This window comes from Luteolibacter sp. Y139 (assembly GCF_038066715.1).
In the GTDB taxonomy this organism is placed as follows: Bacteria; Verrucomicrobiota; Verrucomicrobiia; order Verrucomicrobiales; family Akkermansiaceae; genus Haloferula; species Haloferula soli.
Genome location: NZ_JBBUKT010000002.1, coordinates 1 through 57,671 on the forward strand (window position 1 = coordinate 1; position 57,671 = coordinate 57,671).

Consider the following 57,671-nt stretch of genomic DNA (forward strand, 5'->3'; position numbering starts at 1 on the left):
GGTGAAGCCAAGCAAGGTGAAGCCAAGCAAGGTGAAGCCAAGCAAGGTGAAGCCAAGCAAGGTGAAGCCAAGCAAGGTGAAGCCAAGCAAGGTGAGGCCAAGCAAGGTGAGGAAGGCGAGAACACCGCGCAGCAAGCCGAGATGAAAGCGGAGGTGAATGCCTTGGCCGAGCGGCAGGAGAAGGTGGCGAAGGCGCTGGATGCTTTGGCTGAGGGAAAGAATGCAGAGGCGATGCAGGGGCTTGAGCAGCTTCAGGCGGACGAGGCGAAGCAGCTCGCGGAAGCGGTCGCTGAGATGCCGATGGCGGAGGGATCGGGCCACATGAACGAGGCCCGTGAGACCTCGCGCCAAGGGGGAGAGCAGGCGCAGTCGGCGGCGCAGAAGAGTGGCGAAGGCAAGCCTCAGGAGGCTGCGGGCCAGCACCAGCAATCGGCTGGGAATCTTCAGCGGAGCTCCGAGGCGCTTGGCCGGGCGGCGGAGGAATTCAACCGGAACGCCGAGCAGGCGAAGGGGCAGCAAGCGGAGCAGCATCGTGCGCCGCTCGCGCCCCAGGATCTCGCCGAGGCATTCCAAGCGGCGTCACGGGCATCCGATCAGAATCAGGCGACCCAGTCCGCGAATGAAGCGACGCAAGCCGCCGAGGCGATGGCCAAGGCGGCTCAGGCGGCCCGACAGGAGATGCAAGGCCACGGGAAACCCGGCCAGCCGATGCCGGGCATGCCGGGTCAACAACCGGGCGACAAGCCTGACGAGAAGCTCCGCACTCCGGAGGCGGACCCTGGAGTGCCGCCGGAATTGGCGAAGCTCGGGATCAGCGCCTCGGATTGGGAGAAGATCCAGGCGACCCTGAAGTCCGATGTGGGAGGCAGTGGTGCTGCCGGCGTGCCTGAGGAATACCGCGGGCTGGTGAAGAAATACTTCGAAGCGATGACCGACAAATGAAGGCCCGTTTTATTGCATTGATGCTTTGTCTGGTCGCGCCTGTTGCCATCGCGGCAGAGGCGGCTGATCCGGTTTTCACCGAGTGGAAGGATCGCGTTGATCCGGCGGTGGAGTCCGCCCTCGAATATCTAGCCCGGGTTCAGAAGAGTGATGGCTCCTTCCCGGAAAGCTATGGGGATTCCACGGGGATCCCGGCGCTTGCAGGAATGGCGTTTCTTTCGAAGGGGCATCTGCCTACGGAAGGGCCGTATACGCAGGCACTGAACCGCAGCATCGACTTCGTGCTCGCGAACCAGCGGAACGACGGGCTTTTCGAAAAGGGGAACGCGGGCAGTGGGCCGATGTATGCGCACAATATCGCCACGCTGTTCCTTTCCGAAGTGAGCGGCATGGTCGATCCGGAGCGGCAGAAGAAGATCGCCGCAGCGTTGCCACCCGCCTTGAAGCTGATCCTGCAAGCCCAGGCGGTGAAGAAGGAGGCGCGCCATCAGGGCGGCTGGCGTTATCATCCGGGTTCTTCGGACAGTGATACCTCCTGCAGTGGCTGGGCGCTGATGGCTCTGCGCTCGGCGAAGCTGAATGGGGCGGCGGTGCCCGACCAATCGATCGCTGATGCGGTGGGCTATCTCGGCCGGCACCAGGACGAGAAGGAAGGGGCATTCGGCTACATGAACTATGGCGACCACGCGCGCTCGCTGACCGGGATGGGGCTGCTCTGCCTGGAACTCTGCGGCAAGCACGGCTCGCCGGAGACGACCAAGGCGGCGGACTACGTCATGAAGACTTTCCGCGACCTGCCCGGGGACCAATTCGAGTTCTACGGGAACTACTACAATGCGCAGGGGACCTTCCAGATCGGCGGCCGCTACTGGAGCGAGTATGCGAACTGGATGTACGAGACCTATTTGAAAAAGCAGTCCGACGACGGCTCATGGAACAGCCGCGAGGCCGGGCGCATCTACGGCACCTGCATGATGGTGCTGGCCTTCACGGTGCCCTACCGCCAGCTCCCGATCTACCAGCGGGACGAGACGGTGGACGAGACCGAATGAGTCCTCACTCGGCCTTCTTTTCCTCAGCCGACGGTGCCGGTGTAGCGGAAGGGTCGGCCGGGGCCGTAGCGGCGGCCTTGGCCTTTCCGGTCTTCATGTCCTCCAACAGGCTGCGTCCGGTTTCCTTCTGGTGACGGACGGTCAGACCGACGAAAAACGCTCCCGCTGCGAGCAGCAGGAAGAGGAGGGTCATGAAGAAGCTCGCGGCCGCGCTGGGCTGGGAGGACTTGATGATTACGCGCTGAGGGCCGGCTCCGGGGCCATTGGCGGCCCGGCGGGGACCGCCCCCACCACCTGCGGCGGCTCCTGAGAGCGCTTCTTCCCTGATGATGGGGGACTCCACCGGCGGCTTTTCGCGGGCCAGAGCCTCGCGCTCTTCTTCGGTCAGGGTGAAATCGAAAGAGACGTCACCGATTTTCACGGAAAGGCCGTGGCGCAGGGGGATGGTCTCTTTCTGGACGCCGTCCAGCTTGATGCCATTGGTCGAGCCGAGGTCGCGGAGCTGGTAGCCACCATCGAGGCGCTCCATCACGGCGTGGCGGACGGAAACCGAGCCGTCATCGATCACGATGTCGTTCTCGCTGCCCCGGCCCATATTGACCTTCATGCGGTCGAGTTGGAAGCGGTAGGGCTGCGGCGTGCGGTCGAGGACGGTGATGGTGACGCGAGGCATGGGGTGAAAAACGTGAACTCCGGCGGTTTTCTAGCGGGAAAGCGGCTGATCCTGCACGGAAAAATTCGAACGGGCGGCAATCGTGGATTAATATGCGTAAACCCTTGGCCCGGCGATAAAATTTCAACTTGCACGAGTAGGAGAGAAGCGCTAATCGACCGCGCCCGATTTTCCAGCAGCGGGCGGTATTCCAGTTTTACCAACGATTTCAAGAGACCCCACCGACATGGCCGAAAAGAAGCAACCCGCGAAAAAGGCGGAACCCGCCAAGCCTGCGAAGAAGCCTGCTGAAAAGCCCGCTCCAAAGGCCGAGTCCAAGAAGCCCGCCGCCAAAACCGAGCCGGAGCCCGAGGAAGTCGTTGAAATCAAGGCTCCCGCCGGCCCGGTGAAGGTCAGCGGCTTTGTCCTCAAGCAGAAACAGCGCCTGCTGGACCTGCGGGACGAGCTGGTGGACGCGATGTCCGGCATGACCGGGGAAATCCGCAATGCGCCCGAAGGCAGCGAGGCCTCCGGCAGCGGCATGCACCAGGGTGACGCTGGCAGCGATGCCTACGACCGCGACTTCGCGCTCAGCGTGCTGGCCAAGGAACAAGACGCCCTTTACGAGATCGAGCAGGCCCTGCGCCGGATCGACCGCGGTGCCTACGGGATCTGCGAAATGTCCGGAAAGAGCATCCCGCAGGCCCGTCTGGAGGCGATTCCATTCGCCCGCCTGACCGTGGAATGCCAGGCCCAGTGGGAGAAGGAATACGGCAACCGCCGCTTCCGTCCGTCCAATGAAGTCGGCTTCGCCGGAGGAAATTATTCGGATGATGAAGATTCCGAAACGGTTTCTCTTGACGAGGACGACGACTAAATTAGCGTTCGCGCCCCAACTTCCCGCCGCACAATGCCACGCGAAATTATCATCCTCGAATGCACGGAAGCCCGTGCCGAAGGCAAGCCGCCTTCGCGCTACGTCACCACGCGCAACAAGAAAAGCCTGCGGACTCCGGGTCGCTTGGAGAAGGTTAAGTTCAATCCAAGCCTTCAGCGCCGCACCGTCCATCGCGAACTCCGCTAATTGCCTTTTCCCATGACCGAACCGAAGACTGTCGAACGCCGGATCCGCTTCCGGAAGTCGAACCGAAAAATGACCACCCGCCGGCACGATATTCCGGCGGCCGAGGTCCACTTCCTGAATCCCGATCTCCTCTCGAAGTTTACTTCGGAGACCGGCAAGATCCTGCCTCGTCGCGTGACCGGTGTTTCGGCCAAGCTGCACCGCAAGATCACCCGTCAGATCAAGCGCTCGCGCGCTGTGAACCTGATGCACTGATCGGCGTTTCCGAAAGCAACGCTTTACCGGAAGCCTGCCCCTGAACCGGGCGGGCTTCTTTTGTTTCCGGCTATTGCCCACATGAAGGAACTCAAGGATACCCAGAACGAGCGGGACGACCGCAATTTGGCCATCGACCGCGTCGGTGTGAAAGGCCTGCGCTTCCCGGTGGAAGTGCGCGACAAGGGCGGCTCGGCCCAACGCACTGTCGCTACGGTGGCGCTCGCCGTCGATTTGCCGCACCACTACAAGGGCACTCACATGAGCCGCTTCGTGGAGGTGCTGAACTCTCACGGCGGCTTCCTGGATGTCCGCTCGATGGCGGGCCTGCCGCGCGAGCTGCTGAAGCGGCTGGATGCGCGGAAGGCGCATGTGGAGTTCCAGTTTCCCTTTTTCCGCAGCAAGGCCGCGCCGGTGACGGGGCAAGCCGGCTTGATGGACTACGAGGTGCGCTTCGAGGTGGAGGCGATCAAGGGTGGGCCGCTGGATTTCATCGTCACGGTGATGGTGCCGGTGGCAACGCTTTGCCCGTGCTCGAAGGAGATCAGCGACCGCGGCGCGCATAACCAGCGTGGAGTGGTGACCTACTCGGTCCGCTGCAAGGAGCCGGTGTGGATTGAGGATCTGATCGAGCTGGTGGAGCGCTCGGCGAGCTGCGAGCTGTATAGCTTGCTCAAGCGGCCGGATGAGAAGGCCGTGACGGAGCGGGCTTACGACAATCCGGTGTTCGTGGAGGACTTGGTGCGGAATGTGGCGTCACGTTCCAATGCGCATGCGGACATTGAGTGGTACAAGGTGGAGGCGGAGAATTTCGAGTCGATCCACAATCACAATGCGTATGCGGTGATTGAGAAGGTGATGTGATTTCATTCTCCTTTTAGAGGCATCCCCGAGGCTTCCTTGGACCGTCGGAAGACCGGCACGCATGAGATGAAGCTGCCATCGACATCAGGAAGGGGCGTGATGCTGGCGATCATCGCCATGCTGGTGTCGAGCTGTGGTGAAAGCGACCCGGCTCGTGCCGACGATCATTCGAAGAAGGCGGATGACAGCGCTTCTGCTTCGGGAGGCGAACACGCTAGCAGACCGTCGAAGGTGGCTGAGCGGGAGATGAGCGCTGACGAGAAGGGATGGCGTGAGGCGAATCTCGAGAAGAGCTATGTCGGAAAGGTGAGATCCATGGGTGTCATGGAGGTTATTGCCGAATTTGAAGCTGGGAGGATTTCCACGCTTCAGCAGTTCAAAGCCCTGTTTCCCAAGGGATCGAGCGGGAATAAAATCGAAGGGGTATTCACGCATAGCGTGCACATCGAGGGTAAGACGTTCATCATTGTATGGGCGGATAAGTCCGGTTCTCTCACTGGTTGGCAGGCGCGCGACTCGTATTGAGTCCGGGAGCGTGGACAGAACTGCTACATACGTGGGGATAGCCGCGAGTGGGAAGCGGCGCCGATGTCTCTCGCTTGTCGCATCGACCGAAGGTCGACACCCCTTATCGACTTCGGCGTTCTCATTCCTTCCTCCGCCTTCCAAAACAATCAGTAGATCTTAAGGGCGGGCAAAAATCTGGCGGCGATGGCGGTTGTATATCGTATTGTCAGTGATCGTACGCGCTCTGACCCAGGGTGCGCGAAAAACCCAAGCCACCCCTCCGCTTTACTGCTCCTCCCGAAATCAAAAGGGAGGAGGAGAAGACTGGTTGACGCGTGGTGACCCGACCTAAGACCCAAGAACATGGGAAAGACGACCCGACTTCTCCGCATCGCAGCCTTCCTGATTCCGCTGATTGCTTCGGCGGTCCTTGCGGCGGACAAGACGTATACCTGGTTCCGGTTCACGCCGACGCGCTTGCGAGATACCGCGCAGCCGAACTCGGTCCAGCTTTCCGAGTTCAAGTTCTACCGCCACGGTCAGGCGCTGAATCTTTCCCAGGTCATCGTCGCGAATCCGGGCGGCAGCAATCCTGCGGCGGAGACACCGGCGAAGCTCATCGACGGGGATACGGCCACAAAGTGGCTCGATCTGAATCGCCGGGCTGTGACCTTTCGTTTTCCCAGCGCTGTCACGATCGACTCGTACTCGTTCACGACGGCGAACGACTCTGCCGAGCGCGATCCGGGAAATTGGCGGCTTGAGGGGAGTGACGATGGCGCGACTTGGTATCTCCTTGATGAGATCATCAATGGCTCGGTCCCTACCGCTCGCCTCACTTCCACGGCGGTCTTTCCGCTGAATATCACGGTGCCGCCTTACACCTCGTTCTGGCACCCGGATTACCTGCTGCGCTGGACTCCGGCGGACGATAGCAGTGCGGACTTCAATCGCTCTTACGTGCCCCGTGCCACGCGCGCGGTGAATCCGGCGCTGAATGTGAACGCGAATGCGAGGCCGAACGAAGGGCGGGTTGCGGTGCTTACTACCTTCGGCTCGACCAGTTTCCAGCCATCGCAGGGATCGGCCGTGGAGCACTTCAATGCCTACACTGGCTGGCCCTACACGGATAAGCTGGTCTTCTGGGGTGGTTCGGCGGGCGAGGGGCTCATCCTCGCGCCCTCCGCGCCGGTCATCGATGCGGGGCACCGCAATGGTGTGCCGGTGCTGGGGAATGTCTTCCTTCCGCCCACTGCTTACGGCGGCCAGGTTCACTGGGTGCGGACCTTCATTCAGAAGAACGGCAGCGAGTTTCCGGTGGCTGACAAGCTCATCGAGGTGGCCCGCTATTACGGGTTCGACGGCTGGTTCCTCAATCAGGAAACGGCTGGCACCAACTCGACCGATGCGGCGAACATGCGTGACTTCATCAGCTACTTCCGCAGCCGCGCGCCGGAGCTGGAGATCATGTGGTACGACGCGATGACTTCCAGCGGCAGCGTCTCATGGCAAAACGCGCTCACGGCCAGCAACGAGATGTTCATGAAGTACAACTCGCAGCCGGTGTCGCACACGATGTTCCTGAACTTCTGGTGGAACTCGACGATGCTGGCCGACTCGCGGACGCGTGCGGTGAATCTGGGAGTCGATCCGTATTCGATCTATGCGGGGGTCGATGTGGAAAGCGGAGGCTCCAGCACCACTGTCGATTGGGATGCAGTATTTCCCGCAGGGCAGGCGCACCGGCTGTCGCTTGCGTTCTACGGCCAGCAGCGCGTCTTCCAGAACTCGGGGAATCCGGCTGGGTTTCAGAATGCGGAACTCCGTTTCTGGACAGGAGCGAATGCCGACCCGTCCAATACCACCACGTCCGATGCGTGGAAGGGGCTGGCGAATTACATCCCAGCGACCTCTCCGCTGCGGCAGTTGCCTTTCGTGACGAATTTCAACCGCGGCCAAGGGAATCGCTTCGCCGTCGATGGCACGGTGCTGGCGACCCGCGGGTGGAACAATCTGAGCCTGCAGGACGTACTGCCCACCTGGCGGTGGATCGTTGGTAGCACTGGTGCCAACAAGCTCCAGCCGAGTCTGGAACTGGATGATGCCTACTATGGGGGCACCTCGCTGAAGATCTCCGGGGTGCTGAATGGCACGAATGACGTGAAGCTCTACGCGGCCAGCCTGCCGGTCGGCGCGGACACCCGCTTCCGGATCGTCTACAAGTGCAACCAAGGCGTGGCCGCCACCCGGCTGCAGGTCGCGCTGGCCTTCGAGGATGCGCCGACGACTTTCACCTATCTCAACGTGGGCACTGCGCCCACCGCAGGATGGAATACGGCGACCTTCAATCTTGGCGCGAATGCCGGGAAAAAGATCGCGGTCATAGGCCTGCGCTTCCTGGGCTCTCCGGCGATCAGCGACTACCAGATGAGGATCGGGCGCATCGCCGTTTACGACGGTCCCACCACACCGGCGGCACCGGCACCCGCTACGAACCTGCGGGTGGTGAAGAAGGATGCGCTCGATGCCGACACGCTCGCGATCCGGTTGAAGTGGGATGCTTCCACTACCGCTGGCATTCATCATTACCGGGTCGTGCAGTTGCTTCCGAATGGCACGCGACGCTGGCTGGGTGGTACGCCAGGTCCGGCCTTCTTTATCCCGTCCGTGCGGCGGCTCTCGTCCGAGGCAAACATGACGCTCGAGGTTACCGCGGTCGGTGGTGACTATGGTGTGTCACCGGTGGCGACCTTGACGGTTCCGATTCCTGCTGGGCCGGATGTGACCAATCGCCTCACCGGCACGTGGGTGGGCACGGCGGGGTCCTGGAACAATGGCGGGGATACCGGCGACAAGGTTTTCGACGGGAATCTGAATACCTTCTTCGACGCGCAGGAAGACTCGGCGTGGACCGGTCTGAATTTCGGTGCCCAGCGTAGGATTACTGCCATCCGTTATGCGCCGCGCGGTGGATGGGCTTGGCGGATGCTTTTGGGCGGGGTTTTTGAAGGCGCGAATCAGGCTGACTTCAGCGATGCCGTGACTCTCTTCAAGCTCGAGTCCGAGCCGCCGGATGGGGTCTACACCACGGTGCCGGTCAGCCATCCCGGCCTGTTCCGCTACTTCCGCTTCCGCTCGGATGGGCATGGGAATGTCAGCGAGGTCCAGGTCTACGGCTACGCTGCTCCGGTGAGTCCAGCGGCACCGACCGCTAGTCTCTCGATCGGGAGTGCAGTGGTTTCGTGGGGGACGACTGCTTGGGCTGCCAGCTATCGCATCGAGCGATCCGCCACTGCAGGTGGTGCGTTCACCGTGCTCGCGGAGAATATTGCCAGCACCAGCTTTTCCGATGCGACTGTCCCGGCCGGACAGCGTCCTTGGTACCGGATCACGGCCATCAATCCGATTGGTACGAGCACGCCGTCTGCCGCGGCCCAGGCCCAGCCAGCCTCGCCGTATGTCGCGTGGTATCTCGATACCTTCGGCTCCGAGACCTCGCCGGCCATCACCGACCTGCAAGCCGACCCGGATCGCGATGGCCTGCCGAACCTCCTCGAGTATGCGATGGGTCTGCCAGCGCTCACCCGGAATGCTCCGAATTTCGCTCCGGCCTACGCGGGGAATCGCGTGTCCATCACCTATTCCCGGAATCTCGCCGCCACCGATGTTCCGCTCACGGTCCAGTGGACGGACGATCTCCAGACTTGGCGCACCGACGGCGTAACCCACGAGACGCTCGCCGAGAGCAATGGCGTCCGGACGATCCGTTCGTCTGCTCCGGTGGGTGCGGTGGGCAAGCGTTTCATGCGCTTGCAGGCGGGGGCTCCTTGATCGACTCGTCCGCCGAAAGCCAATTTGGCCGCTTTACGCGCCCTGCCAACCGGGTCTAACGTGCTTCATTCAGGAAAGCGCGCCGAGTTGGCCCGTGGCCTGCTAAAACGATGTCCACCCCAAGAACGCGCATGTTTGACGCCTACGAGGCCAATGGATTTTTCGATGAAATGTTCGACGAAAGCGGAGCAGTCCGTCCCCACTACAGGACGCTGCTGAACCGCTTCTCCAGCTATCCCGCAGAGGATTTCGAGGCGCGACGAGCGTCCTGCGACCAGCATTTCCTGAGGCAGGGGGTCACCTTCAACGTCTATCACGACGACCGGGGCACGGAGCGGATTTTCCCCTTCGACCCGGTGCCGCGGGTGATTCCGTCGGACGAGTGGGAGCACTTGGAGGCGGGACTGACCCAGCGGATCATCGCGCTGAACCTGTTCCTGCACGATATTTATCACGAGCAGCACATCCTGCGGGACGGGATCATTCCGCGGTTCTACATCGAGGAGGCGAAGCACTACCGGCCCGAGTTCCGCGGCATGAACGTGCCGAAGGACATCTACATTCACATCTGCGGGAGCGACCTGATCCGCGGGGCGGATGGGACCTATTTCGTGCTGGAAGACAATGGGCGCTGTCCGTCCGGGGCTTCCTACCTGTTGGAGAACCGGAATGCTTTGAAGCGTGCTTTCCCGGGACTGTTCGAGTCGCTCGGGGTGAGGCCAGTGGATTCCTATCCGCGGGAGCTGCTGAACATGCTGCACTATGTTTCCCCGCATCGCGAAGGGGAGCCGGTGTGCGTGCTGCTGACGCCGGGTTGCTACAATAGCGCCTACTTCGAGCACTGCTATCTGGCCCGTGAGATGGGCATCGAGATCGTAGAAGGCCGCGACCTGGTGGTGATGGATGATTTCGTCTACATGCGCACGACCAAGGGTCTGGTGCGGGTGGACGTGATCTACCGCCGCATCGATGATGATTTCCTAGACCCGACGGTTTTCCGGAAGGACTCGGTGCTCGGCGTGCCGGGTATCATGCGCGCCTATCAGGCGGGCAATGTCGCGCTGGCGAATGCGGTCGGCACCGGCGTGGCGGACGACAAGGTGATCTACTACTTCGTCCCGAAGATCATCGAATACTACCTCGGCCAGGATCCGATCCTGCCGAACGTGCCGACTTACCTCGCGTCGGAGGACAGCGATCGGAAATACATCCTGGAGCACTTGCCGGAGTTGGTCGTGAAAGCGGCGAATGAATCCGGCGGCTATGGGATGTTGATGGGGCCGTCTGCGACGCAGGAAGAGATCGCGAAGTTCAAGGACAAGATCATCGAGGACCCGCGGAACTTCATCGCCCAGCCGGTGGTGGCTCTTTCCCGCTCGCCCACTTACTGCGACGGGCTCATGGAAGGCCGCCACATCGACCTGCGCCCGTACATCATCTACGGGGATGACGTGAAGATCGTCCCTGGCGGATTGACCCGCGTGGCATTGAGAAAAGGTTCGCTGGTTGTGAACTCGTCGCAAGGCGGCGGCAGCAAGGACACCTGGGTTTTGAAATAGTTTTCCGTCATGCTTTCCCGCGTTGCCAATAGTCTCTACTGGATGGTCCGCTACATCGAGCGGGCCGACAATCTCTCCCGTCTGATCGAGGTCAATGGCCAGCTCCTGCTCGATCATGAGCGGCTCGATAGCGAACGCCTGCGCGCCTTTTGGAAACCGATCATCCTCGCCACCGGTGATGATGAGCTGTTCTCCGAACTCTACAGCGACGCTAGCAGTGGTGAGGTGATCCGTTTCCTTACCGATGACCGGAAGAATCCGAACAGCATTGTTTCTTCCATCGCTCATGCCCGTGAGAACGCGCGGATGGTGCGGGACCAGCTCTCGGAGGAGCTGTGGGAAGAGCTGAATTCGCTCTACCTTTTCATCAATTCGCGTGACGGCGAGATCCTGCTTTCGGCCGATCCGACGCGTTATTACGAGACGATCCGTCGCGCGACGTTTACGTTTCACGGGATCGCAGCGGCATCGATCGCGCGCAGCGAGGCATGGGAGTTCATGGATCTGGGCCGCCACTTGGAGCGGGCGGACAAAACGACCCGCTTCCTCGATATCACGAGCTTCCTGCCCGAGGTGGAAGACGGCAATGGTGCCGCGACCTTCCACTGGACGGCGATCCTGCGGTCCTGCGGTGCGCTCGGCGCTTTCCGCGCGGAGCATCGCGGGCAGCCGGCCGCGAAGGGCGTGGTGGAGCTTCTGATGTTCTCGAACCGCTTTCCCCGCTCGGTGCGCTACTGCGTGGACCGGATCGACCGCAACCTGCACTCGATCTCCGGCACAGCCCGCGGAACCTACGCGAACGAGGCGGAGCGTGTTTCCGGCCGGATGCTGGCGGAGCTTTCCTACGGGTCCGCGAGCGATGTTCTGGACAGCGGCCTGCACGAGTATCTCGACGAGGCACAGTCCCGTTTCAATCAGATCGGCGAGGGCCTTTTCAGCGCCTACGTGTTCCCCGACATCACGGACAAGCGGCCGCCCATTCCCGCGGCGAGCGTTTCGGCAGCTGTGGCTTGGCAAATGTCGCAGCAGCAGCAATAGAGCGCTGCGCCACCCGCCCGCCGCCCTTGAACACTCTCTTCGAAACTGGCTCGAAACCTGCGCCCACTGCAGGACCTCCCATGGGACAACCGTTGCAGCCCGGTCCGATTTACAAGGTCCTTCACCGAACCGTCTTTGACTATGACGCGCCGGTGCGGGACAGCTTGAATACGCTTCATCTGGAGCCGCGGACGTTTCCCTTCCAGCGCACGCTCTCCGCAGTGGTGAAGGTGCTGCCGGCGACGCGGGTGCGGCGATTTCACGACCTCTTCGAGAACGTCACCCATCACTTCGAGGTGCTGGGAGATCACCGGCGGCTCGAGATTGAAAGCCGGATCCGGATTCAGAATCTTCCGCTGATCGTTCCGCAAGCTTCGCAGCAGGCGCTGCTGCACGAGTATCGCGGTGGGGATATTCCGGAGCAGACCTGGGCTTATTTGCAGGATAGCCGATTTGTCTTCCGGCATCCTCAGATTTGGAGGCAGGCGCTGGATATTACTTCGGGCATCGGGCCGGTGTTTGAGCAGGCGGTGGCGATCATGCACTGGGTGCATCGGGAGTTTCGCTATGAGGCGGGCTCCACGCATGTGAACACGCACATCGAGGAGGCTTTCGCGTTGCGGCGTGGGGTTTGCCAGGACTTCACCCATGTGATGCTTGGTTTGTGCCGGGCCATTGGCATTCCGGCGCGCTATGCTTCGGGTTACCTCTACAATGGTCCGCGCGATCATTTGCTCGGTGCGCAGGCCTCGCATGCGTGGCCAGAGGTGTTCTTCCCTGATGTGGGGTGGATCGGATTTGATCCGACGAATGAGACGCTGGCCGATGAGCGGTACATCAAGGTCGCGGTTGGCCGCGACTATGACGATGTCGCTCCGGTGCGCGGCACCTACCATGGAACCGGTCACTGCAAGATGAGCGTGGCGGTGGAGGTGGAGAAGGCGGAGTGAGGGGCAGACTGTGATTGCTTGAAGAGTCGGGATTTCTCCAAATGTAGGAGATGAAACGACGTCTCGCTGTCCTCTTCGCCGTGGTGCTGGCGGTGGCGATCGGTCTTCTAGGGTGGTCGGGCCCTTGGAAGAGTAGTCTGCCGCCTTTCCATAAAGCTTCGGTGAGCATTTATGGAAGAGAGGCGGAGACTGTCGTGCAGCTATCGCTCGCGCAACAGGAGGAGTTCCATGATCTTTTCAGCGGGATTCCCAGAGATCGGAATCCGATGAAATGGAAGGTTCTCGGAACGGTCCGGCTTTTTGATGAAGCCGGCCGCGAAGTGTCGACCGTGGATGTATTCTCAAGGCATTCCGCGAGATGCTAGAACTCCCGGATGTGGGTGACTCATCCCATTGAATGGAATGGGGTGGGCGAGCGAGTCGCCTGATTTCTCAAACCTTGTCGAACACTCCCGTCGAGTCGCCGATGCGCTGGGCTTTGGCACCCATGCGATCGAGGAGCGAGAGGTAGAGATTGGTCATCGGCGTGCCTTTCGGGGCTTCGATGAGGCGGCCGGGAGTGAGAGCTCCGTTGCCCTTGCCGGCGAGCAGTACGGGGAGGTCGTCGTGATTGTGGCGGTTGCCATCGGCGATACCGCCGCCGTAGACGATCATGGAGTGATCGAGGAGCGATCCTTCGCCATCGGGGGTGTCGCGCATCTTCTTCAGGAAGTAGGCGAGTTGTTCGACGTAGAAGTGATCGATCTTGCCGATGCTTTCGAGAGTCTGCGGGTTGCCGCGGTGATGGGATAGCTCGTGATGCGCGGAATTGACATCCACCTCAGCGAACGTGCGGTTTGAACCATCGTGCGCGAGCAGGAAGGTGGAGACGCGGGTGGTATCGGTCTGGAAGGCGAGGTGCATGAGGTCGAACATCATGCGCATGTGCTCGCCGTAGGTTTCCGGCACGCCGTTCGGGCGCTTGTCCTCGGGGACTTCGGTTCGGAATTTCTCCGCGCGTGCGATGCGTTGCTCCACATCGCGCACGGCGGTGAGATACTCGTCCATCTTGCCGCGGTCGGTGGAGCCGAGTCGTGATTGCATTCGCTTCGCATCCGCCATGACGAAGTCGAGGATGCTCTTGCGATAGGCTCGGCGGCGTGCGTCTTCCTTCTCATTGCCGGAGCCGAACATCTTTTCAAAGACCAGCCGTGGATCGCGCTCTGCCGGGGCAGGGGTGGTGTCGTTGATCCAGGAGAGATTGAACTGATAGGCGCAGGAGTAGCCGGAGTCGCAGTTGCCGGAACTGCGCGCGGGATCGGTGGAGAGCTCGAGTGATGGCAGTCGTGTGAGATGGCCGATCTGGCGGGCTGCGATTTGATCGACGGACTCGCCGAGCTGGATGTCTGCGCCGGCGGTTTTTCGGGCCTGGCAACCGGTCAGGAAGGTTGCATTGGCGCGGGCGTGGTCGCCGGCGCCGTCGCCATTGGCGAAGGCCTTGTCATGATCGAGGCCGCGGAGAACGGAGAAGTGCTCGCGGAGTTCGGCGAGAGGTTCGAGGGTTTTCGAGATCGCGTAGTCCTTGCCGCTGCCGGTGGGTCGCCACAGGTCGAGGTTCACGCCATTCGGGATGTAGATGAACGCCATCCGCGTGGGTGGGCCGGCCTTGGCGACGGTCTGGGCCAATGATGGCAATGACGGAAGTGCCAGCGTGGCGGCGATGCCTTTCAGGAATGTGCGTCGCGGGGTCATCGGCTGAGGTGTTAGATGGTGGATGGCAGCTGGAAGTTCTAAGAATCGCCGCGGCGATTCTGGAAGGGGACGGAGTCGATCACGGCGCGGAGCATCGCGCGCGAGCTGCCATTGGCGGCTTCGGTATCGGCGACGATCTTGTCGAGGGCGGGCTTGTCGTACCAGTCGAGGCCGCGGCCGAGGGCATACGTGAGGAGCTTGGTTGCGACCGAGCGATGGAATTCGGAGCGATGGTCTTCGACGAGGGCCTTGCGGAGTTCATCGACGCCATGGATTTTCCGTCCGTCGGCGAGTTCGCCCGAGGTATCGATGTCCTTGCCGTTCTCGCGGTCGCGCCAGGCACCGGTGGCATCGAAGTTCTCCAAGCCGAAGCCGATGGGGTCCATCAGGGCGTGGCAGGAGGCGCAGGCGGGATCTTCACGGTGCTTCACCAACTGCTCACGCAGGCTGCGCTGGTCGCCATGACGGGAAGGCGGTTCAAGCTGCGGTATGTTTGGCGGAGGGGGAGGCGGGGCGGTATCGAGGAGGTTCTCCAAGACATACTTGCCCCGCAATACGGGGGAAGTACGGAGGGGATAGGAGGTGAGTAGATGGAATGATCCCTGGCCTAGGATGCCGCGGCGGTGGCTGTCCTTCAGCTCGACCTTGCGGAACTCGTCACCTTTGACGTCTGGAATTCCATAGTGGCGGGCAAGGTCTTCATTGAGGAAGGTGAAGTTCGCATCGAGCAGCGTGGTCATCGGCAGGTCTTCCCGGACCACGCAGGAGAAGAGCATTTCGGTTTCACGACGCATCGACTCGCGCAAGCGCGGATTGAAGTTCGGGAAGGCGCGCTTGGCAGGGAGGGACGAGGACAGGTCGCGGAGGCGAAGCCATTGGCCGGTGAAGTTCGAGACGAATTGCCGCGAGCGCTTGTCGGCGATCATCCGGTCGATCTCGGCAGGCAGGTTCTTCCGCAGCTCGCCACGACTCGCCAGCTCCATCAGCCGCTCGTCCGGCATGGTGCTCCAGAAGAAATACGAGAGACGCGTGGCCAGCGCATGCTCATCGATGGTGTGGATCTTCTTCGCGTTGTCGGGTTCGGGCTGGGGCTCCTCGCGGAAGAGGAAGGAGGGCGAAACTAACATCGCTTCCAAGGCCAGCCGTATGCCCTGTTCGACGCCTTCATCCTTTGCCAGGGAAACGAGTTCGAGGTAGCGGGTCACCTCGCCGTCGCGAGGTGGGCGGCGGAAGGCCTTGCGAGCGAACTGAGTCAGCACGTCCAGTGCGTAAGTGCGGTCATTCTCGCCGGGCTGGCGCTCGGTGAAGATGCGGCGATGACTCTCCGGCTTGGGCGGCGGGGGGCCATCGAGAGGGCCCGTGATCGTGATGGCATTCACCATCAGATTGCGGTCGCGGCGCGAGCGATCGGGATGGTGCTCGTCGTAAAAATCGTTCGTGAAGGAAACCCCGATCGACACCGGCTCCTTGGTTTCGATCTGGATCTCGTGCGAGTAATCCTTCGGCCGGTCCATCGGCGCATCGACCTTCCATTCGTGAAGCGTCTTGTCCCCGACCTTCAGTTCCATGGCCGGTGGCCCGTCGCCGCCGAGCGTGCCGCAGGCCTTTACCGTCACGAGATATTTTCCGGGGCGCAGGGGACGATAAAGCGTCTCTGCGGTGCCGGCCTTGAAGAGGTAGTGGCCTTCTTCCGAACGCTGGCCATTTCCTTCCAGGTCACGCCCGTTGATCTTCGTTTCCGGCGGTGGCATCACGCCGGGTTTCACCGCCTTGTCGAGGGCCACGCGAGCGGCCTCCAGATAGCGCTCGAGGTGGGCGGGAGAGAGGGTGAGAACATCGCCGATGTTATCGAAGCCATAGCCCGAGTCATCCGGCGGGATCAGGTCCATCACATTCACCTCGACTCCCAATAGATCGCGGAGGGTGTTCTGATACTCGACGCGATTCAGGCGCCGCAGGGTCACCCGGCCGGGATCGGGGTGCTTCGGATCCACCGGAAAGACGGCATCATCAATCCAAGCGAGCAACTTCTCCCGCTCTGCCATGGTCGGCTGATCCTCATCGAGCGGCGGCATCAGGCGATGCTTGAGGTGATCGCGGATGCGCTTCCATGCCTCGCGATTCTGCTGCATTTTTGCGATCGAGTCGAAGCGGTCGAGGGCAAGCTCGCCCTTCTTGATCCCGTCGCCGTGGCAGTCGTAGCAGTAGGTTTCGAGCAGGGGGAGGGCCTCGCTTTTCCAACGGGCATCGACGGTCGTCTGGGCATGGCCGATGCCGCCGGTGACGACACTGCCCATCACGGCGACTTGCATCAAAATGGAACGGGCGTGTCCAAGCATGCGACGCAGGTTCCTACGGCCGTTTTCGCGCCAAAATCGCAGGAAATTACGGATTCGCGCATAATTGATGAGATGCGAAATGCAGGGACCGGTGAGGTCCTGCGTGCCGGATCCGCGGGCGCTTCGGAGGGGAGACCGAGAATCGGCTCAAATTCCGGTCCCGCGGATCGGGGTGAGGTCGGTGCCTGTAAGTAATTTCCTGCACCACCCGTCAGGGAAAGACCTTGTCGGAAGCCGATCACTGGGCAGAATCGCAGAAGCTGGAACCTCCCTACCTCCGATGCCTTCCGACGACGCACCCTCGCGGATTCCCGAACCCAAGCGCCGGGTAAGATTTGCCGCGCATGGAACCATGCCCGATGCGACACGGGACCTTCGCTCGGGGCACTCCTCGTCCTCCGGCTCGCGGCGACGGCGTGGCGGCGGTGGGCAGGGCTTGGCCCACGCCAAGAAGGAGTGGGTGATTGGCGGCTTGATCGTGGTGCTGTTGCTGGTGACGGTTGCGGGGCTTTGGGTGATGGGGCGCATGCACTCCAAGGGAGGACAAGGCGAACCCGTGGCGGGCGATCGTGCGGAAGCATCGACGCCGCTTGAGAAATGGCATGGGCCGGTTCCCTCCGTGATCGCCGATCGTTTCATGAAGGCGAAGAGCCAAGAGGAACGTCTGGAGCTGATCCGGAATCCCGAGCAGGTCGGGCCGGAGATGGAGACATTCTTCAAAAGCGGGCCCGGTGCCACCGAGCAGGTCAAAGGATTCAACTGGCTGACGTCCGGTTCGTCTGGAAACTTGGTTTTTGAAACCTACTCCGTGGAGATTGCCGATGGTCCGGCGCGGTTGCTGAGCGTTACGGTCGATCCCCAAGGGGCGAAGGTTGATTTCGAGTGCTACGCGCGGTGGAGCTCGGTGGCGTGGCCGGACTTGATTGCCGGAAAGGTCGCCGAAGCGGCCGAGGTCCGCGTGATCCTCCAGCCGGGCGGCTTCTACCTTCATGAATTCAGCGACGAGCAGAAGTGGGTTCATTTCAAAGCCACCTCGCCCGACCTGCAGGAGACACTGGACCTCTATCTCGACCGCCAGAACCCGTCGATCCGGGACATTCAGGAGTCCGAGAACAAGATCTTTCCCGCGACGCTCTCGATCCGCGGGGTGAACGGGAGCGAGAAGCGCCGCCAGTTTGAGATCACGGCGGTGAAAGCGATGGAATGGGTGAAGCCGGGCTGAGAAGAGATCTCAGCAGGCGAACTCTTCCAGTCGGCCGGCGATGGCGGCGGGCACCACGGCGGTCACCAGGATGTCGTTATCCTCGTACTCGGTGGAAAGCACTTTCGCATCGCGGTGGAGCATGCCCATCAGGTCGGCACGCCGCTGGGGAATACGATAGTGGCGACGGCGCACCCGGTCGGCGAGGACCTCGGAGCACTTCTGCAAAAGCTCCGGCATGCCCAGTCCGGTGGCGGCGGAAATCCTCAGTGCGTCTGGAAAGAGTTGTCTCAACTCTGCCGAGCGATCGGGGTCCGTCACCAGATCGATCTTGTTCAGCACCGTGACGGTGGTCTTGTCCACGGCTCCAAGCTCGCCCAACACATGCAGCGTGGTTTCATGGAAGCGCTCGATTTCGGGCGATGTGGCGTCCAGCACGTGGATCAGGAAGTCCGCGAGCACGGCTTCTTCCAAGGTGGCTTTGAACGCTTCCACAAGCCGGTGGGGGAGATTGCGGACGAAGCCGACGGTATCCGTGATCAGCAGCGGCTGGCCGTCCGGCAGCTCGATCTTCCGGGTGGTGGTGTCGAGCGTGGCGAACAACATGTCTTTCGCCATGACGTCGGAACCGCTGAGCTGGTTGAGGAGGGTGGACTTGCCGGCGTTGGTGTAGCCAACGATCGCGGCATGGGGCGTTTCCATGCGCTCCCGTTCCTTCCGCTGGGTGGCCCGCTGCTTGCGAACTTCGTCCAACTCACGGCGGGCGCGGTCGATGCGGACATGGGCCATCCGCCGGTCCACCTCGATCTGCTTCTCACCCATGCCACGGGCGGCACCGCCACCCTGTCCGCCACCCGATCCGCCTTCACGGTCAAGGTGTCCCCACATCCGCGCCATCCGGGGGAGCGCGTACTGCATGCGCGCGAGTTCTACTTGGAGTCGTGCTTCCTTGGTCTGGGCGCGCCGGGCGAAGATATCGAGAATGACTTCCTCGCGGTCGATCACACACAGATCCGCGGCCCTTTCCCACTCGCGCTGCTGGGACGGGGCGAGCTGGTTATCGATAACAATGACGTCGCATTGGTGAGCCTTTGCCAGCTCGATGATTTCCGCCGCCTTGCCGGTGCCGCAGAGGAACTTCCTGTGCATTTCACGGCTGCGGGCCAGCACCTTTTCCACCACGCCGATCCCGAGCGTGGATACCAGTTCGCCGAGTTCTTCTAACAGGGCCTCCGATTCCTCTTCTTCGCGTGGATCGAAATAAAGGCGCACCAGCAGTGCGCGTTCGACCATCTGGGGTTTCTCGCGGACTTCAAACATTCCGGCGGGACCTTGGCATCGCAGATCCCGACCTGCGAGGGCGAAAACGCGCCGCGGGAAAACACAATGCCCGCCAATTCCGGGGAATGGCGGGCATTGAGAGAACTTGAACTGTGATCGAGCTTATAGCGCTGCCTTCAGGGCATTGAACTGGGACTTCAGCTTGCCGAGTTCCTTTTCAGCCTTGGCGATCTGGTCATGTAGGGCTTGGAGTTTCGAGAGCTTCTTGCCGATCGGGCCAGCCACGGATCCGGAACCGGAGGAGGCACTGATAGATCCGCCACCGATGCCGGAGCGAATCCAGCTCGAGATGGTGAGGGGCGAGATCTTGTATTTCTTCGAGGCAGCGCTCTGGCCACCGCGACCTTTCTCCGAGTTCACCTTGTCCACGAAAGCGATGATCTCGGCTTTTTCCTTTGTGGTATAACGACGGCCTTTAGCGGCGTTGACGTTGGAGTTGCTCATGACTCCCGAGGGTTAATCTCGATGCTGACTGGTCGCAAGATCAATCTGGAACTCGGACTCAAAAAGTTTATATATTCGTATTTTTACTACGGAGAAACCGATGACGACATTCGCAAAATCAGACATGGGGCGCTCAGTCCTCGTTAGATGCTTGGAATGAAGCTGTAATGGGGGCTCGGGTGCTTCCTTTTTTCAGTGTAAAAGCTTATTCTCATGTAGGGGTTTACCTGACGGCTTATCCCACGAAGGTGGGAGTTGATGTTCCGAGGTGTCACCACTGATCTAACAGGGTTGTGAATCGACCTAACAAGTTTCTGGGGCGGCCGGGGGATGGCCAAGTGGGGGCCTTGCTTTCCCAAGCTCAGGCAGGGGAGGAGGCGGTCCCCGGGAGCTTAATAGTCGAAAAAGCGGACATGCTCGTGATCCAGGCTCCAGCCCCTTCCTGCACGGCCTTGCGCGCGGCGACGCCGCCGAAACCGATGAATAGATCGACTTCCGGTTTTGCCTCTAGATCGGACACTCCATCGCCCACCATCACCACTGCTTCAGGATGAATGGCGCGCTTCCATTCGCGAATCACCTCCGGCTTGCCACCATTGCGAGTGGTGGGATAGCTCTCGCCATATCCGGCATAGCTGCCGTCCGCATGGAAGTGAAGGGGAACTGCCTCCACATATTCGATGCCGAGGGCGTCGGCCAGCGGCTGGATGAGGGGTGCAAAGCCGCCGGACAAGATGACCGGTGTCCAGCCTTCGGATTTCAGCCGACTTATGACTTCCGGTACTCCTGGTACCATGGTGTCGAGATAAAGTTGTGCGACAACTTCAGCGGTGGCGCGGTCAGGTTGAATGATCTCCATGCGACGCCCGAACACCTCGCCGATCGGCACTTCGCCGTTCATCGCCTGATGAGTCAGGTGCTCGACCATCTGAAAGACTTCGGGTCCCCGGGCGCGGCCGAGTTCGTCGATGCCCTCGATGGAAGACAGCGTGGAGTCGCAGTCGAAGAAGATCAGTTTTCCGCGCTTGCGGGTGGGTGGCAGGATTTCGACGACCGCACCTGGCTCCACGCGGTCGTGGAGGTCGATGATGTCGGCGTTGGAAAGCCGGATGCAGCCACAGCTCGCCGGGGTGCCGAGTTTTTCCTCCTGATTGGTGCCGTGGAAATAGATGAAGCGGTCGAAGGTATTGGCGCTCTCGGGCTGGAGTCCGCTGAGGCGGAGGATGCGGGTCAGGACAAGATCCTGACCGGGGGCTTCTCCGGGCTGCCAGTGGCCGACAACCTTGCGAGCTTTGAAGATGGTGCCGACGGGCTCGCCTTCGCCGACCTTTTGCGCGATGACGAAGCGGCCGGTGGGCGTGCGATAGCTCCCTTCGGTGAAGCCGACTCCCTTGGCTGAGGTGGAGACGGGGTATTCGCGTTCCAGTTCGGTGCCGCGGTAGAGGCGCAGCTGTTGATCGTCGATGGAGACTTCGAGTCGCAGGTCGTTCATGGCGAAGCTTGCAGGGCGACGAGGGAATTCTTTCCCCCGAGGGCGGAAGCGAGTTTGAAAACGGTGGCTCCGGGGGGAAGCGCGGGGGGCGTCATGGTCAGTCCGGCCGGGCAGGTCAAGTGAGGCAGCGGTGGAGGGAGCCGGTTTTCGCGGAGGAAGGCGGCGAGAATCGCGGTTTCAAGTAGTCCGCCGCCGCCGATGCCGTGGCCGGTGTAGGGCTTGAGGGGGCAGAGTGTGATGCTGTTTTTCAACGAAGCGAGGATGGCGGCGGGTTCCAAGGTGGCATGCGAGGCGGTGCCGCTGGCATGCGGACATAGCGCCACGGGCGGGCCGAATTTTCTGAGGGCCTGCTCTAACAGCCGTGCCACTCCCGGTGCTCCTGCGGGCATGCCGATGGCATCGGCGGCGTCGGCATTGGCCAGGTAGCCGGAGAGCAACGGCGAGCCGGAGTGTGAGCGACGTTCCAAGGCGATCGCCGCGGCGGCTTCTGCGGGAAGGATGCCGGTGGTCTCGGGCGAATAGGGATCGTTGATACCGTTTTTCGAAAGGATGCCGGTGGCGGCGTAGCTGTCCAAGAGACAGGGCGAGAGCGGCAGATCCACGGCAACGACGAGCGCGCGCTCAGCCAAACCGGCGGAAAGCCATAGCGCGGCCATGCCGAGGGCATCGAGCCCCGCGGCGCATCCACTGGCCTGGACCTGCCATGGGCCCCGGATGCCGAGTTCGATGCTGACGGCGGCGGCGGGCTCACTGTGGAGGGAATTGCTGGCAGCCATCAGCGGGAAGGCGCGGCGCTCCGGCCATGGATCGATCCAGCCCGCAGCGGTGCCACGGCTGGTGCCGAGGAAGAGGGCGGTGCATTCCAGCTCGGAGGCGGTCCAGCCGGCGTCGGCGATGGCCTGTCTGGCGACATGCAGCGCGGCCATGCTGGCTGGGGCCCACTTACGATTGAGCAGGAGCTTCCGTGGCTCGATCCACGAGGCGGGGAGGTCGCGGTGCGGGCTGTCGTTTCCTAACAAATCAGCCAAAGGCCGGAAGCAGGTGCGGCCTTCATTCACGGCGGAAACATGCCCCGCGATATCGACGCCCAGCCCTGACAGGGCTCCGAGTCCGGTGATGGCAAGCGGCGTGTCGATGCGAGGGACTAGCGCCGTGGGATCGCCGCTGCCAAGGAAATAGAAGCGGCGTGGACTAGAAGCTTGGACGGTCGGTCTTTGGCGGAATTGGTGGGAACTGCTTCTGAAGGTCAGGAGGCAGGAGGAGGATCAGATCCGTCGGGACCTTTTCGTCGGTGGGGAGCAGCTTTCCGGCGGAGATGGCCGGGCCGCCTCGTGAGCCGCCGTGGTCGGAAAGGTTGTAGTTGAGGTCGCTGGTGCCGTTGAAGAACCAGAGGCGCTGGGGTGACTCGACGAAGATGAACCAGGGAGCCGTGGGAGACGGAAGGCTCAAGCCCGACGAGCCCGATGCACCGCCCGATCCGCCACCCGGCAGTTTCTCTTCTTTGGTGACCTCCCAAGAGACCGAGCTCGGGCTAACCGTGACGGCCAGCTTGTTGGTGGTGGTCTTGGTGTGGGCGGACCACGTGCCGGCGGTGCGGATGACCATGCCGGCGATCAAGGTGTCGGGGGTGGTGACCGCTGGGGAGGAGGTGGTGGTTACAACCTTTCGGCAGCCAATGGTGGCCAAGGTGAGCGTAAGGAGGAGGAGGGGGATGCGCATTCCGGCATGTGGCCACAATCTGCCTCGGATTGGACAGGGGAAACTGCGGTGCAATTTCGAGGGCTGGGCCGGAGGAATTGGCGCGAGGAGCCTCAGAATGCCGGGCGCTCCAGTGGAGGCTCGATGTCAGGGAACAGTTTCTGAAGATCCGCTGGCAGCCGCTGGATCACCGCATAAGGCGGTGTTTTGCTGTCTTTCACCCGTTTGCCTTTCTCGTCGATGACCCGGTGGACTGGCGAATCGGAGATCCTGTCCTTTATGGTCGTGTACCAGAGCTGTCTGCCGTTGCCGTAGAACCATAGGATCTTGGGGTTTCCGGTGTCTGCCGCGTAGATGAACCAGTTGGACGGCCAGGGCGGGAAGGTAATCGGCGATGAACCTCCATTCCCGGTTTTCCCGGCGGGCGGCAGCGGCTCGGCAAAACTGTAATAGCTGTATTCTAGCCCGCTGCCTTTCTGCTTCACCTCCAGTCGGAAGCTGCCAGATCCATGGGGTGCCCACCACGAACCTGGCGCGTCGGCGAAGGTTCCTGCGAGCAGGGTTGGGGCTGGGGCCGGAGATGATGCTGCCGGGGCGGGTTTGCGGCAGCCGGAAAGGGCGACCAGGCAAGCCAGCGAAAGTGGGAGGAGGCGCATTACAGCATCTCTTCCACGAACTTCTGTTTGTTGAACAGGGCGAACTGCTCGGGCTCTTCGCCGGTGCCGAGGAAGCGGGGGGGGATGCCGAGCTGGTCCTGGATGGCCACGGCAACGCCGCCTTTGCCGGAGCCGTCCATTTTTGTGACGATGACGCCGTCGAGCGCGCAAGCCTTGTGGAATTCCTTGGCCTGCTGGAGGGCGTTCGCTCCGGTGGTGGCGTCGACTACCAGAAGGGTGAGGTGGGGGGCGGTCTCGTCGTTCTTGGCGAGGGTGCGTTTGATCTTGGAAAGCTCCTCCATCAGGTTGTGACGGGTGTGGAGGCGGCCCGCGGTGTCGCAGATCAGGTATTTGGAGCCGTCGGCGATGGCCTTCTGGTGAGCATTGAAGCAGACCGAGGAGGGGTCGGCGTTTGGCTGGCCCTTCACGACCGGGATATTCAGGCGCTGGCCCCAGCGCTCGAGCTGCTCGACGGCGGCGGCGCGGAAGGTATCGGCGGCGGCGAGCACGGTCGGCTGGCCGCGGCGCTGCAGCCAGTGGGCGAGCTTGGCGCAGGAGGTGGTCTTGCCGACGCCATTGATGCCGACGACGAGGAAAACGAAGGGCTTGCCGTCCATCCGGGGCAGCAGCGGCGGGGAATCCGGGGGCAGGCGGTTGGCGACGTGGCGGCGGGCCGACTCGATCACGTCTTCGGCGGAAACCTGGCGGCCGAGTTGCTGGAGTTCGTCCACGATGCCCATGGCGAGCTTGGGGCCGAGGTCGGCGGCGACGAGGTCGGCCTCGAGCTCGTCCCAGTCGATTTCCGCCTTGTTCGCGATCTTGTTGTAGAGGGATTTGAAGAAGCCGGCCATGGAGAGGCGGGGTTCTAATGGCGGAGCGCGGAGGGGGCAAGCGTGGTTCGGCGGTCGAAGCGGGTCCCGGTGAGGTCCAGTAATCCAGTATGTGTAGGATACTGGACTTACTGGAGTAGCTCCCTTGGGGCGCTGACGACTGGGTTTGCGAGCGGCTACGATAGCGGGGAGCGGGATGTGGCCCTCATTCCGGGAGTTTTTGCAGTTGAACGCGGGCTTGCCTTGGGAGATGAATCGCCGTGCCCGTCACAAGACGCGGTTTTTCAATCATATGCCCCAAGGAGGATTTAGAAGAGGCGGACGCCGCGGTGACCGGAACAGCCCGCGCGCCCGCAAGCTTGGACCAGACGGCGAAGAGAAGTCCGTGGAGGTCGAAGGCATGATTACCTCGGTTCTCGCTGGTACTCAGTTCCGTGTGCAGCTTCAGAGCGGCCACGAGGTGCTCGCGCACATTTCCGGGAAGATGCGCAAGCGTTTCATCCGTCTGGTCGTCGGCGACCGGGTGAAGATGGAAATGTCTCCCTACGACGTGACCAAGGCGCGGATCACGTTCCGCCTCGGCTGAGGCCGGTCAGCGGACGAAATCGTCGTCCGTATAGATTTTCCGGTCCGGTCCGGCGCTGCGGAGCTCCATTTTCTTCGCACTGAGCTGGTGGAAGAACCATGCCGTGCCCCAAGGGTCGCAGAGTTCGCCCGCGGCATTGATGGTGGAGCCGGCGGGGATATCCAGCTTGAGCTGCTTGGCATTGTCGCCGAGCAGGGCGGCGGTGATCTCGGCATTGGTGCCGACCGGGTTGCCATTCAGCGCGACGGCGTAGTCGCGCAGGGTGAGCTCGACATTATCGACGGCGTCGCGGATGCGCTGGATGTCCTCCTTGGTCAGCTTCGAGAGGTCATTTCCCGGCGGTGGAGCGGGAGGAGGCTCGACCGGGGTGACGGCTGGCTCGGGCGGCAATTCCGGAGCCGGTGGCTTCGGGGTGGCCTTTGTCGGCGGCGCCGGGGGGGCGGGAGCAGGCGGAGGTGTGGCATCTTCCCACGGTCGCCAGAGGACGAGACCTAACAGAAGAAGCGCGGCGATGGTTCCGGCCAGGACTTTCATGGGCAGGGACTACGGTGGTTCTCGTAGTTCAGACGCGCATGAAGCCGAGATCCGGGTTCGCGAAGCGGCCGAGATTCGGGAAGACCACCGGTAGGTGGGCGGCATCGACGCCAAACCACTTGGCCATGGTTGCGCTGTATTCGTCCACGCTGGTGGTGGGAATCCAGCGGCCGGTGCTGGTGTCGTCGGGGCCATTGACCTGAAGGACCGGGAAGGTGCCGTAGGTTTTCTTGCCGATGACGGCGCCGGTGGTGGGGTTGCCATTGCCGCCGAAGATGAGGTGGTGACTGCCCCAGCCGTGGTCGCTGCCCTGGCCATTGGTCGGGAAGGTGCGGCCGAAATCGGAGGTGGTGAAGCCGACCACGCTATTGGCCAAGGCGGGATCGCCGACGCCGGGCTTGGTCGTGTCAGCCGCGATCTGTTCGATGGCTGCCTGGAAGGCTCCGATGGCCTGGCTGAGGGTGCCGAGCAAGCCGGCGTGGGTGCCCGTGAGGGCATCGTCCCCCGCACCCATCTGAGAGGTGTGGGTGTCGTAGCCACCCGCGGAGACGAAGAAGATCTGGCGCTTCACCTGGAGCTTGTTCCGCCCCGCGATGATACGTGCGACCATCTTCAACTGGTCGCCGAGGCTGCCGGATGGGAAAGGGGTGTTCCAAGTCCAGCCGGTTTGTGTGTCGGTCAATGCGCTGTTGAGGGTGGCACCGGCGGCGATGGCATTGTCGATGACGTCGCCGTAGGCATCGGCCTGCAAGTTGCTCTGTGACAGCTTGGCGATGTTACGGACGACGGCTTCCCTTGCGGTGCTCGTTCCTGACAAGGTGACCGCACCGCTGGTCGAGACGTGGAATTGCTGGACGGAGTTTCCGACCTCGAAGGTATTCGCTCCCGAGATGCTGGTGCAGAGGGCGATCTTGGCCCGGCTCACCGGATCCTGAAGCAGCTCGTTTTGATAGGGATGCAGATAGTCGGCGACACGGCCACCCCAGCCGGTGCGTGGCGGCTGATCCGGGATCGAAGTTTGCCAATGGGTGACCTGGTCGGAGTGGGAGAAGAGCTGCGGCGGCAGGGCGACCAGCTTCTTCTGATACTGGACGCGGCTGGTTGGGAAGAGCAGCGGGCCGACATTGAAGAGCGTGGCAAGCTTGCCTGCCTGGAAGAGGCTCTGGAGTTGCGGGCAGACCGGGTGGAAGCCGTATTGATTGCCATCGTTGTTCAAGGGCGTGATCGCCAACGCCAGCGATTCCGGGATGGTGAGGTTCTGGCGGATCGCTGCGTAGTTGGCGTGCTGGGCGCCCTTGGGGATGATGAGGTTGTTGGCATCGTTCCCGCCGTTGAGGAAGATGCAGACGAGTGCCTTGTAGTCGGTGAAGGCGCCGCCGACGCCGTTGCCCTGGGCGAGGGCGGAGTTGATCAGCCGGAAATCCCGCAGGGTGGTGGAGATGACAGCGGAACCCATGGCGGCCCCGCCGATGGTGCGGAGGAAGTCGCGGCGGGAGCGGAGGAGACGGGCGCGGTCCTGGTCGATGGTGGACATGACGTTTCTGGGTGTGGGCTCAGCGTTGGATCGCGTGCTCGGGGGAAACGGCGATGAAGTAGATGATGGCGCGGACGCGGTTGCGCCGATCGGTATCGGCCGGGGAAGCGGGATAGGCGATGTTCGTGGTATTGGAGACGAAGTTGTAGATCTGGTCTTCCATGGCCGTGCTCATTTGCCCTGCCATGAGGATCTTCGAGAGCTCCTGAATCAACGGGCGTAGATTGGTGGTATTGGTCCAGTAATCGGTGGGGGTGGCGGTGCGCGGCCCCATCCACGGCGAGAAGTCCATCATGATGTCGTGGGCTCCGCCGACGAAGGCGCTGAAGCCATTCGTGTAACCGGAGGTTAGGCCGTTACCGGTGGTGTGGTAGATGCCGGCGAAGAGGAAGTTCGCCTGGCGGATCACGTTGGTATCCGAACTGATCTGGAACTCGGGGGTGACGAGGTTGTTATTCTCCAGGAGGCCGGGGAACTTGTAGTCCGGCGTGAAGAAGTTGAAGACCGTGGGGGAATTGAGCGGCGTCTGGCCGAGGGCCGTGTCCGTGTTGGCGACGTTCCAATCCGAGTAGCCTGATGTCGCGCTGCCCGTGCGATCCAAGGCTGGCGCGTGAGGTGCGGCATTGAAGATGCCATTGCGGTCGACGGTCGTCGCCGGGGTGGAGCTTGTCGGTGGCGTGGTGGTGTCGTTCACGAGTTCAATCGTGAGGCGCCGCGGTTCGGTATCGCTGATGGCCTTGATCACATAGACGCCGTCCGGTGGTGCCGCGTTGCTGACCAGGGTGAAGCTCATCGTCAGCCTGGTGTTGAGTGCGAGGCCCGGCAGGGTGCCGCAGGTCACATTCAATACGCCGCCGTTGGATTGTGCGTAGCTACCGCGGAAGTAGGCGACATCGATTTCACCGGACCTCGCGGCGGCAGCGGTATCGGCCGTGACGGAGAAGGTGGTGTTTCCGATGCGAGTGACCGGGAACACGCCGCTGGTAAGGGTGCCGGCCACGCCGGTGCGGAAGCGGAGGTAAGCCGACTGGCCGGTGGCGAAGCCGTGGTCGCTCGGAGTGGTGACCGTGATCACATTGCTTCCTATCGGCTGAGTCCAGGTTCCGCGGAAGATATCGCGGGTTCTAACAGTGAAGGAAGTGGCGGGCGGAATAGCGCTCACCGTGTAGTCGCCATCGTGCGACTGGGGACCCGCGCCCGAGAACCCGAGCAGCACCTTCTGGCCATTGCCGAGGCGATGGTTGATCGCGCCGGTGTCGACGGTGATGAGTCCGCCGTCCTGGGTGTAGGTGCCGGCGAAATTGTTCGCCGGGCGGAAGGCGCGGGCGAACTGGCTGACGCGCAGGACCGGCTCACGTTGCTTGCCGAAGCTGGAGGTGCCCGCTGCTGTCAGGGAGCGCGCTTCATAATCGAGCAGGATGGCCTTGATGATGGCCTTCATGTCGCCGCGGACGCCGGAGCCGTTGTCATTGAACTTCTGGACGACGCGATACACGTAGCCCGGTGACGGCGTGGAGGTGACCAGCCGCTGGATCAACTGGCGGCAAAGGAAGGGAGCGATGTTGGGATGATTGAAGAGCTGGTCGTGGACAGCATCGAGCTCCAGCGTTGGTAGGGCTTGGAATTCCGCATTGCCTGCGATCGCCGCGCCGCTGTGGGTGCCGTAGGGATCGAGAGGGACTCCATTGAGCACCGGGATGCCGGGGAGGACGATGTTGTTGAGAAGGCGCTTCCTGCCGGTGAAGTGGCGGGCGGGAACCTCGCGCATCGGATCGATCCAATTCGAGGATGCGGCGAACGAGGTATTGTAGGCGCCAGTGTAGTTGTAGTCCCAGCCGGTGAAGACGTGGGCGTAGCCGATGATCGAATCCTGATCGTAGGTGGGTATCAGCTCGCCCTTCGAGTTTATCATCGGGGTGCCGTCCGGATTCAGGCGGTAGAGGCCGAGCGAGAAGAGCTGCAGGATTTCCCGTCCGTAGTTTTCGTTCGGGATGCGGCCGGCGGTGAGGCTCGGCTTGTCGTTCCTCAGCATGTCGAGGTAGCGACCCATCGCGGGATGGAGGGTCACGGCTTCCAAGAGGTCGCGCACGTTCCCGAAGGAATGATCGAGCAGCATGTCATAGTAGTCCGAGATCGTATTGGCGCGCTCGTCGAGGGGGCCGGTTTCGGAGATCACCATGATTTCGCTGAGGGCGAAGGCGATGCGCTGGCGGAGCTGGTCGTCTCCCTGGATGGAGTTCTTCCACCAAGAGTTGAAGGTGAGGGTGCCGGGGTAGGTCGAGTTGTTGGGATTGGAGACATCGCGGAACTGCTCGACGTAGGGCAGGTGCTTGGTGACGGGTTTCGCGAACTCGGCATTGATCCACGCGTCGTAGGAAGCCAAGCCGTTGAGGGCCGTGATGTCCGAGCCATTGGCACCGAAGGTCGCCTGCTGGAGGAAGCGGGAAGCGGCGTTGACGTTGGTGTTCCCGGTGTTGGATTCGGTCGTCCAATTGGGAGGAGCGGCCGGTGGGATGAAGGCCGGGGCGGTGCCCATGGTGACATCTTCGAAGCGGGTCAGCACGTGGCCCGGCACGGTCGCGATCACCGGGGTGGCCTTCGCCATTTCGCTCGGCGTGAGCCAGCCGACGGCGAGGTGATCGCTGCCGGTGTTTTCCTTGTGAAGGACTTCCAAATAGTAGCGACGGCCTGCTTCGAGATGCAGGAGGGGAGAAGTGGCGGCGGTGGTCCAATCGCTGGAGGAAACGGGGGCGGTGAGCTCGGCGCGCTTCCATGAATTCACCGGTTCATCGTCATTGGAGAGGAAGAATTGAGCGACTTCATCCGCTCTGAGGTAGAAGCGGTATTCGCCGGTCTCGGGAGCGGTCAGGAAGCCACGGAGGCGAGCACCGTAGTTGTCGCCGGTATCAGAAGGTGCAGCCAGTGAGCCGAGGAGAGAGGAGGTCGGAGTGGTCGTCACCGGGATGTCGGCGATGCCGGTTCCCGGAGCCATGGACCACACCTCGCGGGTGATGCCGCCGCTGGTCTGGACGATGGTGATGGTGAGGAAGGCGGAGCCGGAGCCGGTGGCATTGGTTGCCGTGACCATGACCTTCCATTCGCCGGGAGTGGTCGGTGACCCGGAGATCAAGCCAGTGGACGTGGCCAAATTGAGACCCGGGGGCAGGTTCAGCGCGGAGTAGGAAGTTGGCTTGGCACTGGCCTTGATCTGATAGTTGAAGGCCGGGCCACCGATGAAGCCCAAGGCTTCAAGGGGCGCGTAGATGCGCGGAGGCGCGTTCGGGAAGAGGCGGTTCTGAGGGACGACCTGCTTGGTCTGGCTGGCCGATTGCCAGGAGAGGATCGCGCGGTGGCCGCCGGTGTTCTGGTAGTGCTCCAGAACGATGGGGTAGCGTTTGCCGCCTTCGAGCGAGATGATGGCGGAGCTTTCGCCCTGGGTCAAAGTTACCGGAGGGGTCTCCCAGTCGCTGTCGATCACGGCGCCGTTGATGGCCATCGGAAGGAGCTGCCCATTGACCCACAGGCGGCACATCTCGTTGGCGTTGGCGAAGAACGTGTAGGTCTGAGAGTATTCGGGAAGGATCTCGCCTTCCCAGCGGCTGGAGAAGTGGTCGGAAGTGGTGCCGACGGTGATCGGACTGCCGGGCCATGCCGCGACGGCGTTGTCATAATTTACGGTGGCATCGATCCGTGTCAGGACCGGGGCTCCACCGAAGTAGGGAGTATTCAGCGCGGGGCTGGTGGCGGGCGGAATGGTGGGGTGCTTCCAGAAGCTTGCGAGGAGGCCGGTGCCGTTGGCTTGCATGCCGTCCTTGATCAAGACTCCGGCGGTGATGGCGGTTCCGCGGGTGTAGGCAGGATCCGTCTTTACCGACAGCACGGCGAGTTCATCGGATTCGACGATGGCGTCCTGCACCGGGACGAGCGTGACCGGCACCTCGGTGGCGGACATGGGGACGGCGACGGTGGACCCCACGCCGGTGTAGTCCGAGGCACTTGCGCTGCCGGTGGCATCAAGCTTCACGAGCACGCGGCCGAGGCCGCCGCTGCGCAGCACGCGGAAGCTGCCGGAGTCGCTGGCGGGACCGGAGGTTGGCTCAGTGGCCTCGGTATCGCCGCTGACAAGGGTGATGACGGGAGTGGCCTGGAGGGCGGCGCTCACGGCGGCAAGGTCATTGCCACCATTGGGATTGGTGCCGGCTTGGATTTCCTCCCAGTCGGTCAGGCCGTCGCCATCGCTATCGATGTCGGCCACTACCACGCGGAAGAAGGTGGTGTTGCCAGCGGGCTTCGGAATGGTGACGGAAAGATCGCCCGCGACGCCTGCATAGAGTCCGGGAACATTGACCCAGGAAGCGGCCGTGGTGGGTGTGGAGGTGGACTGGAGCTGGTAGCGTTTGCCGGCTTGCGATGGCCATTTCAGAACCAGATTGGCAGCTTGGACGCTGATCGAGCGGACGGCGAATTGATCGATGCCCGAGAGGGGATCGGTGCCGGCTTCGGCTTCCTGTTGGTTGGTCTGGCCATCGCGATCAGAGTCATCGCCCGGCAGGAAGGTCGTGGGGCGGAACTTGGCTTCCCAGACATCACCGAGACCATTCGAATTGAGATCGAGGTCGGCGCGGGACGTAGCGACTAGGCACAGTGCCAGTGCGGCACAGCGAAAGATTCGGGACATGGCGGCTGGTTTTATTGGGAAACCGATCCGCGGGGGGACGCATCAGCGGGACAGCTGGTGCGTCGGAGCGACGTGAACGAATCATTCCATGCCAGATCCATGTAGAGCTGGCGAGAGGAAAGTCGTTAGGTCGCGAAATTCAATGGGTGCGAAATGCATCGCCCGTTCGCGGTCGCTGCGCGGAGAGGATGCCTTGAAGGAAGTTCACCCCTCCGGCCTGTCCAAACCGGAGGGGTGAGAAACACCATGTCTTATCCTAGAAACCTAGAAACCAGTGGGCCGCTGGGGAGCTGAACTTGAAGACACCTTAGCGTGTTCTCCGGAGTCTGCGATTCCCTGATCGCGTAGGTCTTTGCGTTCACGGCGTGAGCCAGACGCGCAGGGTATAGAAGGAGTGGGGCGGAGCTGCCGCAGACGAGTAAGTCACCGGCTGATTGTTTCCGATGATATCTGAAAAGCCGGTGATGGGAGTCCACGTGCCGGTCGCGAGATTCGTGCGAGTGTCCAATGCGTAGTGGCGCGTCTTTCCGCTGTAGCCGGGGCCGGTGGCCTGACGGGCGGTGAAGACTAGGGAGAGGTTGCCGCCACTGGATGAGATTGTCAGCGGCGAAGGCTCGCGAGTGAGAGGCCCGCCTCCGAAAAGGTACTCATCCTGATTTGTCATGCCGTCGCCGTCCGGATCAGCGGTGGGGCCGGAGATCTGTGGGTTGGCGAGTTGGGCGGTGTCGAAACGGCCCGCTCGCCATTCTTCGAAAGGATCGACACCGCCAGTCACTGTCACAGTGGCAGTATTCGAGTCCGCGGAGCCGGCGGTATTGGTTGCCCGGACCCAGTAACTGGTCGTTGTTGTCAGGGCCGAGGTGGTGAAAGAGGTTGAGGTGGCGCCCACAACAGGGTCGGACGTCACGCCTGCGTTGCCGCGGAACCACTGAAGAGAGGGCGAACTACCGGAAACTCCCACGCTCAAGGTGGTAGTGTTGCCGCTGACAATTGTTGTGGATGCCGGCTGAGTGGTGATCGATGGCGCAGTGACACCTGTGACCGTCACGGTGGCGGTGCTGGAACTCGCGGTGCCAGCGGCATTGGTTGCCCTCGCCCAATAGCTGGTCGTGGTTGTTAGAGCGGGCGTGGTGAAGGAAGTGGAGGTGGCGCCTGCGACTGGGTTGGCCGTCGAGGGTGATGTGCCCTGGAACCACTGGATGGAGGGCGGGCTGCCCGAAGTCGCGACGGTCAAGGTGGCGGTGGTGCCGCTGGGGATGCTGGTGGATCCCGGTTGTGTGGTGAAGGCTGGCGCGGTGGCGATGGTGACCGTGGCAGTATTGGAGTTCTGGATGACTCCATCGCGGGTGACGCGGACCCAGTAGTTCGCCGGGGTATTCGCGGTCGTGTGGGTCGGGGTGGTGTAGGTCGCTCCTGCTCCCGCGGCTCCGCTGATCTGGGTGCCGGATCCGGAAGTTCCCTTGAACCACCGGTAAGTGAGGGTGCTGCCATTGGCATTTCCCACGACGCTCAAGGTGGTAGCTGTATTGTTCGCGATTGCCACCGACGCGGGATGGGTGGCGATGATGGGCGAGCCGACTTCAATGACGAATTCCTGCGACATGGAAGCGCCGGTCTGGTTTGGCAGCTCCCATGCAGTTACGGTGATTGTAGTAGATCCGACTTCGGTCGGGGTTCCGTAGATCAGATGAGTGGAGGGCGTGGACAAGTCCTGGTGATCGAGCCCCGGCGGAAGTCCGGAGATGGACCAGCTGACCTTGTCGAGGCCGGGTGCATTGACGACCTGGACGATGAAGTTGAGAACTTCGCCGGTGGTTGCGGGGACGATTTGCTCGTTGGGATCGGGGTAGCTCTGGACGATCTCGGTGGCTCCGGTGACGGTGTCGTAAGCGCCGAGTCCGGCGATGGTGGCCACGGTCCACTTGGTGACTTCTCCCAAGCCCGCGCCGCCGAGAAGCTTGGCTTCAGGGAACAGCATCTGCACCAGCGGCGAGCGCTGGAAGAGCAGGATCAGCGAGCCGAGCCTCGAGGTGAGGATGCGGCTTCTGACGGAATGGAACAGACAGGTCATCGAAATCAATTGCAGCCGCAGCCGCCGCCGCCGACGCCACCACCGCCGAAGCAGGCTTCGCGCGAGAAGTAGGCGTGATCGGTCATGGCGGTTTCAAGGGGATCGAGGCTGTCCGCCATCACGGGCTTTGCGAGCGTGCCGCGCTCGTAGGGCTGGACGCGCACCAGCGCGGGCGAGCAGGCGGAGAGCGCGATCACGGGGATCAGGAGAATGAGCCGGGTCATGGTTCTAACAGGGCTTGGATTTCCTTCTCATATTCGGCTTCGGTCTTGGCGCCCTTGAAGCCATTGTGGACATGGCGGATCACGCCCTTGCGGTCGGCGATGTAGCTGGTCGGCATGGTGGCCGGGGCGAAGAAGGCGGCGGCCTTGTGGGCGGAGTCGTGAACGAGCGGGAACTTCGCGCCCATCTTGCTGGCGAACTTCTGATGATTGGCGGGATCGTCATCGACGCCGACGCCGATGATCACGAGCCCCTTCGCCGCATACTTGTCGTGGAGGCGATTGAAGGCGGGAAAGGAGGCCTTGCAGGGGCCACACCACGAGGCCCAGAAGTCGACGACGACGACCTTGCCTTTCGTTTCCGGAAGCTTTGCTCCGGGGATCAAGGTGGAGAGTTTGGGCAAGGCTTGTCCGACTTTTGCTGGCTCGGCGGCCAGTGTCGAAAGGGTGGCGGCAAGGATGGCGGCGACGAGTTTCATGCGGCTTTCACGAGGTAGCTGCCGAAGGAACGGGTCCCTTCGATTCCGGTTTCAGTTTGGGCACACACCTCCACGCCGCGGGCGAGCGAGGCGAGGTGGAGGCCATCACGGATGCCGAGGACGAAGACGGCGGTACTGAAGATGCCTGCTTCGAGGCAGGTGGGGCCGACCACGGTGACGGCGCGCATTCCATTTGCGACGGGCCAGCCGGTGCGTGGATCGAGGATGTGACCGTAGCGGACGCCATCATGAGTGAAGTGGCGGGCGTAGTCGCCGGATGAAGAAACGGCTTGGCCGCTGATGGCGAGGCCGCCCCAGCATTGGCCGGGGTGGCAGCCGTCCTCGATGCCGACATGCCAGAAAGGATGCCGGCCATTGCCTCCCATGGCGAAGATGTCGCGGCCGAGATCGACCAGGGCATCCGTGATGCCGTGGGCATGCGCGATGCGGGTGAGGTGATCGACGGCGTATTCCTTGCCGAAGCCGCCGAAGTCCAGGCCCATGCCCGGTTGCGGGAGGCGCACTGCGCCGGGGCGGCGCTGGACTTTGTCCCAACCGGTGAGAGCGAGTGCGGCTTTCACCTCGCTCTTTGCGGGGAGCTTCAGGTGGACTGTCTTCCAATCCCAGACGCGCAGCAGAGGCAGCAGGGTGGGGTCGAGAATGCCGTTCGTGCGCTGATAGAGATTTGCCGCGAGCGTGAGCATTTGCTCCGTCTCGGGATCGACCGGAGTCCAGTCGCCGCCCGCTGCGTCATTGATGCGGGAGATCAATGACGTGGGGCGATAGCGGGAATACTTCGCTTCGAAATGCTCCAGCCATGTGAGTGCTGCTGCTGCAAAATTCAGGGCGGCGCGTTCATCCTCCAGCCGGAACTTGATGGAGCAATTCGTGCCGAGCGCACGGAACTCCAGATGCCGGACACCCTGTGGGTCCGGCCGGAGTGGCGTGACGGGTTGCTTGGAGGACATCGGGTTAAAATGCTGCGTGAATGCCGAATGTCCAGATGTCGGCATCTGCGTAGGATTGATCCGGCGAACGTTCGGAGGCGTTGCCGGTGCCGTCCATGACGTAGCGCTCGTAGGCGGCGGAGAGGCCGAGGTGGTCGTTGAAGTTGTAGTTCAAGCGGAGGCCGCCGCTGATGGCGTCGAAGGAGGAGAGGCGGTAGTCGGCGGAGTAATTCGGGCCGCTGCCGGTGGGAAAGTTGGCGGGAGTTCCGGGGAAGTTATCCAGTGTGTTCGTGAAGAAGTCGGCGGCGTCCTGATGGTAGTAGCGGATAAAGGGTGTCGCTTGGAAATGCTCGCCGACTTCCTGCCGCCATTCGATTTGCACGGTCTGGGAGGAGATGCCGAAGTCGTCGTGGGAGAGTCGGAGTGTGCCATCGAGAGCGGCCTTCACCGGGTCGAAGTAGTGGCGCGCGCCGAGTTGCAGGACTTGGCGGAAGCGTGAGTCGGGGCGGTTTTCGCGGTAGACATTGACGACGGGCACTTGGATCGGGCCGCCGGGGCCGGGGAGGGTGATAATCGTGGTGCGCTGGATGAGCTTGTAGGGATCGTTCAGATAGCCTTCCGCGTAGCCGAGGGTGAGATTGGCGGTGAGGAGGGTGTTCTTGTCGAGTATCTGGCTGACGCCGGCGAAGAAGTCGTAGGAGCTCTTGTCCTGGTCGCCGAGGGCCGGGACCTCGACGTCGTCATCGAGGTAATTGAAGCCGAAGCGGAGGGTGGTGTTTTTCTGGTTGAGGTCCCAGGTGTCGGTGATGGCGAGGCCGTGTGAGATGTAGTCCTCTTCTCCGCTGTAGGAGAACTCGATCTCGGCGCGGTGGTCGCCGATTTGCCGTGAAATGGCGCCGAGGATGCCTTCGCGGACGTCTTCGAGCTGCGCGTAGAAGGGCTGGACGCTGCCGGGGAGGACTCCGGTGGGGGAGGATCCGCTGATCGCGTCGTGGATGTATTGGAAGCGGATCGCTGTGTCGTCGTTCAACTCGATCCGGGCGCGGAGGTATTGCGCTTCGACTCGGATGCGGTTGTCGTCTTCCTGATAGAGTTGGAAGCCGTAGTCATACTCCTGCGGCGGGATCTCGATCTCCCCGTGCGCGCGCAGGGCAGGGCACAGGAGGGATGCGACGAGGAGCGGTGGACGGGTAAGCATGGCGACGGCTTTCGGGCGGTGGTCCGATTCCCAGCCGCTTGGTTGACCGTTTACCTAAATGAACTTCCGAAGGCAAACCCTCCTGTAAGTCCGGGCAAGTTCCGTGCGTTTATCCTCCTTTGCGCCCGATAACCCATGAAAACCCCGCTGATTCTGGTCCTGTCCTTCGCTTCCGTCCTGAGTGCCGCGGAGCCCAAGCACGTGCTTTTCCTCGCCGGCACCAACAGTCATGCGTGGGGGCAGCACAAGCACCTGGCCGGTAGCACGCTGCTGTGCGAGTCACTGCGGGAAACGCCGGGGATCGAGGCGGAGGTGGTCACTGCCTGGCCGGATGCGGCGGCGCTGGCGAAGGCGGATACGCTGGTGATCTATGCGGATGGCTGGCAGGCCCACCCTGCGAATGACAAGCTGGCCGAACTGGAGGCATTCATGAACTCCGGCAAGGGGCTGGTCGCGTTGCACTGGGCGACGGGCATCCAGGCGGCTGATCCGGAGTCAAAGGACCAGAAGGAGGATCCGCGGCGAAAGCAGTGGCGTGAGCTGATGGGCGCGGATTTCGAGGCTTACAATGCCATCAGCAATTTCTGGAAGGCCGACTTTGCGGGGCCATCGGAGCACCCCGTGTCGCGGGGGGTGAAGCCATTCTCACTCTACGACGAGTGCTACTACCACCTCCGGGAGAGCAGCGATGCGAAGGTGGAGCGGGTGTGGAAGGTTCATCCACCGGCGGAGACCATCGAGCCGGGGCTTTCACCGTATCGTGGGAATGATGATGCCCGGGCTTCGGTGAACGACCGTAAGGAAGAGCAATACGTGGCGTGGACTTTTCAACGGCCGAAGGGCGGACGCGCCTTTGGTTTCACGGGCGGGCATTTCCTCTGGAGCTGGGCGAAGGATGATGCCCGCAAGCTGGTCCTGAATGGCATCTTGTGGAGCGCCGGGGGAGAAGTCCCTGCGAAGGGAATCGAATCCAAGACGCCGGATGCGAAGCGTTTGCTGACGGGGCTGCCGGAGAAGAATCCCGGCTGGACCGAGGCGGCGCTTCAAAAGGCGCTGGACCAGGCAGCGAAGGGGGAAGTCTTCCCGTGGCTGGAGTTCACCGACAAGCCGCTGCCTGAGTGAGGTGAGGGCACGAAAAAGCCGGACCCCGTGAGGAGTCCGGCTCTCCGCAAATAAATGCGGGGAAATGAAATCAGGCGCGGCTGATGTAGCTGCCGTCTTCCGTCTTGATGATGAGCTTTTCGCCCGGATTGATGAAGAGCGGAACCTGCACCACGAGGCCGGTTTCCAAGGTGGCCGACTTGTAGGCGTTGTTGGCGGAGTCGCCCTTCACGCCTTCCGGTGATTCGGTGACGATCATCACCATCGACGGCGGCAGTTCGATGTCGGCGACGAGGCCGTCGGCGAAGAGCAAGGTGTAGGTGTTGCCTTCGATCAGGTAGTTCCGCACGGAGTCGATGATGTCATCGTGAACGGCGACGTCATCGAAGGTCTCGTTGTGGAGGAAGTGGTAGCCGCCGGAATCCTTGTAGGAATACTCGTGCGGGATGCGCTCGAGGAGCACGGAGTCCATCGAGTCGTTCGAGGTCAGGCGCAGGTTGGAGACCTTCTTGTTCGAGACGCTGCGGATCGACATCACCACGTAGGACGCCATGCGCGGCGGCGTCTTGAGTTCGTGGGAAATCACGACGCAGACGTCGTTGTTATGACGGACGGCGTGTCCCTTGCGGAGATTGATTGCGGGCGTGCTGGCCATGATGTGGACGGGCGGAATAGGCGGGGAGGGGCCTGTGTGCAAGCGTGGAGTGAGATGGAGGAAATCCGGCCGGCGCGGGAGGCGGGGGAGGGTGAATCCTGCGGAAACTGAAGCCGAAGTTGTCGGTCAGAATTTGGAATGGGAATTTTTTTGAGTTGTAAGTGGCTTGTTTTGAGGTTGTTGTGCGATCCTCGGTAAACTCACAGGTTCACGAATTTTGAGGTTCCCGCTACACCCGGCGGTTGGATGGCGATCCTTTTTCGCCAACTACCCAAGAACCTATGAAACCCAGCTCCCATCGAGTGCTTCCGCACACGCTTGTCGTCTGCGCGGCCCCCTTGCTCGCGCTAACCGCCAACGCCAATGTTGTTTCGAGCAACGAGACGAATAACTCCGGCACGTGGACCCTTCCCGCCGGGACCAATCTCCTGACCGGCGTCACTCCTTCACCGGCCACCGTGGTGACCCACGAAGGTTCGAGCGCCAACTACAGCACTTTGACCGATGGGACCCTCGGGCTAGCAGACGGCAGCCCGGGGACCAGCTGCACGCCGAACAATGGTGACTCGGTAACCTTCCCGCTGGACCTCACGGGATTCCCGGCCGGCCGGAATATCACCTCGTTCGACTCCTACTGCACGTGGGGCAATAGCGGACGCGACAACCAGGACTACACTCTCCAGTACTCCACGGTTTCCAATCCCACCACCTTCATCAATATCCACACGGCGCGGGTCCAGACCTCGGGCGAGCGCTCGACTCACACTCGCCTGACCGAGACCACGGGCTTTCTGGCGACCAATGTGCATTCGATCCGGGTCATCTTTGACGCTCAGGAGAACGGCTACGTGGGCTACCGCGAGTTCGTGCTGCAGGATGCGGCGTCGGTGATCTGTGCCCTCAACGAGAAGAATAACGACAACGTCTGGATTTTGCCGACCGGTCCGAATCTTCTCACTGCTCCGGCCGTGACGCCGGCCACGCACGAGAGCTCCTCGAACACGTGGGCAACCACCATCGACGGCAGCGTGGGCGACTACACCTCGCCGGCATCCAGCGTCACGCCGAACAATAACGATTCGGTCGTCTTCCCGCTCGATCTCACCGGTTTCCCAGGGGGACGAAATCTGGTGTCCTTCGACTCGTATGCGGCATGGGCCAGCGATGGCCGGGATGACCAGCACTACACGCTGGCCTACTCCACGGTGGCCGATCCCGCGACGTTCATCCCGATCACGGCGGTATTTTCCCACAGTGAGTTCGTGAATGGGGGGCGCCGTGCGACCCATGCCCGGATCACCTCGAATACCGGCAGCCTGGCGACTGGGGTTCATTCGGTCAAACTCACCTTCAACGGTCAGGAAAACGGCTATGAAGGCTATCGCGAGTTCATCGCTCGCGATGCACCGTCACCGATCGCAGTCACGCACGAGTCGAACAGCACCGATCTCTGGACGCTGCCGGTGGGCACGAACCTGCTGGCCAATGCGCTCCCCAAGACCCCCGCCTCCGCTGCCAACTCCAACCATGGCAATGGCGACATCACGAACGCCGACTGGACGGTGCTCACTGATGGCTCGACCGGCACGGCGGGTACACAGTTGAGCAGTGTGGCTCCGCTGAATGGTACTTCGGTGATTTTCCCGCTGGATACCACGGTCAATTCCAACGGCTACAACATCTCGTCCTTCGACTCCTACTGCTCGTGGCAGAATAGCGGACGAGACGACCAGAACTATACGATCTCGTATTCCACGGTCGCGGCGCCCGCCACGTTCATCCCGCTCAGGGTCGTCGAGAACCACACGCTCGCGCCGACCAACTCGACCCACACCCGTCTGGCGGCCACGTCAGGCTTCCTCGCCACTGCCGTGGCAGCGGTGAAGATCGATTTCCAGAATCAGGAAAACGGTTACACGGGCTTCCGCGAGTTCATCGCGCTGGGCAGTGCGGTGCCGCTGGGCAGCGCCCTGACTTGGACGGGCTCGAGCAATGCCACTTGGATTTCCGGTCCGGACAACAACTGGAAGAACAGCAACACCGGCCTGCAGGCGAATTACACGAGCCTCTCACCGCTGAACTTCGATAGCACGGGAGCCAACCGGAGCATCACGATTCAGGCTGATATCACGGCCGCGGACCTGACCTTCGCCAACGGAGCTGGACAGCCCTACACCTTCGGCGGAGCAACGCTCACCGCGAGCAATGGCATCACTCTCGCCGGTGCCGGGAGCGCCACCTTCAACAACTCGCTTGTGACGGGAGCACTGACGGTATCGGGCACCGGTAGCCTTACGCTTGCCGGCAGCAATCCATCGGTAACCGGTGTCGCGGCGGTGAGCAACGGGATCTTCACGTTGGCCAGCGACGATGCCCTTGGTGCGGCCTCGCTGGTCCTCAGCGGTGGCACCACGAAGTTCACCTCCGGCACGCCGTCGATCAGCGGACTCTCCGGAACCGCTGGCGCGGTCACGCTGGGCAACTCCACGACGTCCGGGGATACGACGCTTCAGATCAATGCCGCGACTTCGACGAGCTACCTCGGATCGATCGGCGACGCTTCCGTCTCGGCGAACGGCAGCCTGACCAAGAGCGGACCAGGCACTCTGACCTTGGGCGGGACGAACACCTACACTGGCGTCACGACCGTCAATGAAGGCACGCTCCGGTTGAACAAGCGTCTCTCGCTCTACAACGGCACCACTGCCCAGTGGACCGCGTCGAACATCGTGGTGCTGTCTCCTTCCGAGCTCAGCCTCCGGGTGGGTGGCAGCGGTGAATTCACCAGTGCCGATGTGGCAGCCCTGAACAAGGGCGGCTTCGAAGCAGGGTCCGTCCTCAGCCTCGATACCTCGAGCGGCAACTACGAGATCTCCAGCGCCATCGGCGGTGGCATGGATATCCTGAAGGAAGGCGTCAACACGCTGACATTGTCCGGCACCAACACCTTCACCGGCAAGCTCGCGGTGGCCCAGGGTGCGATCGCCGCAGGCAATCTCAGCGGTGCTTCGATCTCGGGCGATCTGGAGGTGGGCAACATCACCTTCGATGCCTGGGCGAACATGCTCGCCAACTCCCAATTCGGACCGAACTCGCTGATCCGCTTCAACACGGGTCCAGGTGCGGTGAACGGGAAGGTGAACCTTCGCGGCACCAGCCAGACGGTCGCCGGCTTGGCGAGTATCACCAACAACCGGATCGCGATCATCCAGAACGATGAAACCTCGGCACCGGGCTACACCACCAACCCGGGACCAGCTTCGCTCACGGTGAACGTGGCGAACGAAGAAGAGTTCAGCTTCCACGGCATCATCCGGAATCAGGACGGCGGAGCACTCTCGCTGACCAAGACCGGACCGGGCACCCAAGAACTGATCAATGCCGCGATCCAAGGCTACGGCTTCAGCGGTGCGACTACGATCAGCCAGGGAACGCTCCGCCTCCGTTTCAGCCAAAACCCGGGATTCGTCTCTCCGATCACCATCGGGGCGGGCGGTCTGCTCAACCTGCACTCGGTGGCCAATGGATTCGACCTGAATCCGGTGATCTCGGGACCTGGCCCATTGCTGGTAACCGGCGGTATTCCGGTCGCCCTGACCAATGGCAACAACTCATGGACGGGTGGCACGACCGTTGATGGCGGCTTCTTCGCCCTCAAGACGCTCGTCGGCACCGGCCAAGGCGATGGCCCTGGCCAGACCTGCGTGGCAGGAGCCATGGACCCCTCGAACGTGATCAATGTGATCAACGGGGGAACGCTGTCGCTCGACCTGACTGCGGCACTCGGCAACTCGCCGGTCTTGCCACAGTTCGCGCCGACGATTCGCATCAATGAAGGCTGCAAGCTCTATGGTGGCACCAACACAGTGGCCTTCGTTTCCAACATCAATCTGGACGGTGGAACGATCGACATCTCCGGCGGCGCAGTCACCGGTGGGTTCAACACCAACCTCTGCTTCGTGGGGACGATGGTGGTGGGCGGCAGCAGTGTCTTCCCGTCGACGATCTCCACTTCAGGCACCGGCGGCACTGCCAACGCGTCCCTCGGATCGATCGGCTTGCCGGGAACGGTGTTCCAAGTGGCTGATGTGACGGGTGATGCCGCAGCCGACCTCACGGTGTCCACGGATCTCCGCGATGTCCTCAACGTGGCGTCCCCGCTGACCAAGACCGGTCCGGGCACGATGACGATGACGGGAAACAATACCTACAGCGGCACCACGACGGTGTCGGGCGGCGTCCTCAGTGTGAACGGCAACTCCATCGGCGACACCGGCAGGGTGGTGCTCAACGGCGGCAAGCTCGACCTCTCGGCCGACGAGACCGTGGGAACCCTGTTCTACGGGACCACCGGTCAGGTCGCGGGTACCTACGGTAGCACGGCTTCCTCCGCAATGTTCCAAGACGACACCCGCTTCTCCGGAACCGGTGTCCTGATGGTGATGCTCAATCCTAGCTTGATCTACGAAAACTGGGCGACGGTCATCCCGAACCCGAGCGACCGCGATCGAACCGACGATCCCGATGGCGACGGCTTCACGAACCTCGAGGAGTTCCTGTTCGGCACCTCGCCGATCGCTTCCACGGGTGCGCTGGCGCAGTTCGAGACCTCCGGCTCCAACCTGATCATCCGCTGGAACCAGCTTGAAGGCAGCGGAACGTATGTCCTTCAGGAGAGCACCACCTTGCAGAATCCATGGTCCGCCAGCGGCGCGACCATCACGAACGGGCCGGTGCAGGACCTTCCGGACTACGTTCGCAAGGAAGCGGTGATCCCGATCAGCGGCATCCGCAAGTTCGTGCGCGTCGAGGCGACCGAGTAACCAATCAAACTACTGCGACTGTAGTAATCGCGACAGCAACCTGACAACGCAGACTCCCGGAGTGCCCACCAGTGCTCCGGGAGTTTTTTTTGTCCGCTATGCGGATAGTACCGGGATGCCGTAGTCCGCCAGGATCCGGTCTCGGGTGGCGAGGGTGAGATTTTCCAACAGGCACTGAGCAACCAGAGCGCGATCAAAGGGATCACCATGGATCTCAGGCAAGGCGATCGACTCAATCGCATGCGAGGAGAGAAAGGGAAGAGACTGGATGCCGTGTTCACCCAGAATTTCATGAAAGGTCAGGGGCAAGCGCAACTTGCCTTTGGAAACCTTCAGGCCGAGTTCCCAAATGGAAACCGCGCTGGCGAAGATCGCATTGGCGGGATTCGAAATCTCCGCGCGAGCTTTGGGAGATAGCTTCAAGGGATCGTCCATCCACCACAGCAAGGCGTGGGAATCGAGGAGGATTCTCATTTCCTACGGCGCGGCGAGGGCTTTTCCGCGACCTTCGAGGAATACCGCTCTTCGGGAAAAAGAGGGGACTTGGTCATCGAGTCGGTGAGTTCGCTATCCGGTTCCCAGCAGTCAGCAGATTCCCAGATTTGGCCGGCCAGGAATCCGCCGGTGCGCGGAGTCACTTGAGCGGAGTAGGGGACGAGCTTGGCCACCGGTTTGCCGGCTTTTGAAATTACGATCTCTTCTCCCGCGGCCACCCGCTCAATGAGCTTGGAAAGGTGGGTTTTGGCCTCGTGGATATTCATTGGACTAGACTAAGTTTAGTCCGAATTCTGTCAATGCCGGGCTTTTTGACAGGACGTTGACCGCAGTGGTTCCGGTGAGGAGCATTCATCCGATGAGGATCGCCATTGTGGGACTAGGGGCAGCGGGCTCGGCGGCCTTGCTTGAGGCTGCGAGGGCTGGCTTCGAGGTTGTGGGCTTCGAGCAGTTTGAGATCGGGCATGAGCTTGGTAGCTCGCATGGGGCGAGTCGATTGATCCGGCGGACTTATCCTGATGCGTTTCATTCGCGGTGGATGGGACCGGCGTATGAGGCGTGGGCGCGGGTGGAGGCGCTCATGGGCGAGGAGTTGTTTGTGAAGTGCGGAGGGCTGACTTTCGGGCCGGAGGATGATGCGACGCTTCGGGCGACTTGTGATGCGCTGGTGGATTGCGGGATCGCTCATAAGGTGCTTTCGCGGGAGGGGGTGGCGGAGCGTTTTCCTGCGGTCGATATCGGGAAGGGAGCGGTGGGGATTTATCAGGCGGATTCCGGGTTTCTACGGGCGGATCGTTGCGTGAGGTCGCAGGTGGAGGCTGCGAAGAAGCTCGGCGCGGTGGTGCATGAGAGGTGTGAGGTGATTGAGATCGTGGAAAAGAATGGGGGCGTGACGGTTGTCACGGATCATGGATCGGAGCGCTTTGATGCGGTCGTGGTGACGGCGGGGCCGTGGGTGGGGAGGCTATTGCCGGGGTTGCGATTGCCGCTGCGGGTGATGTTGAGGCAGACGATTTACTTGGGAGTGGATGACGAAGGAGGCTTCACTCCCGGTGAGTTTCCGGTGTGGATTCATCATCCCACGGATCATTATGGGTTTCCTTCAGATGGAGTGCTGCCGGGGATCAAGGTGGCGTGGCATCATGGCGGACCGGAGTTCGATCCCTCGTTGCCTGATCGGCCGGTGATGGAGGAATTCTCGGATTCTGTTAGAGATCATGCGCGGAAGCATGTCGCGGGGCTGACGGGGGAGGTCGTCTCGGCGAAGGCGTGTCTCTACACGGTGACACCAGACGAGCGGTTCATTTTGGATTTCGTGCCTGGGTCGCGACGGCAGATCGTGTGCTCCGGGTGCAGCGGCCATGGCTTCAAGTTCTCCGCGCTGTTAGGGGAGCTGGCGGTGGTGATGGCAAGGGATGGTCGAGTGCCTGCGAATGCGGAGCCGTGGAGCCTCGCGAGGTTCCGCTGAAAATGAAAAGCCCTCCGGACGACGGGGCGTCCGGAGGGCGGCGTTGGCAAGCAGGTGCTTGCGGCATTAGGGAAGCTGGACGTCGAGACGCAGGAAGAGTTTGTTGGTTTCGCCTCCTGTTGCCTGGGCGGTGGCATCGATGGTTTGGACGCCGGTTTCCGAGGTTCCGACAAGGCTCTCGGTGATATTCACGGTCAGCGCCCCGTTCGATTCGCCGGATTGCTTCCACGTTGTCAGATCGGTGGACCACAGGACCTTGGCGTCGACGTCGGTTGCCAAGGGGCTGCGCAGGAAACGCAGGGCCGAAGGTTGGCCCGGTGCTGGATATGGACTCGTGAGGCTTGCGGCATCACTTGGCAGGGTTCCCGAGAAGTATTCGAGGACGTTGGACCAATGATCGTTATCGAAGTCATCCTCCGGGCCTTGGGTGCTGCCGGGAAGCATGGAGGCCATCCAGCCCTGGAACGGGCGGTCATTGACGGTGGCCACGGGGTAAGAGGTCGGCACCAGCCAAGCCATGGTATTCTCGATGCCAATGGCGATGTCCTCGTTTCCTTCGTAGAGGTCGTCCGAGGCAATCGGAAGGCCGCACTGGACCGAAGATTGCCCGGCATCGAAGAGGGCGGTGGTGGGGAACTCGACCGAGAAGTCCGCGGGCGTGGCCGAGCCAAAGAAGTTCAGTGGAACTTCGAGCGAGCCATTCGGCAGACCGGAGCGAACGACATTGAAGGCGACCTGATTGGTCTGACCAAACTCACCGCCGACCGGCACGGACGCATCGACCTGGAGGAAGGGACGTGCGGGCGTGAGCGAGTGGAATGCGGCTTCACGCGCGGATGGATCCGCACCGGCGACCCAGATCGCGCGGGCATTGGTCCACGTGTTCGCGGGACCGCCGGCGTCGAGGCGCAGGTAGATCTGCTCGCCGAGTCCGGTGAAGCCGCTGGTGAACGAGTTCACGAGATAAGGCGTGGCAAAGTCGTAAGTGCCTTGAGCGCCGTTCCAGATCCATGCGCGGAGGACGCCGGTGTTGTCCGCGTGCATTTCGATCTCGCCGATCAGGGTGTAGTGGCCGCCTGCCGAGATGGGGATTTCCGGAGATGCTGCCACGCGCGCCGTTCCGCTGCCTACGCCCTTGTTATCGAGGTAGTCGAAGATGGCGGCTCCTGCGGAACCATTGTTGCGGCCGATGTCGACGCCCCCATTGCTTGAGTTGTCGAGAGGCACGCCGCGGACGCCGAGCACCAGGTAGCTGCTCGCATAGTTGGCCTCGCCGTAGAAGAACAAGCTGCCCTGCGCTCCGGTGGTGAAGGGATTCGGGATGGGCAGGTAAGTGCCCGTATTCAATGGGCCGCTGACCGTGACGAGGCCTCCAGTAGCGGGGAGATCCGAGATCCAAAGTTGCGCGGTGGACGGGGTCGCGACTTCGTAGCCACTGGCGGGCACGATATTGACCTGGAGCGAGCGATCGATTTCAGGCGATCCATTCGGAATGATGTGAACCGGCAAATCCACGGTGGCGACACCGGCAGGAAGGGTGATCGTGTAACCCGTCTCGCCGTAGCCGGGGATTTGTTGGTAGTCGACGGATTCACCTGCCGTTCCTGTCAGGGAAAAGGTGATCGGGACGGCGTTGGCGAGGTTGCCGGTGCGAGTGAAGCGGACCGAGAGGTCATGATCCGATCCGCTCTCGGCACCGGTGATGTCGAGGGGTCTCACGGAGACATTCGTGGTGCTGTGAGTATCGGTCATGGTGAGAGAATCCATGGCTAGCCAGCCCCACGAACCGTGGGCGGCATCGACGAGATCCAGCGTGTAAAGGGTGCCCGGAGCATCCGACGCGATGGCATTGGTGAGCGTGGTCTCGTTCCACGTGACGGTTTCCCAAGAGGTTGATTGGGCATTTGAGGTGCGCCGGCCCCAGAGCAGGTAGGCACCATCGCTCACGCGCCGGAGACCGACGCCGAGATAGGCGACATCGCCCGCATTGTTCACGGAATTCGCGGGGATGTTAGAGAAATTGGCTGGTCCGGCTGCGGCCCCCTTGCCGGCCAGGAGCTTGAAGTTGATATCGGTGGGAGAGAAGGTGCCCAACTCGGCGGCGGCGTTGCTGCCCTTGAGCACAAAATTGGGTGAGCGCAGCACGGCGGAATTGTGAGCTCCATCTCGGGAGTCGGCATTGTCGGCACTGGTCACCACGAGGCCGGCGACGCTTCCCGCAGGGTCGGTCCAAGAGATGCGGTTGCCGAAATTGCTGGCGGTGGCGAAGAACTTGCGATCGAGGCTGGTGCCACCGGGAATGGTGACCTGCGTCCATTGTGACAGGTCGCCCGCGGGGAACGCATAGACGGTCTGGCCGGCGGCGAAGGCGGAGGGGAGGAAAACGGGGTGGAGCACGCCGAGCGCGGCGATGGCGAGGATGGGTTTCATGTTGACTGGGGTAGATGCGGCGAGGTCGTTGCCGCGCTACCCACGATAGTGCCCGCGCTTGATGCGTGAATGGCCATGGTGGCCGGGCTACCGTGCAATGGAGGACAGGAGCGGCGTCACCCGGCCAAGCTCCGTTTCCGCGCCGCTTCCCGGCGTTGGTCGGTGGGGCTCATCCCATAGCGCCTCCGGAATGCCCGGAAGAAGGTCGTGTAGTCGAGGAAGCCGGAGTGCTCGGCGATCCGCTCGACCGGTTCATCCGTGACGACGAGAAGGTGCATCGCCGTCTCCAGTCGCCGATCTCTCAATTGATCGGCGAGCGATGGGCGGCCGGTGTCCTTCAGGTAGCGGCGCAAGGTACGGGCGGAGACGTGGCATAGCTCGGCCGCAGTGGCGGGATTGAAATCCGGATCGGCGTGGCGCTCTTCAAGCAGACGAAACAGGCGGCGGAGCGCGGGAGGCTCAGGTCCGCTGGCGGTGCTGGCTCGCTCGGAGACTCCCAATGGGGGGATGAGTTTCGGTGCTGATGGCCTGGGCTTGCCTTCCATCAAGGCGGTCAGCAGCGCCGCGGCGTGGTAACCCACTCCTGAGAAGTCGACCCGCACCGAGGACAAGGTGACGCTGTCATTCTCGACGTGGAAGTCATCGTCACCGGCTCCGAGAACCGCGACGTCGCCCGGCACGTGAAGGCCTGCGCGCCGGCAGCATGAGATGATGAGGCCCGCACAAGCGTCATCGCAGCAGAAGACTGCGGGGCGATCTTCACCGGGTTCGCCCGCCCAGTCCTTGAGGGCCGGACAAGCCGGTGGATCGGTGAACTCCACGGGCAAAAGTTCGATGGGGGCGCCGGACTTTTGCAGCTCGCTGCGGAAGCCTTCCATCCGGTCGATCGAGAATCCCTTGGTGGGAAGGTGGGTGGCGTAGGCGAATCTCCTGAAGCCTTTTTCTAACAGATATCGCGCGGCTTGCCGACCGACTTCCAGGTCGTCCACGAGCACCTCGGGGATGCCATCGCAACCCGGGACGCGGTGCATGTTCACCGTGATCAGGGCGGGCTGGCTCTTCACCCATTCGAACTGGCTGGCCTCCTCGAAGAAGCCTAACAGGCCATGGGAAGACGAGGCGAACACGTCGGCCCATTCCAAGTGGGTGTGATTGGTCTTGCGGACCAGCGACCAGGCCGGTGACCGCTCGCGGACGAATCGTTCCACGCCGCGGCGCATTCCGAGGCGAGGATAAGTCCTCCTCCCGAGCGCGAGCGCCACGGTGGGATGGGTCTGGGACTCGGACGATGCGGAGCTCATGCCTGCGGGTTTCAGGACGCTGTCCGCAAACTAGCGGGCATCATCCGTGGCGCAAGCGTGCACGGTGCGAGGGAGCTGGCGATTCCGTCATTCGGCGGTATCGCCGCTTTCCACGCGGAAGAACCCGCGGTGCGGCGAGAGGGAGCTGGCTGGAATGATGAACTGGTTGAGCGGGGGAGTGGCGGGCAATGGCTCTGACACGGGCGACCATCCATCCGGGCTCAAGTCCGGGGAACGATAGACTTGGTAGGTGAAGCCGGGGTAGCTGCTCCACTCGAGCGCCATCTGCTGGAGATCGAAGGTCCTGATGGAGGTCGTGGTCGGATCACCGGGTCCGGTCCACGGGTAGGTGACGGCGTCCAAGGCAACCCAACCCCATGAGACGGTGCCGGTGGGGGAGTCCGGTCCGAAGGCATCGATCAGGTCGAGGGTGTAGTTCTCGTCCGGCTGGTCATTGGCGATGGCGGTGCGGAGTGTCGCTGCATCCCAGGTCACGGCTTGCCAGGCTTGGCCTTGCCCGGTGGCGTTGCGGCGGGCGGAGAGGAGGTAGGCACCATCGCGGCTGCGACGGAGCGCGAGGCCGAGGAAGCCGGCGGGCTTTGCGATCAGAGGCAGGAGGGTGTCCGATGAGGGTGCGGCTGCTGATCCGCCGATTCCGCCGAGCAGGCTGAAGCCGATGGCTTGGTAGTCCTTCAATCCGTGCAGGTGGAATTCGGGAGACCTCAGGAGAAGGGTCTGGTGGTAGGTGTCCCTGCCCGTGAGGAACGGCGTGTGAACGATCTTGTAGAGATCACGGACGCCGGGGGTGCGGTCGCCATAGGTTCCTGTGTCCGCCACGAAGGTGGTCGCTCCCGTGGGTGAGGACTTTGCGTTCTGCCAGCCTTGGAGGGTGCCGTCGCGAAAATCGAAGTTCACCGAGGTGACTGATGGTGGATTGTCGCGCAGGCCTTTCCGGTGAAGGTAGGTGCCTAGATCCGTGAGATAGTCGGTTTGGAGAATCGAGGCTCCCCGGCCGAGAAGCCATCCCCAAGAGCCATCCGGGTTTCCGGCGATGGCGAGGTCATCGTGATGGCCGCCATTCAGGCTGGCCCAGAGGGAATTGATCCAGATACGGGTGCCGGTTTCCTTGGCTTTCGCGATCACCTCGGGGGCAAGCATCGGTGTGGTGGCGCTGGCGAAGATCAATTCGACCGCGGGAGGGTGAAGCTCATCCAGCATCGCCACGACCGCGGCGGCCGTGGAGTCGGTGAGCACTGGCATGTATTGGATTTGGTCCGGGTAGGATGCCAGGGCTGCCTTTACCGAAGTAGCCGGGGCGGAACCTTTGAAGATGGCCTGGTTCACCGTGCCGGTGGTCCGGAGGATATTCAAGGCGGCTGCCATTGAGGCGGGGTCGGTCACCTCGAGCTTGTCCAGATTGACCATAGCCTTGCCCTTCGCCAGGGCCATGACTTCGGCGAAGGTGGGGACCTGCTGGGTGGTGGGTTTGCCGTCCGGCCCGAGAAGTCGCAGGGCCTTGATCTGGGCGAGCGTCATGGAAGAGACGGTGCCACTGCCATTCGTGGTGCGACTGACGGTGTCGTCATGCATGATCACAAGGTGGCCGTCCGAGGTGGAGCGAAGGTCGACCTCCAGGATGTCCGCGCCGTGGTCGATCGATCGCGCGATCGCGGTCAGGGAGTTCTCCGGTAGGATCGCCCCGCTGGTCGAGAGATAGCCACCACGGTGCGCCGTCACGAGCACATGGAGGTCCTCCGAGTCGTGGAATCGTGCGATGATTTCCGCGACCGATGCTCCGTCCGATGAGACCGTCGTGATGGTGAGCCAGAAGGCCATGGCTAGAGCGGTTGCGCCGCCTCCCGAGTTCATTGGGGCGGATCCTTGTTGAGAGGGGCCATTTGATCCATGGCCGCTCCGGCCAGATGAGCTGGCGTTTTTGTCACAGGAGGCGAATCGGAAAGCGCGAGTCGGTCATCGCGGTGGGATGGCATTGAAAGTTTGCGGTCTTCGTGAGATGGGCGGGTTGCGCGGCGATGTATCGTTTTATTCTCATCCTAGCCCTGCTCGTCTCAACGGTGGCTGCGCCGTTGCTGCTGCGTCGTGACGCGGGCATGGCGCTGGCGGGAGAAAGCGATGATCGCCTGGTGATCATCACGGCGCACAGCAGTACGATCCGGGCCGAGTATGGTGAGGCGTTCGCGAGGCACTGGACGGCGAAGACGGGACGGAGGCTCTATATCGATTGGCGGATGCCGGGCGGGACGGCGGAGATCCGACGGGTGCTCGATAGTTCCTACGCTGCGGCGCAGGCGATCGGTAATCAGGGTGTCGGCATCGATGTGATCTTCGGGGGTGCCGCGTATGAGTTCGTGAACCAGGCGGCGAAGGGGCGTTTGGAGCTGTTGGATGTCTTTGAGACGCATCCCGAGTGGTTTCGTGAGGAGGTGATCCCGGAGGAGTTCACCGGTGAGCGTTTCTACGATAAGAATCGTAGATGGGTGGGGGTTTGCCTTTTCCAATTGGGGATCTGCTATAACAGCGATGTGATCGAGAGGCTGGGGCTTCCGATGCCGCGTCGATGGGAGGATCTCGGTGACCCCGCGTATGCGGGTCATCTTGCTTTCGCGGATCCGACGAAGAGCGGTTCGGTGGCAAAGGCAATCGAGATGATCGTGCAGGAGCAAATGCAGCGGGCGATCTGCGAGATGGGCGACAATGCCGAAGCACGGGAAGAGGGGTGGCGGCGTGCCTTGAACTTGCTTCAGAGGCTGGCGGCAAATGCGCGCTACTTCACGGACTCTGCCACCCAGGTGCCCTATGATGTCGCGCAGGGGAATGCGGCTGCGGGGATGTGTATCGACTACTACGGGCGCTCGTTTGAAGAGAAACTACGGGTCTCATTGGGCAGCTCGCGTCTTCGATGGACGGCACCGGAGGGTGGGGGATCGGTGAATATCGATCCCGTTGCGATCTTGCGAGGGGCACCGCGGCCGGACATTGCCAAGGAGTTCGTGGCCTTCTGTCTTTCTGATGAAGGGCAGCTACTGTGGGACCTGAAGGTTGGCGAGCAAGGAGGGCCGCGGAAGGTCTCATTGCGTCGTCTTCCCGTCAGGCGTGACGTCTATACTGCGGAGAATCTGAAGCGCTTTGCGGATGCCTCTCCTTATGGGCGAGAGAATGGATTTGTCTATCGGAGGGAACTCACGGCGAGTGCGCTTCAGGCGATCACGGCGCTATTCCGAGCGATGTGCATCGATCCGCACGAGGAGTTGAAGGCTGCCTGGCTGGCGATGGGAGAGGACTCCGGAGGTGCGGCGGGGTGCGTGTTCTCCGATGTATCGCAGGTCAGCTATGAGCGATTGATGAACGAGTTCGTCCCGCTCTTTGAAAAGAAGGGTGCGCTGGCGTTGAAGCGGGAGATGTCGAAGGTGTCCCAGGGTTTCAGGGAGAACTACCAGCGTGCCCAGGCTCTGGCTGGAAAAGAAGGAAGCCCGTAGTCCGATGAACGGACCCGGGCTTCCATGAAGTCAGGTTGTGACTGTTGATCAGCGGGCGGAGGCGGCCTCGTGCGCTTCTTCAGCGGCTTCGAGGGCGGCACGTTCCTTGGCGATGACGCGGACGAACTTCTTCAGGCTGTTGTCCCAATCGGCGAGCAACGACTTGGCGTGCGGGCTGCCGGTCTTCTCAGCATGATCGGTGATCAGCTTCTTCAGCTCGGCGATGTCCTGGTCACGGCGGACCGGGAGGGGCACGACCATTTCCGGGTTGATGCGGGAGTAGAAGCGGCCGTCGACGTCATAGACGTAGGCGGTGCCGCCGGACATGCCCGCGCCGAAGTTCTTGCCGGTCTTGCCGAGGATGGCGACGGAGCCATTGGTCATGTATTCGCAGCCGTGGTCACCCACGCCTTCGACCACCGCGGTGGCACCGGAGTTGCGGACGGCGAAGCGTTCGCCGGCGCGGCCATTGCCGTAGAGGGCACCGCCGGTTGCACCATACAGCGAGGTGTTGCCGAGGATGGTGTTGGTGGCGGGGTTGAACTTCGCGTCAGGGGATACCTTCACGACGATCTCGCCAGCGGCCATGCCCTTGCCGGTGTAGTCGTTGGCTTCACCGGTCAGCTCGATCTTCACGCCGGAGACGAGGAAGGTGCCGAGCGATTGACCGGCCGAGCCACGCAGCTTGAGCGTGACGGCGGTGTGGCCATTGAAGCCACGGTCACCGTGGATCTCGGCGATGCGGCCAGCGAGGCGGGTGCCGATGTTGCGGTCGGTATTCACCACGTCGTAGCTCAGTTCGACCGGAGCGCGATCCGGCAGGACCTTGATCGCCGCGGCGATGCTGTCCGGCGTGGAGTCCTTGCCGTATTCCGGCGTCTCCTCTGCGATCTCGCCGGTGCCGAGTGCCTTCGCGAGGTCGCGCAGGATCTGCAGGTCGAGCGGCGTCTTGGAGATGCCGTCGTTGCGATACTGGGTGCAAACGCGCGAGATCGACTCGGGCGCGACGCCGTGATGCTTCGCGAGGTCGGGGATGACGTCCTTCAGCACCGCACCGAGGTCGATGAGGTTTGCCTTCGGGTGACCGGGGACATTGCGCTGCTTGAGGTATTCGGGGCGGCCGATGAGTTCATCGAGCGTGCGAACGCCGAGCTTGGCCATGATCTCGCGGGCTTCGTGGGCGACGCCGTTGAAGAAGTTGATGACCATTTCCGGGGTGCCCTTGAACTTGGCGCGGAACTTCGGATCGGTGGTGGCGATGCCGACCGGGCAGTTGTTCAAGTGGCACTTGCGGACGTAGACGCAGCCCATGGCGATCATCGCGATGGTGCCGAAGTTGTACTCCTCGGCGCCGAGGATCGCGGCGGTGATGATGTCCTTGCCATTGCGAAGGCCACCGTCGGTGCGGACGATCACGCGGTTGCGGAGGTTGTTGATGAGCAGCGTCTGCTGGGCCTCGGACAGACCGAGTTCCCATGGAGAACCGGCGTGCTTCGTGGAGGAGAGCGGGGACGCGCCGGTGCCACCATCGTGACCGGAGATGAGGATGGTGTCCGCGTTCGCCTTGGCAACGCCTGCGGCAACAGTGCCGACGCCGGTTTCGGCGACGAGCTTCACGGTCACGCGAGCGCGCGGGTTCACTTCCTTGAGGTCGTGAATGAGCTGTGCGAGGTCCTCGATGCTGTAGATGTCGTGGTGCGGCGGCGGCGAGATGAGCTGCACGCCGGGCTGCGTGTGGCGCAGGCGGGCGATGAGCGCATTGACCTTCTGGCCGGGAAGCTGGCCGCCCTCACCGGGCTTGGCTCCCTGGGCCATCTTGATCTCAAGCTCGTCGGCATTGACGAGGTAGTAAGCCGAGACACCGAAGCGGCCGGAGGCAACCTGCTTGATCCACGAGCGAGCGAAGTCGCCGTTCGCGTAAGGCTTGTAGCGCACCGGGTCTTCACCGCCTTCGCCGGAGTCGGACTTGCCACCGATGCGGTTCATCGCGATGGCCAAGGTTTCGTGAGCTTCGGGCGAGAGAGCGCCGAGGGACATCGCGGCCGTGGTGAAACGGCGGCGGATGCTTTCCACGGACTCGACTTCATCGACCGAAATCGGGCCGGACGCGGCGGGCACGAATTCGAACAGGTCCTTGATCGCGACCGGGGTGGTCTCAAGCTGGACCTTCACGTAGTCTTCGTAGTCCTCGGCCTTGCCGCTCTTCACGAAGGTGTGGAAGTTCTTGATGACGTCCGTGGTCCACGCGTGGCGTTCGCCGGACTTGCGGAAGCGGTTGTAGCCCGGGTCGCCGAGGTCGAGCGTTTCGCCTGCGGGGACGATGGTCTCGAACGCTGCCTTGTGACGGATGATCGACTCTTCCGCGATCTCCGCGAAGCTAATGCCGCCGACCTTCGACTGCACGCCGGTGAACGAGAACTCGATCACGTCCTTGCCGATGCCGATGGCTTCGAAGATCTGTGCGCCCTGGTAGGAGTTGAGCACCGAGATGCCCATCTTCGACATGATCTTGAGCACGCCCTTTTCGAGAGCCTTGGCATAGTTGGCCATGGCCTTCTCGACGCTGATGCCGTCGAGCTTGCCCTTGCCGGCGTCGGCAGCGACGAGCTGGCGAACGGTGGCGTAGCCAAGATACGGGCAGACGGCGGTGGCACCGAAGCCGAACGCGCAGGAGACCTGGTGGGTGTCGCGGACTTCCGCGGATTCCAGGATCAGCGAGCAACGCATCCGCTTGCGAACGCGATTGAGGTGATGGTGGATGGTGCCGGTGGCAAGGATGGCCGGGATCGGGACGCGGCTGTTAGAAGCGGCGCGGTCCGAAAGGATGACCAAGCTGACGCCGCCATCGACGGCGGCTTCGACTTCCTTGCAGAGTTCCTCGAGGCGGACCTTGAGGCCAGCGTTGCCAGCGGATGCGGGCCAGGTGATATCGAGGACAGCGGATGGGAAGCCATGCTCTTCGAGATGCTTCAGGCGATCGAGCTGATGCTCGAACAGGATCCCTGTTTCGATATTGATGATGCGGCAGTGCTCGGGCGTTTCCTCAAGGAGGTTGCGCTCCGGGCCGAGGCCGGCGGAAGCGCTCATGACGGCCCACTCGCGGATCGGGTCGATCGGCGGATTGGTCACCTGGGCGAAGCGCTGCTTGAAGTAGGTGAAGAGCAGGCGTGGATAGGTCGACAGCACCGCGAGCGGGATGTCATCACCCATCGAGAAGACGGCTTCCTGCGCGCCCTTGAGCATCGGCGGGAAGACCATGTCGAGCTCCTCAAGGGAGATGCCATGAGCGACTTGCTGGCGCGACAGTTCCAGTGGCTCGAAGTCCACGGTGGGAGCGAGTGCATCGGGCGAGCAGAACTTGCGCAGCTCGAGGCGGTTCTCGTCGATCCACTGGCGATAGGGCTTCTGCTTGGCGAGCGCTTCCTTCACCTCGCGGTCGTTGCGGACCGTGCCGGTGGAAGTGTCGACCGAGAACATCTGGCCGGGGCCGAGGCGGCCCTTCCGGATCACCTTGGCATCGTCGATGATCACCGCACCGGCTTCGGAGCCGATGTAGAGCAGTCCGTCTTCGGTGATCTTGTAGCGCGAAGGGCGCAGGCCATTGCGGTCGAGCGACGCGCAGAGCTTGGTGCCGTCCGTGTAAACGAGACCGGCCGGGCCGTCCCATGGCTCGGAGAAGGAGCGGATGAACTGATAGAACGCGCGGAGGTCATCGGAGATGTCCTCGTCATTCCGATACGCCGGCGGGACCAGCATGCACATGGCGTGCTCCAGCGAGCGGCCGGAGAGCACGAGTGCTTCGAGCGCATGGTCGAGCGAGGCGGAATCCGACTCGTGCTCGTTCATGAGATCGTGCAGCAGCGTGATGTCGTCACCCCAGATCGGGTTCGAGAAGAACTCCTCGCGCGAGGCCATCCAGTTGCGGTTGCCTTCGACGGTGTTAATCTCGCCGTTGTGGCACATCATCCGGAACGGCTGGCCGAGCGGCCAGGCCGGGAAGGTATTCGTCGAGAAACGCTGGTGATACAGCGAGATCGCGGTCTGGAAATCCGAGTCCTGAAGGTCGCCGTAGAACGCGCGCAGGGCGGCCGGCATGGCGAGGCCCTTGTAGGAAATCAGGCGGCTCGAGAAGGTCGGCATGTAGAAGCCGTTGAGGCCCTTCGTTTGCCGTTCGATGGTGCGGCGGCAGAGGAAGAGCTGGCGTTCGAAGTGATCGCCATCCCAGGCCGCGGGCTTCTTCATGAGCAGGTGCTCGATGTGCGGGCGGCTGGCGAGGGCGATCTTGCCGAGCGCGTCCGGATTCACCGGCACTTCACGCCAACCGATCACGGTGATGCCGCGCTTGGCCACGACATCCTCGGCCATGGCCTTGAGCTGCTTCTGGCCGGCGGTGTCATTCAGTGGCAGGAAGAACACGGCCACCGCGAGATCGCCTTCGCTCTCCAGCTTGGTGCCGAGCTTCTCGGCGGCCTTCATGAAGATCGGGTAGGGGATCTGGGAAAGGATGCCGGAGCCGTCGCCGGTCTTCATGTCGGCATCGACCGCGCCACGGTGGGTCATGTTGCAGACCGAGGTGAGCGCCATGTCGATGACCTCGAACGAGCGTTTCCCGTGGATGTGAGCGATGGCTCCCATGCCGCAATTATCGCGTTCGGCAGAGAGATTATGGAGGGAACCAGGAACCAGCGGCGTGCTCGGATGGTAATAGGGATTCATCGCAGGGAATGGCAAAAGAGCCTTGTCCCGCGGATCCGCGCGCCGGTGTCAGGTGCGGGGTCTCCCGCGGGGCGGGGAATAAAAGGCAGCTTCGGGTGGGTGCCAAGCAGGAATTGTGCCCCCTTGACCGAATCGGGCGCGGGAAGTGAGCGGTTTCGTCAAGAGAGTGTGTCCCTTCCGCAGGATCGGGTGGAGGGGCTGCCGAATGGCTGGGGGGGCGGCCAGACTGCCTGCTTCCTTATCCCGTTGAATTCACCGCACACGGAGGGAGCGGGTCACTTACATGGGCTCGACGATGCCTTCCTCGATCACGGGCGGGGGCGGGAGGATCTTAAGGTCCACCAGGAACCGGTCGGCCGCATTCACGCTCCACTCGTAGTGCTGGTCGGAGACGTTGAAATTGAAGAACGCGTGGTCGGCGGTCTCGTATTCGACGAGCTCGATCTTATTCCGGCGCCAGCGCATCGACTT

The 57,671-nt window shown here is 62.2% G+C and carries 44 protein-coding genes (1 of these 44 running past the window's edge); 18 read left to right on the forward strand and 26 right to left on the reverse strand.

What is annotated here, in order from left to right:
- On the forward strand, positions 1-942 hold a 942-nt coding region (locus WKV53_RS05060), incomplete at its 5' end, for a hypothetical protein (protein ID WP_341403268.1).
- A complete protein-coding gene (locus tag WKV53_RS05065) occupies positions 939-1,994 on the forward strand; it encodes a prenyltransferase/squalene oxidase repeat-containing protein (protein WP_341403269.1) in 1,056 nt (351 codons plus the stop codon). The genes WKV53_RS05060 and WKV53_RS05065, both read left to right, overlap by 4 nt.
- Before the next feature lie 4 nt (positions 1,995-1,998).
- On the opposite strand, the gene WKV53_RS05070 is transcribed toward WKV53_RS05065, so the two are convergent.
- The gene (locus WKV53_RS05070) at positions 1,999-2,667 is read right to left on the reverse strand and encodes an FHA domain-containing protein (protein ID WP_341403270.1); all 669 of its coding nucleotides are present in this window, start codon (positions 2,665-2,667) and stop codon (positions 1,999-2,001) included.
- Between the two features lie 226 nt (positions 2,668-2,893).
- Between WKV53_RS05070 and WKV53_RS05075 the strand changes: the two genes are divergently transcribed.
- From WKV53_RS05075 to WKV53_RS05120, 10 genes are all read left to right on the forward strand, one after another.
- Complete coding sequence (locus WKV53_RS05075; protein WP_341403271.1) at positions 2,894-3,523, forward strand: TraR/DksA family transcriptional regulator; 630 nt, start codon at positions 2,894-2,896, stop codon at positions 3,521-3,523.
- Between the two features lie 33 nt (positions 3,524-3,556).
- Positions 3,557-3,730: a 50S ribosomal protein L33 gene (rpmG, locus tag WKV53_RS05080; protein ID WP_264489423.1), complete on the forward strand. Its 174-nt coding sequence runs from the start codon at positions 3,557-3,559 to the stop codon at positions 3,728-3,730.
- Positions 3,731-3,742: 12 nt separating this feature from the next.
- Positions 3,743-3,985, forward strand: coding sequence for a 30S ribosomal protein S18 (rpsR, locus tag WKV53_RS05085; RefSeq protein ID WP_341403272.1), 243 nt, complete (start codon positions 3,743-3,745; stop codon positions 3,983-3,985).
- A gap of 81 nt (positions 3,986-4,066) precedes the next feature.
- Positions 4,067-4,849 carry a GTP cyclohydrolase FolE2 gene (gene folE2, locus WKV53_RS05090; RefSeq protein WP_341403273.1) on the forward strand — a complete coding sequence of 261 codons (783 nt, stop codon included), beginning with the start codon at positions 4,067-4,069 and terminating at the stop codon, positions 4,847-4,849.
- 66 nt (positions 4,850-4,915) lie between these two features.
- On the forward strand, positions 4,916-5,374 hold the full coding sequence (locus WKV53_RS05095; RefSeq protein ID WP_341403274.1) for a hypothetical protein: 459 nt from the start codon (positions 4,916-4,918) through the stop codon (positions 5,372-5,374).
- 345 nt (positions 5,375-5,719) lie between these two features.
- Entirely contained in the window at positions 5,720-9,187 is a 3,468-nt protein-coding gene (locus WKV53_RS05100; RefSeq protein WP_341403275.1) for an endo-beta-N-acetylglucosaminidase, read from the forward strand.
- Positions 9,188-9,318: 131 nt separating this feature from the next.
- Positions 9,319-10,746 (forward strand): circularly permuted type 2 ATP-grasp protein, encoded by a 1,428-nt coding sequence (locus WKV53_RS05105; RefSeq protein ID WP_341403276.1) that lies wholly within the window; start codon positions 9,319-9,321, stop codon positions 10,744-10,746.
- 9 nt (positions 10,747-10,755) lie between these two features.
- A complete protein-coding gene (locus WKV53_RS05110; protein ID WP_341403277.1) occupies positions 10,756-11,784 on the forward strand; it encodes an alpha-E domain-containing protein in 1,029 nt (342 codons plus the stop codon).
- Between the two features lie 80 nt (positions 11,785-11,864).
- On the forward strand, positions 11,865-12,734 hold the full coding sequence (locus WKV53_RS05115) for a transglutaminase family protein (protein WP_341403278.1): 870 nt from the start codon (positions 11,865-11,867) through the stop codon (positions 12,732-12,734).
- Positions 12,735-12,784: 50 nt separating this feature from the next.
- On the forward strand, positions 12,785-13,099 hold the full coding sequence (locus tag WKV53_RS05120) for a hypothetical protein (RefSeq protein ID WP_341403279.1): 315 nt from the start codon (positions 12,785-12,787) through the stop codon (positions 13,097-13,099).
- 67 nt (positions 13,100-13,166) lie between these two features.
- Here WKV53_RS05120 and WKV53_RS05125 read toward each other — a convergent pair whose 3' ends face one another.
- Together WKV53_RS05125 and WKV53_RS05130 are read right to left on the reverse strand one after the other, a co-directional pair.
- Complete coding sequence (locus tag WKV53_RS05125) at positions 13,167-14,465, reverse strand: DUF1552 domain-containing protein (RefSeq protein ID WP_341403280.1); 1,299 nt, start codon at positions 14,463-14,465, stop codon at positions 13,167-13,169.
- A 38-nt stretch (positions 14,466-14,503) separates the two neighbouring features.
- A complete protein-coding gene (locus WKV53_RS05130; protein WP_341403281.1) occupies positions 14,504-16,804 on the reverse strand; it encodes a DUF1592 domain-containing protein in 2,301 nt (766 codons plus the stop codon).
- Positions 16,805-17,084: 280 nt separating this feature from the next.
- Here WKV53_RS05130 and WKV53_RS05135 point away from each other — a divergent pair, with 280 nt between their 5' ends.
- Positions 17,085-18,026, forward strand: coding sequence for a hypothetical protein (locus tag WKV53_RS05135; RefSeq protein WP_341403282.1), 942 nt, complete (start codon positions 17,085-17,087; stop codon positions 18,024-18,026).
- A gap of 9 nt (positions 18,027-18,035) precedes the next feature.
- Here the strand turns inward: WKV53_RS05135 and hflX are convergent, their stop codons facing one another.
- The 7 genes from hflX to ftsY form a co-directional block, all read right to left on the reverse strand.
- Positions 18,036-19,325 (reverse strand): GTPase HflX, encoded by a 1,290-nt coding sequence (gene hflX / locus WKV53_RS05140; RefSeq protein WP_341403283.1) that lies wholly within the window; start codon positions 19,323-19,325, stop codon positions 18,036-18,038.
- Between the two features lie 123 nt (positions 19,326-19,448).
- A complete protein-coding gene (locus tag WKV53_RS05145) occupies positions 19,449-19,790 on the reverse strand; it encodes a hypothetical protein (protein ID WP_341403284.1) in 342 nt (113 codons plus the stop codon).
- A gap of 361 nt (positions 19,791-20,151) precedes the next feature.
- Positions 20,152-21,282, reverse strand: coding sequence for an HAD-IB family phosphatase (locus WKV53_RS05150; RefSeq protein WP_341403285.1), 1,131 nt, complete (start codon positions 21,280-21,282; stop codon positions 20,152-20,154).
- Positions 21,279-22,532, reverse strand: a complete 1,254-nt coding sequence (locus tag WKV53_RS05155; protein WP_341404115.1) for a beta-ketoacyl synthase N-terminal-like domain-containing protein — start codon at positions 22,530-22,532, stop codon at positions 21,279-21,281. Before WKV53_RS05155 ends, WKV53_RS05150 begins: the two co-directional genes overlap by 4 nt.
- Positions 22,474-23,001, reverse strand: a complete 528-nt coding sequence (locus WKV53_RS05160) for a hypothetical protein (RefSeq protein WP_341403286.1) — start codon at positions 22,999-23,001, stop codon at positions 22,474-22,476. The genes WKV53_RS05155 and WKV53_RS05160 overlap by 59 nt, the downstream gene beginning before the upstream one ends.
- A gap of 92 nt (positions 23,002-23,093) precedes the next feature.
- Positions 23,094-23,465, reverse strand: coding sequence for a hypothetical protein (locus WKV53_RS05165; RefSeq protein ID WP_341403287.1), 372 nt, complete (start codon positions 23,463-23,465; stop codon positions 23,094-23,096).
- Positions 23,466-23,635: 170 nt separating this feature from the next.
- The gene (gene ftsY / locus WKV53_RS05170; protein ID WP_341403288.1) at positions 23,636-24,487 is read right to left on the reverse strand and encodes a signal recognition particle-docking protein FtsY; all 852 of its coding nucleotides are present in this window, start codon (positions 24,485-24,487) and stop codon (positions 23,636-23,638) included.
- A gap of 364 nt (positions 24,488-24,851) precedes the next feature.
- Between ftsY and infA the strand changes: the two genes are divergently transcribed.
- The gene (gene infA, locus WKV53_RS05175; protein WP_341404116.1) at positions 24,852-25,052 is read left to right on the forward strand and encodes a translation initiation factor IF-1; all 201 of its coding nucleotides are present in this window, start codon (positions 24,852-24,854) and stop codon (positions 25,050-25,052) included.
- A gap of 6 nt (positions 25,053-25,058) precedes the next feature.
- On the opposite strand, the gene WKV53_RS05180 is transcribed toward infA, so the two are convergent.
- The 8 genes from WKV53_RS05180 to WKV53_RS05215 form a co-directional block, all read right to left on the reverse strand.
- Positions 25,059-25,586, reverse strand: coding sequence for a hypothetical protein (locus tag WKV53_RS05180; protein WP_341403289.1), 528 nt, complete (start codon positions 25,584-25,586; stop codon positions 25,059-25,061).
- 28 nt (positions 25,587-25,614) lie between these two features.
- Positions 25,615-27,120, reverse strand: coding sequence for a DUF1501 domain-containing protein (locus WKV53_RS05185; protein WP_341403290.1), 1,506 nt, complete (start codon positions 27,118-27,120; stop codon positions 25,615-25,617).
- Between the two features lie 19 nt (positions 27,121-27,139).
- Positions 27,140-31,798, reverse strand: a complete 4,659-nt coding sequence (locus tag WKV53_RS05190; RefSeq protein WP_341403291.1) for a DUF1800 family protein — start codon at positions 31,796-31,798, stop codon at positions 27,140-27,142.
- 358 nt (positions 31,799-32,156) lie between these two features.
- Positions 32,157-33,869 carry an Ig-like domain-containing protein gene (locus WKV53_RS05195; RefSeq protein ID WP_341403292.1) on the reverse strand — a complete coding sequence of 571 codons (1,713 nt, stop codon included), beginning with the start codon at positions 33,867-33,869 and terminating at the stop codon, positions 32,157-32,159.
- A gap of 5 nt (positions 33,870-33,874) precedes the next feature.
- Positions 33,875-34,093 (reverse strand): DUF4266 domain-containing protein, encoded by a 219-nt coding sequence (locus WKV53_RS05200; RefSeq protein ID WP_341403293.1) that lies wholly within the window; start codon positions 34,091-34,093, stop codon positions 33,875-33,877.
- Complete coding sequence (locus WKV53_RS05205; protein WP_341403294.1) at positions 34,090-34,569, reverse strand: peroxiredoxin family protein; 480 nt, start codon at positions 34,567-34,569, stop codon at positions 34,090-34,092. The genes WKV53_RS05200 and WKV53_RS05205 overlap by 4 nt, the downstream gene beginning before the upstream one ends.
- Entirely contained in the window at positions 34,566-35,537 is a 972-nt protein-coding gene (locus WKV53_RS05210; RefSeq protein WP_341403295.1) for an FAD:protein FMN transferase, read from the reverse strand. Before WKV53_RS05210 ends, WKV53_RS05205 begins: the two co-directional genes overlap by 4 nt.
- Positions 35,538-35,541: 4 nt before the next feature.
- A complete protein-coding gene (locus WKV53_RS05215; RefSeq protein WP_341403296.1) occupies positions 35,542-36,714 on the reverse strand; it encodes a DUF3570 domain-containing protein in 1,173 nt (390 codons plus the stop codon).
- A gap of 135 nt (positions 36,715-36,849) precedes the next feature.
- On the opposite strand from WKV53_RS05215, the gene WKV53_RS05220 reads away from it, so the two are divergent.
- Positions 36,850-37,836 (forward strand): ThuA domain-containing protein, encoded by a 987-nt coding sequence (locus WKV53_RS05220; protein ID WP_341403297.1) that lies wholly within the window; start codon positions 36,850-36,852, stop codon positions 37,834-37,836.
- A 70-nt stretch (positions 37,837-37,906) separates the two neighbouring features.
- Here the strand turns inward: WKV53_RS05220 and WKV53_RS05225 are convergent, their stop codons facing one another.
- Positions 37,907-38,470 (reverse strand): elongation factor P, encoded by a 564-nt coding sequence (locus WKV53_RS05225; RefSeq protein WP_341403298.1) that lies wholly within the window; start codon positions 38,468-38,470, stop codon positions 37,907-37,909.
- A gap of 281 nt (positions 38,471-38,751) precedes the next feature.
- Here WKV53_RS05225 and WKV53_RS05230 point away from each other — a divergent pair, with 281 nt between their 5' ends.
- Positions 38,752-43,293, forward strand: a complete 4,542-nt coding sequence (locus WKV53_RS05230; protein ID WP_341403299.1) for an autotransporter-associated beta strand repeat-containing protein — start codon at positions 38,752-38,754, stop codon at positions 43,291-43,293.
- Between the two features lie 96 nt (positions 43,294-43,389).
- Here the strand turns inward: WKV53_RS05230 and WKV53_RS05235 are convergent, their stop codons facing one another.
- Together WKV53_RS05235 and WKV53_RS05240 are read right to left on the reverse strand one after the other, a co-directional pair.
- A complete protein-coding gene (locus WKV53_RS05235) occupies positions 43,390-43,767 on the reverse strand; it encodes a type II toxin-antitoxin system VapC family toxin (RefSeq protein WP_341403300.1) in 378 nt (125 codons plus the stop codon).
- Positions 43,764-44,054 (reverse strand): type II toxin-antitoxin system Phd/YefM family antitoxin, encoded by a 291-nt coding sequence (locus tag WKV53_RS05240; protein WP_341403301.1) that lies wholly within the window; start codon positions 44,052-44,054, stop codon positions 43,764-43,766. The genes WKV53_RS05235 and WKV53_RS05240 overlap by 4 nt, the downstream gene beginning before the upstream one ends.
- 92 nt (positions 44,055-44,146) lie before the next feature.
- Between WKV53_RS05240 and solA the strand changes: the two genes are divergently transcribed.
- Entirely contained in the window at positions 44,147-45,256 is a 1,110-nt protein-coding gene (gene solA, locus WKV53_RS05245; protein WP_341403302.1) for an N-methyl-L-tryptophan oxidase, read from the forward strand.
- A gap of 66 nt (positions 45,257-45,322) precedes the next feature.
- Here the strand turns inward: solA and WKV53_RS05250 are convergent, their stop codons facing one another.
- The 3 genes from WKV53_RS05250 to WKV53_RS05260 all read right to left on the reverse strand — a co-directional run bounded on the left by WKV53_RS05250 (position 45,323) and on the right by WKV53_RS05260 (position 50,823).
- Positions 45,323-47,686, reverse strand: coding sequence for a hypothetical protein (locus WKV53_RS05250; protein ID WP_341403303.1), 2,364 nt, complete (start codon positions 47,684-47,686; stop codon positions 45,323-45,325).
- A 116-nt stretch (positions 47,687-47,802) separates the two neighbouring features.
- Positions 47,803-48,987: a substrate-binding domain-containing protein gene (locus tag WKV53_RS05255; RefSeq protein WP_341403304.1), complete on the reverse strand. Its 1,185-nt coding sequence runs from the start codon at positions 48,985-48,987 to the stop codon at positions 47,803-47,805.
- Between the two features lie 87 nt (positions 48,988-49,074).
- Complete coding sequence (locus WKV53_RS05260) at positions 49,075-50,823, reverse strand: glycerophosphodiester phosphodiesterase family protein (RefSeq protein ID WP_341403305.1); 1,749 nt, start codon at positions 50,821-50,823, stop codon at positions 49,075-49,077.
- A 197-nt stretch (positions 50,824-51,020) separates the two neighbouring features.
- Here WKV53_RS05260 and WKV53_RS05265 point away from each other — a divergent pair, with 197 nt between their 5' ends.
- Positions 51,021-52,484, forward strand: a complete 1,464-nt coding sequence (locus WKV53_RS05265; RefSeq protein WP_341403306.1) for an ABC transporter substrate-binding protein — start codon at positions 51,021-51,023, stop codon at positions 52,482-52,484.
- Positions 52,485-52,532: 48 nt separating this feature from the next.
- Here the strand turns inward: WKV53_RS05265 and gltB are convergent, their stop codons facing one another.
- Complete coding sequence (gene gltB, locus WKV53_RS05270; protein WP_341403307.1) at positions 52,533-57,200, reverse strand: glutamate synthase large subunit; 4,668 nt, start codon at positions 57,198-57,200, stop codon at positions 52,533-52,535.
- Positions 57,201-57,479: 279 nt separating this feature from the next.
- A protein-coding gene (locus WKV53_RS05275) for an alpha/beta hydrolase (protein ID WP_341403308.1) crosses the window boundary here: on the reverse strand, positions 57,480-57,671 show its 3' portion. The gene runs 663 nt beyond the window's last position; 192 of the gene's 855 nt are visible here — the last part of the coding sequence; its start codon lies beyond the right edge, outside the window — the gene reads right to left on this strand; it ends in the stop codon at positions 57,480-57,482.

Bases quoted from the DNA above. Each gene is read 5' to 3' on its own strand.
- WKV53_RS05065 (WP_341403269.1), top strand. From the start codon at position 939: ATGAAGGCCCGTTTTATTGCATTGATGCTTTGTCTGGTCGCGCCTGTT.
- WKV53_RS05070 (WP_341403270.1), bottom strand. From the start codon at position 2,667: ATGCCTCGCGTCACCATCACCGTCCTCGACCGCACGCCGCAGCCCTAC.
- WKV53_RS05075 (WP_341403271.1), top strand. From the start codon at position 2,894: ATGGCCGAAAAGAAGCAACCCGCGAAAAAGGCGGAACCCGCCAAGCCT.
- rpmG (WP_264489423.1), top strand. From the start codon at position 3,557: ATGCCACGCGAAATTATCATCCTCGAATGCACGGAAGCCCGTGCCGAA.
- rpsR (WP_341403272.1), top strand. From the start codon at position 3,743: ATGACCGAACCGAAGACTGTCGAACGCCGGATCCGCTTCCGGAAGTCG.
- folE2 (WP_341403273.1), top strand. From the start codon at position 4,067: ATGAAGGAACTCAAGGATACCCAGAACGAGCGGGACGACCGCAATTTG.
- WKV53_RS05095 (WP_341403274.1), top strand. From the start codon at position 4,916: ATGAAGCTGCCATCGACATCAGGAAGGGGCGTGATGCTGGCGATCATC.
- WKV53_RS05100 (WP_341403275.1), top strand. From the start codon at position 5,720: ATGGGAAAGACGACCCGACTTCTCCGCATCGCAGCCTTCCTGATTCCG.
- WKV53_RS05105 (WP_341403276.1), top strand. From the start codon at position 9,319: ATGTTTGACGCCTACGAGGCCAATGGATTTTTCGATGAAATGTTCGAC.
- WKV53_RS05110 (WP_341403277.1), top strand. From the start codon at position 10,756: ATGCTTTCCCGCGTTGCCAATAGTCTCTACTGGATGGTCCGCTACATC.
- WKV53_RS05115 (WP_341403278.1), top strand. From the start codon at position 11,865: ATGGGACAACCGTTGCAGCCCGGTCCGATTTACAAGGTCCTTCACCGA.
- WKV53_RS05120 (WP_341403279.1), top strand. From the start codon at position 12,785: ATGAAACGACGTCTCGCTGTCCTCTTCGCCGTGGTGCTGGCGGTGGCG.
- WKV53_RS05125 (WP_341403280.1), bottom strand. From the start codon at position 14,465: ATGACCCCGCGACGCACATTCCTGAAAGGCATCGCCGCCACGCTGGCA.
- WKV53_RS05130 (WP_341403281.1), bottom strand. From the start codon at position 16,804: ATGCTTGGACACGCCCGTTCCATTTTGATGCAAGTCGCCGTGATGGGC.
- WKV53_RS05135 (WP_341403282.1), top strand. From the start codon at position 17,085: ATGCCTTCCGACGACGCACCCTCGCGGATTCCCGAACCCAAGCGCCGG.
- hflX (WP_341403283.1), bottom strand. From the start codon at position 19,325: ATGTTTGAAGTCCGCGAGAAACCCCAGATGGTCGAACGCGCACTGCTG.
- WKV53_RS05145 (WP_341403284.1), bottom strand. From the start codon at position 19,790: ATGAGCAACTCCAACGTCAACGCCGCTAAAGGCCGTCGTTATACCACA.
- WKV53_RS05150 (WP_341403285.1), bottom strand. From the start codon at position 21,282: ATGAACGACCTGCGACTCGAAGTCTCCATCGACGATCAACAGCTGCGC.
- WKV53_RS05160 (WP_341403286.1), bottom strand. From the start codon at position 23,001: ATGCGCATCCCCCTCCTCCTCCTTACGCTCACCTTGGCCACCATTGGC.
- ftsY (WP_341403288.1), bottom strand. From the start codon at position 24,487: ATGGCCGGCTTCTTCAAATCCCTCTACAACAAGATCGCGAACAAGGCG.
- WKV53_RS05180 (WP_341403289.1), bottom strand. From the start codon at position 25,586: ATGAAAGTCCTGGCCGGAACCATCGCCGCGCTTCTTCTGTTAGGTCTC.
- WKV53_RS05185 (WP_341403290.1), bottom strand. From the start codon at position 27,120: ATGTCCACCATCGACCAGGACCGCGCCCGTCTCCTCCGCTCCCGCCGC.
- WKV53_RS05190 (WP_341403291.1), bottom strand. From the start codon at position 31,798: ATGTCCCGAATCTTTCGCTGTGCCGCACTGGCACTGTGCCTAGTCGCT.
- WKV53_RS05195 (WP_341403292.1), bottom strand. From the start codon at position 33,869: ATGACCTGTCTGTTCCATTCCGTCAGAAGCCGCATCCTCACCTCGAGG.
- WKV53_RS05200 (WP_341403293.1), bottom strand. From the start codon at position 34,093: ATGACCCGGCTCATTCTCCTGATCCCCGTGATCGCGCTCTCCGCCTGC.
- WKV53_RS05205 (WP_341403294.1), bottom strand. From the start codon at position 34,569: ATGAAACTCGTCGCCGCCATCCTTGCCGCCACCCTTTCGACACTGGCC.
- WKV53_RS05210 (WP_341403295.1), bottom strand. From the start codon at position 35,537: ATGTCCTCCAAGCAACCCGTCACGCCACTCCGGCCGGACCCACAGGGT.
- WKV53_RS05215 (WP_341403296.1), bottom strand. From the start codon at position 36,714: ATGCTTACCCGTCCACCGCTCCTCGTCGCATCCCTCCTGTGCCCTGCC.
- WKV53_RS05220 (WP_341403297.1), top strand. From the start codon at position 36,850: ATGAAAACCCCGCTGATTCTGGTCCTGTCCTTCGCTTCCGTCCTGAGT.
- WKV53_RS05225 (WP_341403298.1), bottom strand. From the start codon at position 38,470: ATGGCCAGCACGCCCGCAATCAATCTCCGCAAGGGACACGCCGTCCGT.
- WKV53_RS05230 (WP_341403299.1), top strand. From the start codon at position 38,752: ATGAAACCCAGCTCCCATCGAGTGCTTCCGCACACGCTTGTCGTCTGC.
- WKV53_RS05235 (WP_341403300.1), bottom strand. From the start codon at position 43,767: ATGAGAATCCTCCTCGATTCCCACGCCTTGCTGTGGTGGATGGACGAT.
- WKV53_RS05240 (WP_341403301.1), bottom strand. From the start codon at position 44,054: ATGAATATCCACGAGGCCAAAACCCACCTTTCCAAGCTCATTGAGCGG.
- solA (WP_341403302.1), top strand. From the start codon at position 44,147: ATGAGGATCGCCATTGTGGGACTAGGGGCAGCGGGCTCGGCGGCCTTG.
- WKV53_RS05250 (WP_341403303.1), bottom strand. From the start codon at position 47,686: ATGAAACCCATCCTCGCCATCGCCGCGCTCGGCGTGCTCCACCCCGTT.
- WKV53_RS05255 (WP_341403304.1), bottom strand. From the start codon at position 48,987: ATGAGCTCCGCATCGTCCGAGTCCCAGACCCATCCCACCGTGGCGCTC.
- WKV53_RS05260 (WP_341403305.1), bottom strand. From the start codon at position 50,823: ATGGCCTTCTGGCTCACCATCACGACGGTCTCATCGGACGGAGCATCG.
- WKV53_RS05265 (WP_341403306.1), top strand. From the start codon at position 51,021: ATGTATCGTTTTATTCTCATCCTAGCCCTGCTCGTCTCAACGGTGGCT.
- gltB (WP_341403307.1), bottom strand. From the start codon at position 57,200: ATGAATCCCTATTACCATCCGAGCACGCCGCTGGTTCCTGGTTCCCTC.